The 57,671-nt window shown below is 53.3% G+C and carries 42 protein-coding genes (1 of these 42 running past the window's edge); 17 read left to right on the forward strand and 25 right to left on the reverse strand.

Annotated elements, in window-relative coordinates; all coding sequences use genetic code 11:
* Window positions 1–488: 488 nt before the first annotated feature.
* The 10 genes from HYD27_RS23405 to HYD27_RS23450 form a co-directional block, all read right to left on the reverse strand.
* On the reverse strand, window positions 489–1,835 hold the full coding sequence (locus HYD27_RS23405) for a glycoside hydrolase family 30 protein (protein ID WP_219219123.1): 1,347 nt from the start codon (window positions 1,833–1,835) through the stop codon (window positions 489–491).
* 80 nt (window positions 1,836–1,915) lie between these two features.
* Window positions 1,916–2,074, reverse strand: coding sequence for a hypothetical protein (locus HYD27_RS23410; protein ID WP_219219125.1), 159 nt, complete (start codon window positions 2,072–2,074; stop codon window positions 1,916–1,918).
* 253 nt (window positions 2,075–2,327) lie between these two features.
* Window positions 2,328–3,968 carry a type 2 periplasmic-binding domain-containing protein gene (locus HYD27_RS23415; protein ID WP_219219128.1) on the reverse strand — a complete coding sequence of 547 codons (1,641 nt, stop codon included), beginning with the start codon at window positions 3,966–3,968 and terminating at the stop codon, window positions 2,328–2,330.
* Between the two features lie 213 nt (window positions 3,969–4,181).
* Window positions 4,182–5,069 (reverse strand): carbohydrate ABC transporter permease, encoded by an 888-nt coding sequence (locus tag HYD27_RS23420; protein ID WP_219219130.1) that lies wholly within the window; start codon window positions 5,067–5,069, stop codon window positions 4,182–4,184.
* 14 nt (window positions 5,070–5,083) lie between these two features.
* The gene (locus HYD27_RS23425) at window positions 5,084–6,073 is read right to left on the reverse strand and encodes an ABC transporter permease (protein WP_219219131.1); all 990 of its coding nucleotides are present in this window, start codon (window positions 6,071–6,073) and stop codon (window positions 5,084–5,086) included.
* Window positions 6,074–6,256: 183 nt separating this feature from the next.
* Window positions 6,257–7,276 carry a LacI family DNA-binding transcriptional regulator gene (locus HYD27_RS23430; RefSeq protein ID WP_219219133.1) on the reverse strand — a complete coding sequence of 340 codons (1,020 nt, stop codon included), beginning with the start codon at window positions 7,274–7,276 and terminating at the stop codon, window positions 6,257–6,259.
* A gap of 224 nt (window positions 7,277–7,500) precedes the next feature.
* The gene (locus HYD27_RS23435; protein ID WP_219219222.1) at window positions 7,501–7,950 is read right to left on the reverse strand and encodes a MarR family winged helix-turn-helix transcriptional regulator; all 450 of its coding nucleotides are present in this window, start codon (window positions 7,948–7,950) and stop codon (window positions 7,501–7,503) included.
* 1,167 nt (window positions 7,951–9,117) lie between these two features.
* Window positions 9,118–10,731 carry a sensor domain-containing diguanylate cyclase gene (locus HYD27_RS23440; protein WP_228745274.1) on the reverse strand — a complete coding sequence of 538 codons (1,614 nt, stop codon included), beginning with the start codon at window positions 10,729–10,731 and terminating at the stop codon, window positions 9,118–9,120.
* 84 nt (window positions 10,732–10,815) lie between these two features.
* Window positions 10,816–11,421 carry a pentapeptide repeat-containing protein gene (locus HYD27_RS23445; RefSeq protein ID WP_219219137.1) on the reverse strand — a complete coding sequence of 202 codons (606 nt, stop codon included), beginning with the start codon at window positions 11,419–11,421 and terminating at the stop codon, window positions 10,816–10,818.
* Between the two features lie 75 nt (window positions 11,422–11,496).
* The gene (locus tag HYD27_RS23450) at window positions 11,497–11,829 is read right to left on the reverse strand and encodes a hypothetical protein (RefSeq protein WP_219219139.1); all 333 of its coding nucleotides are present in this window, start codon (window positions 11,827–11,829) and stop codon (window positions 11,497–11,499) included.
* 1,703 nt (window positions 11,830–13,532) lie between these two features.
* Between HYD27_RS23450 and HYD27_RS23455 the strand changes: the two genes are divergently transcribed.
* A complete protein-coding gene (locus HYD27_RS23455) occupies window positions 13,533–13,841 on the forward strand; it encodes a hypothetical protein (RefSeq protein WP_219219141.1) in 309 nt (102 codons plus the stop codon).
* Between the two features lie 117 nt (window positions 13,842–13,958).
* Here the strand turns inward: HYD27_RS23455 and HYD27_RS23460 are convergent, their stop codons facing one another.
* From HYD27_RS23460 to HYD27_RS23500, 9 genes are all read right to left on the reverse strand, one after another.
* Window positions 13,959–17,447 carry a glycoside hydrolase family 2 TIM barrel-domain containing protein gene (locus HYD27_RS23460; RefSeq protein WP_219219143.1) on the reverse strand — a complete coding sequence of 1,163 codons (3,489 nt, stop codon included), beginning with the start codon at window positions 17,445–17,447 and terminating at the stop codon, window positions 13,959–13,961.
* Between the two features lie 42 nt (window positions 17,448–17,489).
* Window positions 17,490–18,368, reverse strand: a complete 879-nt coding sequence (locus HYD27_RS23465) for a carbohydrate ABC transporter permease (protein WP_219219145.1) — start codon at window positions 18,366–18,368, stop codon at window positions 17,490–17,492.
* Window positions 18,369–18,380: 12 nt separating this feature from the next.
* On the reverse strand, window positions 18,381–19,289 hold the full coding sequence (locus tag HYD27_RS23470) for an ABC transporter permease (RefSeq protein ID WP_219219147.1): 909 nt from the start codon (window positions 19,287–19,289) through the stop codon (window positions 18,381–18,383).
* A gap of 79 nt (window positions 19,290–19,368) precedes the next feature.
* The gene (locus HYD27_RS23475; protein ID WP_219219150.1) at window positions 19,369–20,964 is read right to left on the reverse strand and encodes an extracellular solute-binding protein; all 1,596 of its coding nucleotides are present in this window, start codon (window positions 20,962–20,964) and stop codon (window positions 19,369–19,371) included.
* A 173-nt stretch (window positions 20,965–21,137) separates the two neighbouring features.
* Window positions 21,138–23,423, reverse strand: a complete 2,286-nt coding sequence (locus HYD27_RS23480; RefSeq protein WP_219219151.1) for an AraC family transcriptional regulator — start codon at window positions 23,421–23,423, stop codon at window positions 21,138–21,140.
* A gap of 192 nt (window positions 23,424–23,615) precedes the next feature.
* On the reverse strand, window positions 23,616–24,410 hold the full coding sequence (locus tag HYD27_RS23485) for a Nif3-like dinuclear metal center hexameric protein (RefSeq protein WP_219219153.1): 795 nt from the start codon (window positions 24,408–24,410) through the stop codon (window positions 23,616–23,618).
* A 67-nt stretch (window positions 24,411–24,477) separates the two neighbouring features.
* The gene (locus tag HYD27_RS23490; protein WP_219219156.1) at window positions 24,478–25,563 is read right to left on the reverse strand and encodes an NAD(P)-dependent alcohol dehydrogenase; all 1,086 of its coding nucleotides are present in this window, start codon (window positions 25,561–25,563) and stop codon (window positions 24,478–24,480) included.
* Between the two features lie 15 nt (window positions 25,564–25,578).
* A complete protein-coding gene (locus HYD27_RS23495) occupies window positions 25,579–27,660 on the reverse strand; it encodes an alpha-glucuronidase family glycosyl hydrolase (RefSeq protein ID WP_228745275.1) in 2,082 nt (693 codons plus the stop codon).
* Between the two features lie 60 nt (window positions 27,661–27,720).
* The gene (locus HYD27_RS23500; protein WP_219219158.1) at window positions 27,721–29,958 is read right to left on the reverse strand and encodes a glycoside hydrolase family 52 protein; all 2,238 of its coding nucleotides are present in this window, start codon (window positions 29,956–29,958) and stop codon (window positions 27,721–27,723) included.
* A 170-nt stretch (window positions 29,959–30,128) separates the two neighbouring features.
* Here HYD27_RS23500 and HYD27_RS23505 point away from each other — a divergent pair, with 170 nt between their 5' ends.
* A complete protein-coding gene (locus tag HYD27_RS23505; RefSeq protein WP_219219160.1) occupies window positions 30,129–31,034 on the forward strand; it encodes an AraC family transcriptional regulator in 906 nt (301 codons plus the stop codon).
* A 138-nt stretch (window positions 31,035–31,172) separates the two neighbouring features.
* Here the strand turns inward: HYD27_RS23505 and HYD27_RS23510 are convergent, their stop codons facing one another.
* Entirely contained in the window at window positions 31,173–31,931 is a 759-nt protein-coding gene (locus HYD27_RS23510) for an IclR family transcriptional regulator (protein WP_219219163.1), read from the reverse strand.
* Window positions 31,932–32,031: 100 nt separating this feature from the next.
* On the opposite strand from HYD27_RS23510, the gene HYD27_RS23515 reads away from it, so the two are divergent.
* A complete protein-coding gene (locus HYD27_RS23515; protein ID WP_219219165.1) occupies window positions 32,032–32,949 on the forward strand; it encodes a dihydrodipicolinate synthase family protein in 918 nt (305 codons plus the stop codon).
* Window positions 32,950–33,074: 125 nt separating this feature from the next.
* On the opposite strand, the gene HYD27_RS23520 is transcribed toward HYD27_RS23515, so the two are convergent.
* The 3 genes from HYD27_RS23520 to HYD27_RS23530 all read right to left on the reverse strand — a co-directional run bounded on the left by HYD27_RS23520 (window position 33,075) and on the right by HYD27_RS23530 (window position 37,350).
* The gene (locus tag HYD27_RS23520) at window positions 33,075–33,575 is read right to left on the reverse strand and encodes a hypothetical protein (RefSeq protein WP_219219167.1); all 501 of its coding nucleotides are present in this window, start codon (window positions 33,573–33,575) and stop codon (window positions 33,075–33,077) included.
* A gap of 421 nt (window positions 33,576–33,996) precedes the next feature.
* Entirely contained in the window at window positions 33,997–35,547 is a 1,551-nt protein-coding gene (locus HYD27_RS23525; protein ID WP_219219170.1) for a response regulator transcription factor, read from the reverse strand.
* A 15-nt stretch (window positions 35,548–35,562) separates the two neighbouring features.
* Window positions 35,563–37,350 (reverse strand): cache domain-containing sensor histidine kinase, encoded by a 1,788-nt coding sequence (locus tag HYD27_RS23530; RefSeq protein ID WP_309242119.1) that lies wholly within the window; start codon window positions 37,348–37,350, stop codon window positions 35,563–35,565.
* 188 nt (window positions 37,351–37,538) lie between these two features.
* Between HYD27_RS23530 and HYD27_RS23535 the strand changes: the two genes are divergently transcribed.
* From HYD27_RS23535 to HYD27_RS23545, 3 genes are read left to right on the forward strand one after another with little or no spacing between them, the layout of a single operon-like run.
* On the forward strand, window positions 37,539–38,861 hold the full coding sequence (locus tag HYD27_RS23535; RefSeq protein WP_219219172.1) for an ABC transporter substrate-binding protein: 1,323 nt from the start codon (window positions 37,539–37,541) through the stop codon (window positions 38,859–38,861).
* Between the two features lie 55 nt (window positions 38,862–38,916).
* The gene (locus tag HYD27_RS23540) at window positions 38,917–39,789 is read left to right on the forward strand and encodes a carbohydrate ABC transporter permease (RefSeq protein ID WP_219219174.1); all 873 of its coding nucleotides are present in this window, start codon (window positions 38,917–38,919) and stop codon (window positions 39,787–39,789) included.
* Complete coding sequence (locus HYD27_RS23545) at window positions 39,789–40,619, forward strand: carbohydrate ABC transporter permease (RefSeq protein ID WP_219219176.1); 831 nt, start codon at window positions 39,789–39,791, stop codon at window positions 40,617–40,619. The genes HYD27_RS23540 and HYD27_RS23545 overlap by 1 nt, the downstream gene beginning before the upstream one ends.
* A 422-nt stretch (window positions 40,620–41,041) precedes the next feature.
* Here the strand turns inward: HYD27_RS23545 and HYD27_RS23550 are convergent, their stop codons facing one another.
* Window positions 41,042–42,013: a LacI family DNA-binding transcriptional regulator gene (locus tag HYD27_RS23550; RefSeq protein ID WP_219219177.1), complete on the reverse strand. Its 972-nt coding sequence runs from the start codon at window positions 42,011–42,013 to the stop codon at window positions 41,042–41,044.
* A 145-nt stretch (window positions 42,014–42,158) separates the two neighbouring features.
* Between HYD27_RS23550 and HYD27_RS23555 the strand changes: the two genes are divergently transcribed.
* From HYD27_RS23555 to HYD27_RS23580, 6 genes are all read left to right on the forward strand, one after another.
* Complete coding sequence (locus tag HYD27_RS23555) at window positions 42,159–43,580, forward strand: glycoside hydrolase family 1 protein (RefSeq protein ID WP_219219179.1); 1,422 nt, start codon at window positions 42,159–42,161, stop codon at window positions 43,578–43,580.
* A 1,691-nt stretch (window positions 43,581–45,271) separates the two neighbouring features.
* Window positions 45,272–47,059 carry a sensor histidine kinase gene (locus HYD27_RS23560; protein ID WP_219219182.1) on the forward strand — a complete coding sequence of 596 codons (1,788 nt, stop codon included), beginning with the start codon at window positions 45,272–45,274 and terminating at the stop codon, window positions 47,057–47,059.
* Window positions 47,052–48,608 (forward strand): response regulator transcription factor, encoded by a 1,557-nt coding sequence (locus tag HYD27_RS23565; protein ID WP_219219184.1) that lies wholly within the window; start codon window positions 47,052–47,054, stop codon window positions 48,606–48,608. The genes HYD27_RS23560 and HYD27_RS23565 overlap by 8 nt, the downstream gene beginning before the upstream one ends.
* Before the next feature lie 130 nt (window positions 48,609–48,738).
* Entirely contained in the window at window positions 48,739–49,695 is a 957-nt protein-coding gene (locus tag HYD27_RS23570; protein ID WP_219219186.1) for an ABC transporter permease, read from the forward strand.
* 10 nt (window positions 49,696–49,705) lie between these two features.
* Window positions 49,706–50,608: a carbohydrate ABC transporter permease gene (locus tag HYD27_RS23575; protein WP_219219188.1), complete on the forward strand. Its 903-nt coding sequence runs from the start codon at window positions 49,706–49,708 to the stop codon at window positions 50,606–50,608.
* Between the two features lie 60 nt (window positions 50,609–50,668).
* Window positions 50,669–52,411 carry an ABC transporter substrate-binding protein gene (locus HYD27_RS23580; protein WP_219219191.1) on the forward strand — a complete coding sequence of 581 codons (1,743 nt, stop codon included), beginning with the start codon at window positions 50,669–50,671 and terminating at the stop codon, window positions 52,409–52,411.
* A gap of 64 nt (window positions 52,412–52,475) precedes the next feature.
* Here HYD27_RS23580 and HYD27_RS23585 read toward each other — a convergent pair whose 3' ends face one another.
* Window positions 52,476–53,264 carry a DeoR/GlpR family DNA-binding transcription regulator gene (locus tag HYD27_RS23585; protein ID WP_219219193.1) on the reverse strand — a complete coding sequence of 263 codons (789 nt, stop codon included), beginning with the start codon at window positions 53,262–53,264 and terminating at the stop codon, window positions 52,476–52,478.
* A gap of 252 nt (window positions 53,265–53,516) precedes the next feature.
* Here HYD27_RS23585 and HYD27_RS23590 point away from each other — a divergent pair, with 252 nt between their 5' ends.
* The 5 genes in view from HYD27_RS23590 to HYD27_RS23610 are tightly spaced (at most 59 nt apart) and all read left to right on the forward strand, a layout consistent with a single transcriptional unit that may run on beyond the window.
* Window positions 53,517–54,296 carry an MBL fold metallo-hydrolase gene (locus HYD27_RS23590; RefSeq protein ID WP_219219195.1) on the forward strand — a complete coding sequence of 260 codons (780 nt, stop codon included), beginning with the start codon at window positions 53,517–53,519 and terminating at the stop codon, window positions 54,294–54,296.
* Between the two features lie 32 nt (window positions 54,297–54,328).
* Window positions 54,329–55,654: an ABC transporter substrate-binding protein gene (locus HYD27_RS23595; protein WP_219219197.1), complete on the forward strand. Its 1,326-nt coding sequence runs from the start codon at window positions 54,329–54,331 to the stop codon at window positions 55,652–55,654.
* A gap of 59 nt (window positions 55,655–55,713) precedes the next feature.
* On the forward strand, window positions 55,714–56,649 hold the full coding sequence (locus HYD27_RS23600; RefSeq protein ID WP_219219200.1) for a carbohydrate ABC transporter permease: 936 nt from the start codon (window positions 55,714–55,716) through the stop codon (window positions 56,647–56,649).
* Window positions 56,649–57,479, forward strand: a complete 831-nt coding sequence (locus tag HYD27_RS23605; protein ID WP_228745279.1) for a carbohydrate ABC transporter permease — start codon at window positions 56,649–56,651, stop codon at window positions 57,477–57,479. Before HYD27_RS23600 ends, HYD27_RS23605 begins: the two co-directional genes overlap by 1 nt.
* A 36-nt stretch (window positions 57,480–57,515) precedes the next feature.
* On the forward strand, window positions 57,516–57,671 hold the start of the coding sequence (locus tag HYD27_RS23610) for a metallophosphoesterase family protein (protein WP_219219203.1). 1,662 nt of this gene lie beyond the right edge of the window; the window shows 156 of its 1,818 coding nt (coding positions 1–156); it begins with the start codon at window positions 57,516–57,518; its stop codon lies beyond the right edge, outside the window.

Below are 57,671 nucleotides of genomic sequence, written 5' to 3' on the forward strand. Positions count from 1 at the left end.
TGCCGCATTTCCGGCAGATTAGCCGGAATGGAGCACGCAGGGTTGTACTTTACGGTCAGGCTGCATTCCAGGCAGCTTAGCCGGATCAGGGCGCACATTGTTGTACTTTGTGCCGCATTTCCGGCAGATTAGCCGGAATGGAGCACGCAGGGTTGTACTTTACGGTCAGGCTGCATTCCAGGCAGCTTAGCCGGAATAGGGCGCACGTTGTTGTACTTTGTGCCGCATTTCCGGCAGATTAGCCGGAATGGAGCACGCAGGGTTGTACTTTACGGTCAGGCTGCATTCCAGGCAGCTTAGCCGGATCAGGGCGCACATTGTTGTACTTTGTGCCGCATTTCCGGCAGGTTGGCCGGAATACGTTATTGTTCTTTGTGCCGCATTTCAGGCGGTTCTATTTTTGAGGTTTATCTGAACGCAGGGGAAATGCCTCTTTCGTTGAAATCCACTTTTGGAATAAGCGCGTACTTGTATTTCACCGGGAACTGTTACCCAATGGATTGTATTGAAACAGCACCCTTTGACGGTATCCGCACATTGACCGCTCCAGCCTCCGGCAGCTTCACCGCCACAACCTCTTCGTCTCCCCCATCGTTGAACAGAACCACCGCAAGTGAGGCATCCGTATTCCGGAAAGCGACGGAAGATACGGCCGCATGAGTCGAGGCCGATTCCAGCCGCAGAGCCTTGGGCCGGATCACCTTGCTGAAATGCGCCAGCGCGTAATAGTCCAGCGTATACGTCAGCTCCCGGGTCTGTTGGTCAATCCGGACAATGCCGCGGCAGGTGCTTCTGCCGAACCCCGGAACCACCGGCCCGTTATTCTCATCCAGCGCCATATTCCACAGCACGAAAGACTTGCTGTGATTGCGCAGAATCTCAATCCCTGTGCGGATCACATTGGAGAATGCCTGTTCAAAGGGCGGAATCCATTCGCCGCCGGAGCCTTCGGTGAAATGCACCTCTTTACCGGCATAAGCCTGCTTCACCTGTGACTGCGCAGGAGCTTTTCCGCCATACCAATGCCAGGCCACCCCATCCACTGCATCCCCGGCAGCCGCAAGCACGGACAGCGGATAATCCGGCCGGTCCCAGTTGTGGTCATAGCAGAGAATTTTGGCAGCAAGCTTATGCTTCAGCAGCGCGGGCTTCAAATAGTCCCGCACAAAGACGGCCTGCGCCTCCGGCAGCATCAGCATTCCCGGATAGTGATGCGGCTCATAGAGCGGCTCATTCTGCGGAGTCACTGCATACATGGTCAGCCCATGGTCCGCGTATGCCTGAAGATACCGCACAAAATAATCGGCATACACTCCGTAACACTCCGGCTTCAGCTCACCTGTGACCATCGACCCGCTGGTCTTCATCCAGCCCGGCGCGCTCCAGGGCGAAGCCACCAGCCTGACCTCCGGGTTCAGCGCCACAGCCTGCTTCAGCAGCGGGATGATGTCTTCATCATCATGGGCGATCGAGAACCGGTCCAGCTGCATATCGGTTTCGCCTGCAGGCAGATCATTATAGCTGTAGATCGTCCGGGCAAAGTCCGAGGCGCCCATCGGATTGCGCAAAACGGACAGACCTATTCCGGAGGCCGGATCAAACAGCTTCGCCATCAACTCCGTTCTCTGCTCCGGGCTAAGCACCCGGTTGATCAGATAGGCGGCCGAATCGGTAAAAGAAGCCCCGAAGCCATCCATCTCCTGATAGGTTTGACTGTTGTCAATGGTAACGGTGGCGCCTGCTGTCTCCGAAGCCTCCGCCTTCAGCCGCTCCGGCGGTTGCTCTATGAATAACTCATCTTCGCCTGCCGACCTGTAAATAATCAGCTTCTGCATTGTGATTCCCCTCCCAAGTTGCTTTTTTAATAAAACCGAGATTAGTTTTTTTCAAAAGATAAGAATGTATAGGTTTCACGCTATACAGTAGCCTTATCTTTCTCGCTGAAACGGATACCGTCCTTATAAGGACGGCGAAGCCGTTTCCACTTGTTGGAGCTGCAGGCCGTACTCCGGTGAATGTTTGGAATTCCGGCCGCTTCGAACTTGAAGGAGTCAGCGCGACTTTTGTTCTTCATTTGGCGCTGATTCCTGCTGGTTTCATTTAAATTCAAGCCGTGGCGCCTTCTATTGCACCGAATACAGCAAAACGCGACTTATCGCAAAACCAAGCGTTGTCTATTGCACAAAGTGCAGTCAGTCAAGCCGAGGCGGTCTCTTAGACTCGCCCTTACAGTCCCAGGCTCCGCCTCCCCCGCACCTGTTCAGCCCAATTTTACTTTTCATAGATTGGGCAGGCCCGGCTAAGTGTGCCCGCTTTTATCGGACAGCTTACTTCAGCCCCAGCTTCTCCTTGTTCTGCTTCATTTTTTCCGTACGGATATCTACAATTTTATCCCAGTTGTTTTTGTCCAGGAAGGCTTTGTAGTCGGCCAGGATGCTGTCAAAGCCGGCATCATCCTTGGAGCGCAGCATGCTGACCAGGCTTGTATTCCACTGGGTGTTGATGGCGGTCAGCGCGCGGGCTTCCGGAGTACCCTGGTCCGGGTTGATATTTTCCAGAATGAAATGCGGCTTCAGCTTGCCTTTGCCCCATTCCTGCATCTGCTTGATGGATTCCGGGAAGGCATCCTCGCTGAGCGCTTTATCGCGGTCATGCCCGAAGAACATGAATTCGCCCATCCGGTAATCCTTTTTGAATTTATCGGCGTTATTGAGCTGCAGGTCCTTGATTGCCGGTAGCAGCTCCACCTTGCCGCCCGCATTGATCTGGTAGGTTTCGCCCTCAATGCCGTAGTTCATCAGCTTCTGGCCTTCGTCACTGAGCAGATAGGTGAAGATCTGCATCGCTTTGGCCGGGTCCTTGCACTTCTTGGTTATGAAGCTGATCATCCAGCCGGTAATCCCGGATTGGTTCAGTGTCGGCGCATTGCCGGTTGTGCTCTGCGGCCCGTCGATGGCGATGTATTCCTTGCCGGGATTTGCACTCATGAAGATCTGCAGATTGCCCCCCTGCTGGGGTGTTCCGTCGAGCAGCATGGTGGCGTATTTCCCGGATTTGACCTTTTCTTCAAAGGCCGTGCCATCATCGGCGAAGCTGTCATCGCTGACCGCACCGTCTCTGTATACTGCATTTATCGTTTTCAGCCAGGTCAGATAATCCTCGTCCAGATTGCGGTTGTAGAAGCCGCCGTCTTCCGTTTCCATCGGCACGCCGATGAAATCCTGCAGCACATCCCCCAGCGAGCCGGTGCCTTCACCGATGGAGTTGAAGCCGAACGGAATCAGCTCCGGAAACCGGGTTTTGATATTGCCCATTACGGTCTTGAACTCTTCCGGCGTGCCGGCCGCAGGGCTTCCCAATGCTTCATAGACATCCTTGCGGATGACAAAGGCTGTCTTGGCCGGAATGTTCCCGCTGTCATAATCGGCCTGTGTATTGGAATAGTTCGGATAGCCGTAGGTTTTGCCGTCCGCCAGCTGGAACCAGTTCAGCGTATCGGCAGCGGCCACTTGACTGAAGTAAGGATCATATTTATCCGCCAGATCATTTAAAGGCAACGCCCAGGTTGCAGCCTTCTGCACCACAGGCGAGTTCGAATCGAAGATCGTCAGCAAATCCGGCATATCGCCCCCGGCAAAAAATGTGTTCAGCTTCGTATCGTCCCCGGTGATAAATTTAATGTTAATGTTCAGGTCCTCTTTGATTTCCTTCGTGACCACGTCCTTGCCGAAATCGGTATTCCACCAATCCGCATTCACGTACCAGGTAAGCTCTGTGGTTTCCTCTTTTTTGTCCAGCTTCCAGGCCGGAGTGTCCGCGTCTACCGTGTAACGGTCATCCGCCGAAGGCAGATTTACAGTGCCCGGGCTTGCCGAGTTATTGCCTCCCCCGCAGCCTGAGATAACGAGCACAGCCGCCATCAGCACCGCGCACAGCTTGAGTCCTTTTTTGCCTGGCATTTTATTCATGTATTAGTCCTCCTAAAAGTTTTATGGAGCATAACTTCCTGCATTTCTTCGCAATAAAACTGGCTTCGAAAGCATACGCTTAGTTTTATGGAGCATAACTTCCTGCATTTCTTCGCAATAAAACTGGCTTCGGAAGCATACGCTTAGTTTTATGGAGCATAACTTCCTGCATTTCTCAACTGATTGCGCTTTCATAATTCCCCCCTGTCTCTTTTATTCCTTCACCGCCCCCAGCATCATTCCGGAAATGAAATACCTTTGCAGAATGGGATACATCACAACAATCGGCAGAGTGGTAATGACAATCGTTGCGAGCTGAACCCCTTTGGTGGTGGTTTCGATGACCGCCGAGCCGCCGATATTCTGCATCGACTGGGTTTGCGACTGGACGATAATTTCGTACAGCTTCATCTGCAGCGGGTACAGCGCCTGATTTGTGATATACAGCTTGGTGGTCATGAAATCATTCCATTGCCCCACCCCATTGAACAAAGCGATGGTCGCCATGGCGGGCATCGACAGTGGAATGAAAATTCTCAGAAAGATGCGCCAGTCGCCCGCACCGTCGATTTTGGCTGATTCCTCCAGGGAATCCGGCACATTGCGGAAGAAATTCATCAGGATCACAACATCGTAATAGCTGAACAGGGCCGGAATAATATACACCCAGAAGCTGTTGAGCAGACCGAGCGACTTGATCAGCAGATAGGTCGGAATCATGCCGCCGGAGAAAAACATCGTGATGACGCCCATGGCAACATAGAGCTTGCGGCCCCTTATGTATCTTTTGCTGAGCCCGTAGCCGATCATCGCACAGAAAAACACATGGGTAATGACGCCGACGAAGGTTTTGGAGATCGAGACGAGAAAGGACTGCCAGATGGTGTTGTCATTGAACACCGCCCGGTAATTCTCCAGGGAAAACTCCTTGGACCAAAAGATAAATCCGCCTTCGGCAAGCGCCTTGCCTGAGCTGAGGGAGGAGATGATCACGTTCCACAGCGGAACCACAATCACAACCGTAACGAGAAACAGCAAAATGATATTTATGGCATCAAAGATCCTGCTGTCCAGATCCTCTTTAACCACCTTTCGATTCACGGCAAATGCCTCCTTTACAGCACTGATTGATTGTCATTTAATTTGCTGGTGATCTTATTGGCGGTAACGAGCAGAATCACGGAAACGATGGAGACACCCAGCCCAACGGCGGTTGCATACGAAAAGTCTCCCTGCGTCATCCCCATCCGGTATACATAGGAGTTGATCACCTCGGCTTTCTCCCGGTTCTGGGAGTTCATAAGCACGAGCGTCTGATCCAGGTTGGAGCCGAGTAAACCGCTTACAGTAAGAATCAGATTTAAGCTGATGATTGTCTTCATATTGGGCAGTGTGATATTCCAAATCTGCCTGATCCGGCTTGCACCGTCAATTTTGGCCGCTTCATAATATGTGGGATCGATCTTGGACATAATCGCCAGGTACAGAATCGTTCCCCAGCCCGCCTCTTTCCAAATATCGGACAAGGTGGCGATCCACCAGTATTTCCCGGCATCCAGCAGAATATTGGACGGCTTCGAGATCAGCCCCAGCTCAAGCAGCAGCTGATTGAACAGCCCCGAGGTCGAGAACCAGGTGATCAGCATGCCGCCCAGAACGATCCATGATAAAAAATGCGGCAGATACGAGATGGTTTGCACGAATTTTTTGAAGCGTCCCATGTTCAATTCGTAGATCATAATCGCCAGGATAATCGGAATGACAAACCCGATAGCGAGCTTCAAAAAGCTGATGCCGAGCGTATTGATCACCGCGTCCCAGAAATATTCGTCGGACAGGATGATTCTGAAATTATCCAGCCCCACCCACGGGGCCGAGGAGAGCGTATCGATGACCGTGTAATTTTTGAAGGCAATCGTCAAGCCATAAATCGGAACATAGCAAAAAACAATCATAAAAATAATGCCCGGAATGATCATAGACTGAATTTCCCATTGCCGTCTGTAGTCCGCCACCCATTCTTTCATCCGTTGTCCCACCGGCCTTTTTGGCATATGCTGCTGTACGCCCGGTGAGGGTACCAGGTCCAATTTATCCACGCTCATCACTCTCCCTGTCGTCTTCTCCATTCAATAAAAACGTTTTTATTTTCAAGCAAAAAACCCCGACATAATTGCAGGCAGAAACGGCTTTCCTGTCTCGATAAGGAAGCCTGTGGTTCCGAAGCAGCGGGCAGTATAACGCTATCAGGTACCGTTTCAGCATCCGGTTTCAGCCTGCCGGTCTCTTTATACCCGGTCATTCCGGTCAAACTTCACATGGCTTGAGCCTCTGACCACCAGCTCCCCCTTCAGCTTCTGCGCATTGCCCTGCTCTTTCTTCTGGATCATGCGGACCAGATGGTCTATGGCCAGTATCCCCTGTCTGGCGATTTGATTCCGCACTGTGGTTAGCGGGGGCGAATAGTACTGGGCGATATCAATATCGTCAAAGCCAACCACGCTGATGTCGAGCGGAACCTCGTAGCCATGGGTTTTGAGCGCCTGGATACAGCCGATCGCACTGAGGTCATTGCCGGCCAGAAAAGCATCGGGCAGCTTCCCGGGATGCGCCCTGATGAAGGATTTCACCACATTGTAGGTGCTCTCCTCCTCAAAATAGCCCTGCAAAATGTATTCCTCGCTCACCGGCAGGCTGTACTGGCGCAATGCGGCCAGGTAGCCTTCTCTGCGCTGGACGCTGTCGAACATCGTATCCACGCCGGATATGTAGGCAATCTTCTTGTGGCCCAGCCCGATCAAATACTTCGTCGCTTCATACCCCGCTTCATAGGAGTCAAAAATGATGCTGCCCATGTGCTCATTCTGCAGCTCGCGGTCCAGAAACACCGCTTTGATCTTCTCCTTATTCATCGCGAGAATGTCTTTGTCGTCAATGCCCAGCTCTTCATAAATAATGACGCCATCCACGCGTCTGCCGAGAATATTGCTCATTACGACCCGCTTATCCTTGGTTACAAATACGTTCAGCCCATACCCCAGCCGGTCGCACTGCCGTGACATGGATTCCACAAGCTTATAGAAGTAGGGGCCGGCCACGCTGGTGGTGAAAAAACCCAGCATCATGGTTTTGCCCGACTTCAGCTGCTTGCCGTTCAGGTTGGGAACGTAATTCAGCCGCTGCGCCACCTTCAGCACATGCGATTTGGTCTCCGGATTGAGTACATCCACATCATTTAACGCATTCGATACGGTTGAGATCGAGACTCCGGCCTCCCTGGCGACGTCCCTGATTGTTATTTTTCCCATCATCATTTATCCTTCACTATAAAAACGTTTTTATAGTTTATAAAATAACATAAAACCGTTTTCAGCACAACAGTTTTTATTCGTGATGTGAATCCTGCAACGCTGACTGTCTGCCGGCATTCCGGCAAAACGCGCAGCAAAACACCCCTCCGTCAGGCAGCTTTGGGGCAGTCAAGCCGTTTGCGGTGAGGCCGATGTCCGGCGGTTCTCCCGTCAACAGAGCATTAGGGCCGGGCTTCAGCGGAAGATTTACTGCGGGCAGCCGAGCTGAGACGTTGAATTTGATTCTCCAGGACATGGCTGGCGCGGCCTAAAAACTGTGTGATTACCGCAAGCTCCTCATCCGAATAGGATGCAGCAAGCTTTACCATTTCGCTGTACAGCGGAAGATATACACGGCTCAGCTCTTCTTTCTCTTCATACATCGGAACAATAATGACTTTGCGGCGATCCCGGGGGTCATGCTCCCGGCGGACATAGCCGATCTTTTCCAGCCGGTCGATTAGTGCGGTCACGCTGCCGGTGGCAAGTCCGGTTAATTTCGACAGCTCACCGGCAGTAACCGGCCCCTTCTCCCGCAAGATATCTATGGAAATGAAATCATTGTTGTATAATCCGAGTGCGGCAGCCACACTCTGCTGGTACAGCACCGTCCGGTTCCCCAATCCGCGCATGAGCAAGGTGAAATTCTCCTGCTGTTCTGTAGGCCGTTCCTGTTCCTGGCTTGACAAAAGAAAGCCCCTCCTTCAAAAATATGAATATCTCGATTACCAAGATACTCCAAATAAAAAATGCTCTATGATTGATTAATCTTCAATTAAGCCTATTCTATCGAAAGGCTTCGGCATTTGTAAAGCCGTTTGCGGGCAAAGCCCGCGGCTCAGGGAGGAATTGTTGGGCAGGACAGCCAGACTGGCCGATTCGGGTAATACTCATAAAATAACCCCAAAAGTGGGGCCTTGGCTTCGATGATGACTCAGGTACTTTGCGGGGACCCCAAAACATATAAACCTGAATTTCGAAAGTAAGTATCCACAAATCATCTAAAAGGCTCTACACGAAGGGATTTTTTGTGAAAAACAGCTTGCACCCAATGGGTGATGGAAAAAGCGGGGCTATCCCTTGTCCTATCTGGATTTGTTCAATTCATTTTCGAAATTCAGGATAAATTTTTATCTTTCAAGCAGAAACGGCTTCACCGTCCTTGTACAAACAGGTCTTTTTTGCTTGTACGAAGTACAGTTAGAGCTTATGCGCAGCACTGGTTAGCGGAAAACAAAAAAACACATCCGATGAAATGTGTTCAGCATTCAGGCCCGACAGCCTAATCAGCTTTTATGACCCTTCAGTTCAATTACACCGGCGCTGCCCCGGCAGTTCCCTTGATCTCTTCCTCCTGAGCCTTAATCTTCAGCTTCCGGCTCAGGTATACGGTTGCCTGCTGAGACCCGGCGGGTAGCCCAAGCGGAAAAAGTGAACTTCATTCTCCCCACCTTCCCTTTTTCGCAAGCGGTAGTGGAAAAAAGGATAACTAATCCATCCGATTCTTCCCTTTTCAGAGGAAAAGCCTAAATTAAGCTCACTTTTTACCCACTACTTCCTCTGCCGCAAGCTTTTCCGTCCATTTGAGTTCCCTAATTCCACTTCACTCCGTTCCAGTTCACTTCCCTGCCCGGCAGCAATCTCGGTAGCCCCCGAATTCCGTGCTTCCTCCTGCAAAACAAACATAAAATCCACAGGTTCAGCACAATTACCACGCCTGTTAACTGATCTCCAACTGTGTACACCCTATGTCCACAATAGACAAAAAACATATAGAGACTTGTGCCGGAATAAGCAGGTTAAGCCTTTGCGGCGTCCGCTTTTTCCCCAGCTACCATTGTCCTGTTCCTTCCGCTATGCTTGGCCAGGTACAATGCCTGATCCGCCATCTTCAGCAGTCCCTCCCGCCCTGACGCATGCAGAGGATAGTGGGCGATGCCCTGGGAAACCGTCACTTTGGCCGGAATGGGCCCCTTGCTGTGCTCCAGCGCCCGGCGTATTCTTTCGGCCGCCAGGAAGGCTTCCGCAGGTTTGGTGCGGGCCAGCAGAATGACAAACTCTTCACCCCCGTAGCGGTGGCAGACATCGTCCGGACGCAGCGAAGCAACGATAACTTCGGCCACATGCCTCAGCACCTCGTCACCGGTAAGATGCCCGTAGGTGTCGTTTACGAATTTGAAGCGGTCCACATCCAGCATGATCAGCGAAAATGGCAGCCCGGAGGCAATCCACCGGCCCATGGTATACTCCAGCGATCTCCGGTTCTCCAGGCCGGTCAGAGTATCCGTCGCCGCGTCCCGGGTCAATTGATCCGTCTGTTTCTGAATGTCGGCGACGGCAAGAAAGACGGCCTTAGTCAGCAGATCGGCTTCCCGGCTCCAGTGTGTCCGGGCTTCCGGCAGGACGATTTTCTCCTTGCCCACCTTGCTGACCATATTGGCCAAGTAGGCAAAGGGCCGGGCCAGAGCGCGCGCCAGGAGGATCACGCCAACAAGCAGTGCGGAAAAAGGAATCAACGAATAACCAAGAATAGTCCGAATGTGGCCCATCAGCTGCTTTTGGATCAGGCTGTTCGGCGAGACGACTGCAATTCCCCAGCCGTTGGCGGGAACACTGGAGTATCCGGCAAGCAGTTCGGTTCCATGGGTGTTGCGAACCTGCTGCTCTCCGCTCTCCCCCTTCATCAGGTTCTGCACCACCTTGTTGCCGCTGACATCTGCCCCGATGAACTGCTTGTCCGGATGATACAGCACATGCCCGCCGGAATCCACAATATAGTAATAAGAACCGAGATCGTCCACGCTGTTATTGCCAAAAATCTCGGACAGAATATTAGGCTCCTGCAGATAAATCGAACCGCCCAGAATGCCAAGATAAGTACCGGTGCTGCTGAACATCGGCTGACTCATGAACACAATCAGCCGTTTCGTATTTGGAGTTGTATAAGGCGCAGAAATATAAGGTTCCCGGAGCGCCAATGCTTCCCGGCTGGTCGCCGATGTAATTGGCTTGCCTGCTGAGCCTATGCTGGCCGGTTCTACGTTGCGGATGACGCCGGCAGCATTAATGACCACGATGGAATTGAAGAAATTGCTGCTGCTGCGCATAAGCTCCAACTCATTGTTCACTTGCTCCGGTGTCATGGCATCAATATTGGAGAGTATGCCCGCATTGTATTCCAGACTGCCGCGGATGGATTGAAATAAGGAATCCATAGTCTTGGACATGCGGTCAGCATTGACGAAGTTCAGGTGGAGTGTGGTCTCGATCAAGGATTGCTTTTTGGAGTCATAGGAGCCAACCAGAAGAATCGTTGAGGTTAGCAGGACCACGAGCGTCACCAATCCCGAAAGCAGGAAGGTAAGACTGAGTTTTTTATTTTGACATGGCCCTGCCTTTCTCCGTGTAAGCAAACTATAAACCTCCCCGATCCCCGAAAAACCCGTTACACCCATAATACAACAAAATCAGGTTGGATTCGATGAAGAATCCGCTGCTCAATCCACCTTGGCGCCATGCGAGCGCAGGAACAGGACCGCCTGCTCCCGGTCCATTCGAACGCCTGTAACCTCCAGCGCCTTCAAATTCATGCCCTCCAGCTTGGCTCCGCGCAGATCGGCACCGGCCAGCCTGGCTTTGCCCAGCGCTACTCTGGTCAGATCACAGTCTCTCAGATCCGCCTTCGTCAAATCACTGTCCGAAAGATCCGCTTCGTGAAACCGAATCCCCCGCAAATCCTGCTTGGCGAGCTTGGCATACCGCAAATTCGTATAGGACCAGTCTCCCCGGCTTAGCGTAATGCCGTCAATTTGAGCGCCTGAGAAATCTGATCCGGTCATTTTGCAGGTGAGGAATTTGGCGACAAAGAGATTGGCCCCGCTGAATTTACAGTTTTCAAACGCTGATTCAGTGTGGATTGACGCGTTCAGGGCAGCCCCTTTAAAATCGCATTCGATGAAACGGCAATGGCTGGTGTCTATTTCCTCCATGGAGGTATTCATAAAAGTGCAGTTCTTAAAGATGCAGCGGACGAGCTCCCCATAGCGTAAATCATGCCCGTCAAAATGGATATCTGTGAATTCCCGGTCCTTATACTGATACATTGCTGCCTCCGATCATAAGCTTGGCGCCTTCTCCGCTGCGCATTCGGAAAAAACCGCCGTTTATAGCTTTAATTTTTACTTTTTGGTGGATCTCGGTGTTTTCCGGCGCGAGGTTTTCTTGGAGGCAAGCTTCTCTTCGGCAAGCCTGTCCATTTCTTCCACGTATTGCTGCTCCTGACGAAGCTTCTCTGCGGCTGTCTGCTCGAATTTGAGCTTCAGCTCTTTCATGATCTTCTTCTGGATTCCCGGATCGGAAATACTCAGATGGTGTTCAAAGGCTTCCGGATACAGAAAGCTCTTCTCGCCGGCCCCTTCAGGAAATACGACCGTTATCCGTCCGCCGTCATGGCTTGCCACTGTCCCTTTTCCATAACGGACATGAGATACCTGCTCATTCATCAGATTCATATTTTTGATGCTCCTTTGCAAGTTTACAAGTTTAGAACGCCGGATGCTTCTGCTTATCCAGCTCTTTCTTTATATAATAATGCAATCCGCATTTTTGACCAGCTCCAAAATTATGCTCAATAACCACAACGGTATTGCCGGAATCGGTCAGTGACTGCAGAACCTCGATTAATTGGTGCACCTCTGCAAAATGCAGGCCGGTCGTTGCTCATCCATGACATAAATTGTGGAATCACCGGACAAATCATGCACTCACCGTCCGCCCGGACACGGACATATCCGCTTGTCTCCGCCTGTTCAGCCTTAGTGGTAAAAAGGAACACTAAGGTAGCGCATTCGGATTCCGGATCATCCTTAGTGGGAAAAAGTACAACTAATCCGGCTGAAATCAGCCGTATGGGGGGAGTGGGCCTCCATGAAGTGTACAAAATCCCGCTAAAGCCCGTTAAAGCCAGAATTCCAGCCCATTAGTGTTACTTTTTACACTTCGCTTCCGTTCCCTATGAACCTCCTTGCATTCCATCAGCGTGTTCAGGTTCGCCGGTTCAACTCCTGCAGATTAATTGTATCATATGTATGTCAAGTCGTTTTACCATTTTGTGTAATTTTGTTAATGAATATTTTCAGCATAAACAAGATGATTATTGAAGTTCCGCGAATTGAAAAGCTCTTCTGCTTCACGATCTGACGTTCGTTATTGCCTCAATCGGATAGCCAAAAGACCCCGGGGCTGCGTGCCTCCGGAGTTTGGACGGTTTCAAAGGTACTTCTAGCTCTCCTTTCCCCACACAGTGTACTTCCGGCGAATTTAAAGGCACTTCTGCCTTTCACCCTTTAGCGCGTATGCGCTGAAATCAAAGACATTTCCAGCTTATTCCACCCACACATGCCTAAGGTGGCGGTTTCACCCGTCACGCAGCGGGATATGAACAAAATCCTCCTTACTGCACAAACAGGCAGCCCCCTCTCAGAACAAAACGGCTATGCCGTCCTTGACCGGGCAGCGAAGCTGTTTGCATTTCAAGTGTAAGGCCGGCTGCTGAAGCCAGGCGGGAAGCCGAGCGGAAAAGGTCACTTCATATTCCCCCGGCCGCTTTTTCGCAAGTGTTAGCGGGAAAAAGGAACCCTAATCGATCTGTTTCTCTCCCTTACAGAGGAATACGCCTACATTAAGATGTACTTGAACCATTCATCCAAAGGGCAGCCATTTTAGTGGGAAAAAGGATAACTAATCCACCGCATTCGGCTCCTGGATCATCCCTAGTGGGAAAAAGTACAACTAATCCGGCTGAAATCAGCCGTATGGGGGTAGCGGGCCTCCATTAAGTATACAAAATACCACTAAAACCCGTTAAATCCAGAATTCCAGCCCATTAGTGTTACTTTTTACACTTCGCTTCAGTTCCCCATGAATCTCCTTGCGTTTCATCAGCGTTTTCAGGTTCTCCGGTTCCATTCCTATACATTAAATTACCTTTTTGGCTCAAACCCAAAATCAGCGGTTGACGATGTGAATTCCTCCTGCAAAACATAGAACCCACAGACTCCGCACCATTCAGCACGGCTCAGCAAACTCACCACCATTCAGCACGATTAAGACGCATTATAATTTCCCCTAACTTCATACCTGCCTTATCCACAACTGACGAGAAGCATAATTTCCTAAACAACAAGAAAGACGCCTATCGGCGTCCTATATAAGAATGCTGGCATTTCAGTGGGGAGGAGAAGAATCATTTCGCGCTGATTCCACCGTCCTGCCGGCTTCGGGCGAAATCAAAGGCACTTCTGCCTCTGATTCCCTCGTCCAGCCGGCTTCGGGCGAATTCAAAGGCACTTCTGCCTCTGATTCCCTCGTCCAGCCGGCTTCGGGCGAATTCAAAGGCACTTTTGCCTCTGATTCCCCCGTCCAGCCGGCTTCGGGCGAAATCAAAGGCACTTCTGCCTCTGATTCCCTCTGCCTGCCCGCTGCGGCTAACGCAATCGCGCAGTTTGCCTGGCCGAAGTCCTGATCCATTCTTTTATTTACAGCGCAGCCGTGAAATAACGGATAAGCTTCGCTTCCCCCTTTCGAGGATAACTGCCTGCAGGCAAACGCACCTGATCAATGAATAACCGCGTCAGCTCTCTTAATCCGCAGACGGCAGGAACTGAAACCACTGGAGGTCGAACTGGCTGCCCGGGAGGAACAGGAAGGTGACCGTCTGCTTCCCGCTTACCGGCTCCAGCACGAACTCCCGCTCCGTGTAGCTGTCAGAGCCCGCAAACTCCACAAGCTGCTTGGATTCACCTCCCGGGCCGGTGAACAGCAGGTTGACGGTGTTGTTCTCCAGCCGGGAACGGCCGCAGATAACAAGCCGCGAACACACCTGTCCGCCAAAGTCCATCCCTTCAAAGATAAGGGAGACATTGTTCCCGATGCCTTCGATGGCGGTTTCGGCAACGGAGAAGGTGTCTCCATAAATCCGGCTGTTCTCAAGCGCGCCCAGCCGTTCGTAGGCCTTGCGCTTCCGGTCAAACCGGAAGCCCTTCAGGTGAATCTTCTGCCGGAGGACGAAGGACAGCGAAGCGATGCCCGTGAGGCGTTTCGGCAGCTTGTAGGTCTCCTCCTGGTAGACATTCCAGCGGGAGGGCTTTTGGTAGAGCACTGTTGTCAGCAGTCCGGCATCCGGCTCGCCGGGAAGGCCTTCCCAGATTTCAATCGGGTATTCGCCTCCATCCAGAGAGAAAATCGGGAGCGTGATTTCATCCGCTCCATAATCGCCGAAATCGATCCGCTCGAAGCAGATCCGGCTCTCTCCTTCACGCGCTGTCGCAACCCCCCGTTCATTCCCGTTGGTCAGATTCGTGCTGGCGCTGCTGTGATAGCCGGCGGAGACAAACTCATAAGGGTCCAGATAGGCCTGACCCAGCCCGGCAAGCTTGAATTCCATTAGGGTGTACATCCGTATCCCGTCGGCACCGTTCGCAGTTCCGCAGCGGATGTACACCTCGCCATCCCCCAGGCCGGTTATGACGGCTTCATCCCCCTTCACCTCAATGGAAGCGATATTCGCATCGATCCCGGCGGCATTGGTAATCCGCCACTGCACCTCCCTGAAGGTGGCGTTCTCCGGATGAAGCTTCACACGCACAGGCAACGAAGGCTGCTCCGGGGTCAGGATATTGCCCCCAGGGCAGATAATTTCCAGCTTGCGCACAGGGATTTCACCAGCGGCCTGTTGCGGCAGCGCCCCGGATTCCCCCTTGCCCTCCAAAGGATAATCCGCATAGAGGCACTGCTCATCGCCAGCAAATCCGCCCGGCTCCGGAACCGTGGACCGCAGTACAAGCTCAGCGGAAGCAATCTCCGGCGAAGACGCCCGGAGGGTAATTGTCCCCGGCTCCAGAGTTCCGGCAATGACCGCGAGCAGCTTGCCGCTGAACAGACGGCGGCTCACGCCTTTGTAGGGATCATAGTCGGTGCTGTCCCCATTATCCAGCCCGATCAACCGTCCCGGCCCCTCCACGCTCAGGTGAACCCGGTTATTGGCATTCTCCACCGGAAGCCCCTGCTCATCGGCTGCCGTAATTGTTACGAAAATCAGATCCTGGCCGTCCGCCGTCAACCGGCGCTTGTCGGGTGTAAGAATCAAAGCGGCGGCATCGCCGAAGGAGGCTCTCTCCTCCGAAGCAATCACATTCCCCTGTTCGTCGTAGGCAACGGCACGGAGCACTCCCTTGGAATAGGGCAGCTGCCATTCTCCCAGCAGCTTGTGGCCGTGGGCATGGTCAATGTCATAGATGCCCCGGGATACGCCGTTGAAGAACAGCTCGATCCGCGGGGCATTGGAGCATACCCGCACATCGATAAGCTGCCCCTCGGAGAAATCCCAGTACGGGAAGATATGAATCATCGGACGTGTTCTGTAATCGGTCCATTCCGCCTGGCAGATGTAATAAGAATCCTTCGGGAAGCCTGCCGTATCCAATTGCCCGAAGTAGGAGTTTTTGGTGTGATACGGTGTCGGCTCGCCGATATAATCAAACCCGGTCCACAGAAACTGCCCCAGGGAGAACGCTGCATCCCGGTCAGACATAATGCAGGCCTCAGTGCTTGTGGCTCCCCAACTGGTGGAGCTGTTGCCGAGGGACGAGCACTGAAGATCATCGTCGGCCAATACCGGCTGGGCCAGCGGAAAATGATAGATCCCCCGGCTCTGCACGGTAGAACAGGTCTCACTGCCGTAGATGAACCAATCCGGGTGCTCCTTATGCTGCCGGTCATAGTATTTCTCGCCGTAATTGTAACCCGCCACCTTGACAATATCGGCGCATTTCTGCGCATTTTCCCAAGGCATGAAGTTCGAGCCGATTGTAACGAAGGCATTGACCCGGGGATCATGGGCCAGCACTTCATCCTGCAGCATCCGGGTCAGCTCCTGGCCGCGGGCATCGGCGTGCGTGTCGTAAATCTCATTGCCGATGCTCCACATGATCAGGCTGGGATGGTTGCGGTCCCGCCGCACCCAGCTGGCTACATCCTTTTTCCACCACTCCGGAAAAAACCGGGCGTAGTCATAGGGGGTCTTGCTGCGCTCCCACATGTCGAAGGCTTCCGAAACGATCAGCACCCCCAGCTCGTCCGCCAGCTCCATCAATTCGGCCGCCGGCATATTATGCGCGGTCCGGATGGCGTTCACCCCCATCTCCTGCAGCAGAACGAATTGCCGCCGCAGCGCAGCCTTATTGACAGCTGCGCCCAGGCAGCCCAGATCGTGATGCTGGCAGACGCCATTAAGCTTGATCTGACGGCCGTTCAGGAAGAAGCCCTGCCGGCTGTCCAATTCCACCGTGCGGAACCCGAAGGTCCGGTATTCCTCCTGGGTGACCCCGTCCCCGGCCAATAATTCGGTTCTCAGCCTGTAGAGATGCGGACTGCCGACGTCCCAGAGCAAGGGCCGTTCCACACCCAGCCGGTTGCGGGCATGTACGGCGGTGCCGCCGCTCCCTCCTGCCGGAAGAACCGCCTCCCCCTGGACGATTTCATTGCCGTCCGCATCCAGAATCGTCTGGCGCAGCCTCAGCCCGGCGGCATCGCGGCCCTCTTCCACGTTCAGCTCACAATCGACATCCACGGTCCAGGCCCCGCTGTCCCCCTGCCGGGCCGCAATATAGATGCCATCTTGGGCAATATGCGTCTTGGGAGCAGTCTTCAGCCACACGGAGCGGTAGATTCCGGCACCCGAGTACCAGCGTGAATTGGGCGCTTCATGGATGACCCGCACATAAATCGTATTTTCTCCCTGAATCAGATACGGGGTAATATCGAATTCAAAGGTGGAGTAGCCGTATTTCCATTCGCCCGCCGCATGCCCGTTCACATACAGGGTGGAATTCATGTATACGCCCTCGAAGCGCAGGGATATAAGACTGTCCTCCGGCACTTCGTCCAGGACGAGGATTTTACGGTACCAGCCTTCCCCGGGTTCGTAGAGTGCGCGAGTGTTGTAAATCAGCCAGTCATGCGGCAGACTGACCGGCAGCCAATCCTTGCCTGCGGCTGCCTGCGCAAGCTCTGAATGAAGCGGCTGCTTGCTGAAATGCCAGCCTCCGTTCAGTTTTCTGTAACTGTTCATGGATCAGGTTCCTCCTGTCAGCGGAATGAAGCATCCCGGCAATTATCCTTTCAATGCCCCCACCATAACACCCTTTACAAAATATTTCTGCAAAAAAGGATACAGGAGCAATATAGGCGCCGTAGTTACGATGATGGCCGCATATTTCAGCGTTTCGGCAACATCGCGGCTCTGGATAAGCGTGGTCGTTCCAAGCATGCTGGCATTGTCGTTCTCCAGAATAATGTTCCGGACCACGAGCTGTATCGGGAAGAGATTCTGGTCCCGCAGAAAGATCATGGCATTGAACCAGCTGTTCCAGTGCCCGACACCATAATAGAGAATCAGTACGGCAACAACCGGCATGGAAAGCGGAATGAAGATGCGGAACAGGATCGTGAAGTGGCCCGCGCCATCCAGAAAAGCGGACTCTTCCAATTCCTTGGGAATTGCCATGAAATAGGTCCGCATAATGATAAGGTTGAACGTGCTGACCGCCGTAGGCAGAATCAGCGCCCACAAAGAGTCCAGCAGCCCGTAGGATTTCACGATCAGATAGAACGGCACCAGCCCGCCCTGAAAGAACATTGTGAATACGATAAAGAACATGATCGGCTTCTGGAGCATCACCCCTTCCCGGGACAGAAAGTAAGCCCCCAGCGAGGTCAGCGTCATATTAATCACAAGTCCAACCGCCAGAATAAAAAAGGTGTTCTTGAAGCCCGAGAGAATTACCGGATTGTTAAGCACCGCTTTGTAGCCCTCCAGGGAGAAGCCCTGCGGCCAGAGCAGGATGCCGTTGAATGAGATCAGCCGGTTCCCTTCACTCAGGGAAGAGAACAGGATATACAGCATCGGATACAGTGTCAGAATGATCATGAGCACCATAATAACAGCATTGCAAATATCAAATATACGTTCACCAAGTGATGGCTTAATCATGATTATCCCCCTTTACCACAGACTGTTTTTGCTGGCGCGCTTGCTGAAGGAGTTGGCGAGCAGCAGTATAGTGAAGTTGATGACAGAGTTGAACAGACCTACCGCCGCACTGTAGCTGTAGCTGAATTCCAAAATCCCTTTGCGGTACACGAAGGTTGATATCACATCCGCTGTCTCATAGATGCTGGCACTGTACAGGAGAATGATTTTCTCAAAGCCAACGTTCATAATATTGCCCAGCGACAGTATCAGCATGATCATAACGGTCGGGAGAATGCCCGGCAGCGTCACATGGCGAATCTGCTGCAGCTTCGTGGCACCGTCAATTTTGGCGGCCTCATACTGCTGCTGGTCAATTCCGGTGATGGCAGCCAGATAGATGATCGTGCCCCAGCCGATCTGCTGCCAGATTTCACTGATTATATAAATGGGGCGGAAGGACTCCGGCTGCTGCAAAAAGGAGATCCTGTCGCCGCCAAAGAAGGCAATGACATCATTGATTAATCCATCGGATAGCGTAAAGTAGCGGATGAGTCCGGCTACAACCACGAGTGTAATGAAATGCGGCATGTAGGTAATCGTCTGTGTGATCCGCCGGAAGAGCGGGCTCTTTAATTCATTCAGCAATAATGCCAGAATAATCGGTGCGGGGAACCCGAACAGCAGATTGAAAAAGCTTAACAGAACCGTGTTCTTGATGACGCGGAAAAAGTAAATGCTGGAGAAAAATTGTTCGAAATGCTTAAGGCCAACCCAATCGCTGCCCAGAATGCCCTTGGAGGGAACAAACTGCTTGAAGGCAATGACGGTGCCGTACAAGGGCACATAATGAAACAGAACATAGTATATCAATACAGGCAGTATCATCAGATACAGCCATTTATTGCGGAGCAGATCTTTTCCCAATCTGGTTTTCAGCATGTCCTTCTCTCCTTTGCTGCGCTGCTTGTATCAGGGACCGCTTGTTCTATGCTCTGTCCGGCGGCCCCTGCTGAATTCTCTAGCGGTTCAGGTAACGCCCATAAGCGGCCTGCTGAATTTCCAGAACCCGTTCAATGCCCATGTCCTTCATCTGCTGAACATATTTATCGTAACTGTCAACGGATTCCGTACCCAGAATAATTTTGAGCTCGGCTTCCTTCACAAGGGCATTGATGTCGTTCATGATACTGCTCATTTCGTCGGCTTCCTCTGCGGTTGGCGTGATGGGGGGAAGCAGATGGCTTTCATGATTGGTTTTCTTCCAGATATCGATCGACTCTGTGGTTTGCGCATATTTGGCCGGCAGATTGTTGTCCTGCTGGATCATCGGAAAGTTGGTTCCGTGCGAGTACTTCATCATGACCTGGTCGCTGCCGAGGCCTTCCGGATTTTCAACCACCAGATCGGTATATACAGGCTTGCCGTTTTCCAAAGTATACGTAGTGCCTTCCACGCCAAATGTGTTCAGCATGCTGCCTTCCTCGGTGTAGGCGTAGTCCAGCCAGCGCATCGCGGCTTCGACATTCTTGGTGGTGGCCGAAATCGCCGCCGAGCTGGTGCCCGCGTATGCATTATCCAGCTGTCCGAACTCCGGGAGCTGGCCCTTGGCGGCAGCCGGATATGGAGCCGCAACAAAGTTGGCATTCGGGTCGCTTTCCTGTGCGGCCGAGTTGTATTTTTCAATGTAGAACTGCCAGCCGATCGTAGCCCCGCTCACATTGGAGGTCATCTTCTTGTCTACCGTCGCCGAATCAATGGAAGCAAAATCCTTGTCAATCAGCCCTTCCTTATACCACTGGGCCATCGTCTTCAGATAATCCTTATATCCCGGCTCCAGGTAGCCGTAGACCACATTTCCGTCATTCACATAGAAATTCCCCATCACGCCAAAGGCTCCGGCAAAGCCGCCTGTCCGCTCACCCAGGAACATCGTCCGGAACGTAACAGGTGCAGCGGCATTTTTCTTTTCTTTAAAAGCGGTCAATACCGTGTGCCACTCATCAATGGTTTCCGGAACGCCCAGGTTCAGCTCATCCAGCCAATCCTTGCGGATAACCGGCCCGCCATAGACCCGCCCGGCTTCCGAACGGATGAACGGGAAGGCGTAGTAGGTGCCGTCATCCGTCTTGATCATTTTGTCGATTTCCGGATGCTCCTCCAGTGTTTTTTTCAAGTTGGGGGCATACTGGCCAATCAGATCGTTCAGCTTCAGAATGTAGCCCTGCTCTACCGCTTTATCCGGACCGCCCGGATACTGCAGCCATGTATTCAGGAAAATATCGGGCAGATCGCCCGAAGCCAGCAGCAGGCTGAATTTCTGGTCCGTCATCGGCGTTCCGCCGAGCTGCTTGATTTTAATCCCGGTGCGCTTTTCATATTCGTCATCAATCGGCAGCCGCTCGGGTGTGCCTCCAAGCTGTTCATTCATGAATGTAAGCTCGGTGCCTCCGGACATCGGGTAAGAGAAATCAGCAGCCGGCGTTTCTCCCGCCGGAGGGCTAGAAGCGCTTTCATTAGTGGCATTGCTTGAATTGCTGCAGCCGGCTGAAAGAAGTGTAAGGCCCAATAGAAGAAACAGCGATGTGTGAAGCTTTTTCTTGTGTAATGATTTCATCAACATGATGACCTCCGTTAAAAAGTTATTTGACGACTCGGTGCCCTTACAATGTAAGCTGATTCCCCTGCCCAAACAATGTTCAATATGCAAAATCCGTTGATTAAAAAGCAAAAAGGGATAGGCAATTTCATGCACCATCCTCCTTTTGGGAAATTGTATATCCAGTTTAATTATTGCAGATTCTTAAAGCGCCCCGGAGTGATGCCTTCGTATTTTTTGAACACGCGGATAAAGGCACTGCTGCTGGAAAAGCCCACCCGGGAGGAAATCTCTTCAATGGTGACGCCTTCCTGCAGCAGGGCTTTGGCCTCCGCCGTGCGGATCCGGCTGATATAGTCATGCAGTCCCTGTCCGGTCTGTTCCTTGAACAATCTGGACACATACTGTGGAGTAATGCCGAAATGGGCGCCGATCATCGAGACGCTGAGATTAATATCCGCATAATTATCCTTCACATACGCCGACACCTCTTCGCCAATTCCGGTATTGGCCATCAGCGCCAGCTTCTCATTGGCCATGCCGCAGGCTATTCCCGTCAGCTCCAGCAGCTCCTGCCGGAATTCTCCGCGTGTAGTGCAGACCAGCACACGCTTCATGGGACGCCACTCCTCCCACAGCTTCGACCGCTGGTTCTCTTGCGGAACGGCCTTCATGATCGAGCTGGTCAAATCAATCACCGCATACCTTACCAGCTCAACGGAGACCTGGGAGCAGAACAGCTGGGCCAGGATGTCATCCACCATAGCTGATGCCTGCTCAAGCTCCCCGCTTTTAATCAGATTGATGAATACGACTTCATCGTTGATGGACAGATAATAGCCGGTCTGCTGAGGCTCAATGTCCCCATACCAGACCGACACATTTTCTTCCAGCAGCAGCCGGTATTCCTGAGCCTCCAGCGCCTGCAGATAACCCTGATGCAGGCTGCTAAGTCCGGTGTGGCGCTCGCTTCCGGCCATGGCAATCTGCAGGCGGTATTTGCGGTCAATGAACTCCAGCGTCTTGGCGAGCGCTTCCTCAACATCCTCTTTCCAGCCGGCGGATCGTGCCGCATTAATATTGATTACCGCTGCCAGCATCCCGTCCATTTCGGTGAAGCTTAAGCCGTGATGCTCGCCCGTGAAATCCTTGATGATATTGGAGACAATAAAGTTGGACAGGCTTGGTGAAGGCCCGTTTTCGCCGCCCCCCTGAATATAGAACAGCAGCACGGCGAAATCTTCCGTTTCCCATTCGAAATGATGAAGCCTCGCCGCCTCCCGGGCCGTTAATCCATCTTCCGCCTCCCCTTTGAGCAGGCGGGATAAATAATAGGTTTGCAGCACACGCAGCTGCCGGAATTGCCGGCTGTTGATGTCATCTCTTTCCCGTATGGCAGCCAGAGCGTTCTCTCTGATGAAGGCAAACTCGTCGAGCACCCGCCGGGACTGCTCATCCTTGGCGCCGGAGAACATATTCACCAGCTCCCGGACCGGATTATAGTTCTTGCGGGCGAAATAAGAAATTACGCCGCCCCCGACCAGGAAGCAGAGCAGCAGCCCGGACAGGTTCAGATTGCGTATTTCCCGCGCCTTCTCCCAGAAAACACTTGAAGGGAACACGCTGATATATTTCCAGTCCGTGGTGTCTGAATCGATGAAGGAGACCATGTTCTCCGTGCCGGCGATATCCATAAAAGAAGTTCCCGCATTGTCCCCTCCTCCGGCAAAAGTTACGGTCTCAAAGCTGGCCAGACTGTTGTTCTGGAACAAAATTTGATTGTTTTTATCGGTAATATACACATCGCCGTTGTTGACCCAATCCACATTTCTCAGTATATTCTGAATTTTGCTTCCATTTAGCGGAAGGACGAGTGTTCCCCGCAGGATTTCGTTTCCCCCGGCATTTGAAAAAGGCTTCATCAGGACAACCGTAGAATCCCAGCGTTTAAATTCAATTAAAGGGAGGAGGCCCTGTTCCGTTTCCGTATTTCCCTTGAGCATAGACAGCCACTCCGCGTAAGGCATCCCGATCATCTGGCGGTTGAGTTCATAGAAGGTCTGACTGTCCGTATAGGTCTCATCCGTCAGCAGCTTGTCCAGCGTGCTCGAATACAAATAAATACCGCTTACAAAATCATTGGTCGATTTATATTTGCTCAGCTCCTGGCGGGTCCTGTAAATCTGAAAAGACTGCTCCTTCTCCCCGGCCGGAGTCAGATTCAGGTATTTATTCACATCATTATGAATGGACAATTGCATGGCCATTTTCTCAGCCTGGTTAATTTCACTGTCAACCGTGTTCTGCATCTGCTTCAGCATCGCATGGCCCGCCCGCTCTATTTCATATTCGACGATTTGCTTCGTTTGCAGATAGATGACAGCGCTCACAATAAGCGGAATCAGCATAATTACAGCATAGGAGACAATCCATTTATAAGCCACGCTTTTGCTGAACATCAACTTTTTTTGCTTCATATTCTGCACTCCCTCACGCTGACTTCGCCTCCGGCCTTGCTAGAATACCACTATATGATATAAGTAACCGGAGGGCAATCTGCAATATGAAACGGATTGACCATTTGTAAAAAACCCCTTTGTCCGCAAGAGGAACAGAGGGGAATTATAATCTTCCCCGTCCCTTTGCTTCAAAAGAGGTTTCATAAATAATTATACAACCCGGAATACCGGCCGGTCTTGTACGAAGTGTACGGGCAGTCCCGGAAACTGCGACGACAGCAGCTCTGCCAGGAGCTTCATCCCCGGCGCCTCGCTCTCTGCATGACCCAGCATAATCAGAGCCTTGTTGCGCCCCTGACGGGCAGCGTCCTTTAAATATTCCGGGGTCTCCCACTCCGGCCCTTCTCCGGCGATGATTAAATCCAGCGCTGCTTCCTCATATAAGGGAATTGCAGCGGGGCCGCCCCCTCTGTAACCAACCAGTATCCCCACTCTTGCGCAGGATGCAGACAGATTTCCCGCAGCCCGCACATAGGGAATGCGCAGCTGCTTCTTCAAATATCCGGCAACGTCTCCGGCCTCCATGGCAGGAATGGTCAAAACAGAAACAGACGGCCGGTGCTCAGTCACATAGGCTTGCCAGCCCAGCTCCCGGAGAAGACCCTCCATAATTCCATCCGGTGTATACCGGTGCAGGTAATCATGGAAACGGTAAATCCCGATACCCGAACTGGCAATCAGATCCGCTTTTTGCCTGTATACAGGGTCACGCTCCAGCCCTTCAATCTGATCCCGGTGGCTGAAGAACACGCCTTCGTGCGTGAGGATCAGGTTCGCTCCAAGCGCAATTGCCTGCTCTATGACATACTGCGAGGCAGAGAAAGCCGTCACAATTCCTTGTACCTCCATCTCCGGGCTGCCGGACTCCAGCTTGTCCACGGTCCGGTCCGGCACAGGAATTCCTGCCGTTAAATGTTCGATAAGGCGTCCGAAGGTGAGTGGCATGCTGCCCTCCTTAGTACATTGAACTTTATAAGTGGTGAATGGCCAATTCTTCTATATGTTATCCTGCCTAATCATTAGGATAGACAATGACCTTCAAGCTGCCGCTTTTGTTATGGATGGCGCGTTCAAGCGCTTCACGTGTTTCGGAGAGCGGATAACGGTCCGTAATCAGCACGCCTGCAGCCACATTTCCCGAAGCCAGAAATTCAATGCCCTTGGGGTACGTATTGGCATAGCGGAAGATGCCATAGATGTCGATTTCGCCATCGGCAATAAAGGGCACGTTAAGCGGAATTTCATCCTGCGGCGGCAGACCTACGATAGCCAGTCTTCCTCCGCGCCGTACGGCATAGAGTGCCGACTGCAGCGCCTTCGGATTGCCGGCAGTTTCCCAGGCCACATCCACGCCCGTCCCATCCGTCAATTGCTTGATGGTTTCCAGCGCATCCGCCCGCTTGATATTGATCGCATCCGTCGCTCCAAGGCGCAGTGCGGCTTCCAGTCTGACCTCCTCCAGATCGGTCACAATAATGCGGGAAGCGCCATAGCATTTCGCTGCCGCAACCGCCATCAGTCCAACCGGCCCCATTCCCATGATAGCCACTGTCTCGCCTGCCTGGAGCCGGCTTCGCCTGGCCGCATGGATGCCTACCGAGAAGGGCTCGTTCAGCGCCGCTTCCTCGTATGACAAATGGTCGGGAATGCGGAACACCATATCCTCCCGGATGGCCAGGTACTGCACGAAGGCTCCGTCTACAGGAGGGGTAGCCAGGAACTGAACATCCGGGCACAGATTATATCTTCCCGCTTTGCAGGCATCGCAATGTCCGCAGGTGACTCCCGGTTCAACCGCAACCCGGTCTCCTATGGCCGCCTTGGTAACCTTTTCTCCTGCAGCCACAATAATGCCCGCACATTCATGCCCGAGGATAATGGGCTTCTCCACCACAAACCGTCCGATCCGGCCATGCTCATAGTAGTGCAGATCCGAGCCGCATACACCAACGGCCATCACCTTAACCAGCACTTCATGCGGACCGGCCTGGGGTACCGGCAATTCCCTGATTTCAATGCAGCCGGGTTCAGGCATGACCGCTGCCCTCATCGTTAATGGAAGCTCTGCGCCCGCCGGTGCTTGAGTATAATTATTCATATTTCTGATCCCCTCTCAGTAAATCGTGCGCCCGCCTGCATCTTCAATCCCGCTCTTCCGGTAAAAATACGTGTTGATCTGGTCACGCCATTCCTTGGCATGGCCGGACTGTTCTGTAAGCCGGTTTTCCACCTGCACATACAGATCTTCCCTGATGCTTCCCTTCAGACCGGCCCAGGCATTCAGCAGCTCCGCCGCACGGTCCGCACCTTCGAAATGGGTGTCATAGATGTGCTGGATAACGGTTTTACCGGAATGAAGAATGTGGGTGTACGGGACATGATGGAAGAACAGCAGCAGTTCATCCGGGCATTCCTCCAGAGAATCGTAGCGCTCGGCATTGCTGCCCAGATATTGGGCACTGTAGCCGGTGCCGGTCTTAACCGTACGGTCTACACCGATTCCCTGATGGTCGGCATAATGATAGGTGCCCCACTGCGAATATTCATAGCCGTCGACATTCGGCCCGTAATGATGCTCCGGGTTGATCATCCAGCCTACCCCGAGCGGTGCCGTATAGGATTCATAAATATTCCATGAATCCAGCAATATCCGGCTAATGACGCCCGATATCCCCGGAGCTGTGCCGAAGGTCAGGGCAATCCACTCCCCGGCAATCTCTTCTGCGCCCAGCTCCGGGTTCCAGGCGAGACGCCCGAAGCCGTACAGATTGGCCTGTGCCAGCAAATGGCCGGTCCAGTTCCTGTCATTGCCCGTATTGGAGACCGCCGCAATCCCGCTGTACCGGTTGCCCCACAGTGAGCCGTCCACGATATGCTTCACCGGAGATTTCTCTCCTTTTGCCAGGGTATTGAATTCCATGACCTCTTTCCACTGGGGGACCAGATAACAGACATGCCGCTGCTGTCCGGTATATTCCTGCGCAATCTGGAATTCAATGACCTGGTTGGTCCGCTCAAGCGCCCCGAACAGCGGGGATACCGGCTCCCTGACCTGGAAATCCATCGGACCGTTCTTGATCTGCAGGATCACGTTGCCGCCAAATTTGCCGTCCAGCGGCTTGAAATGGTCATACGCCGCTCTGGCCCGGTCTGTCTTGCGGTCACGCCAGTCCTGCTTGCAGTCGTATACGAAGCAGCGCCAGATCACAATTCCGCCGAACGGCTCAAGCGCTTCGGCCAGCATATTGGCCCCGTCGGCATGGTCCCGGCCATACGTGAACGGACCCGGGCGGTTCTCCGAATCGGCCTTGACCACAAAGCCGCCAAAATCGGGAATCGCCGCATAGACTTCGGCTGCCTTGCCCTGCCACCACCTGCGTACCCCAGGGTCCAGCGGATCGGCCGTTCCCACTTCGCCTTCATGCATCGGAGCGGCAAAATTCACGCTCAGGAACAGCTTGATGCCATACCGTCTGAACTGATCGGCGATGCCTGCAACCTCAGGCAGATACTTGGAGATAAACAGCGTTTCAAGCGCATGGACATTTACGTTATTGATGGCAATGGCGTTGATTCCGGCAGAGGACATCAGCCGCGCATAATCGCGGATCCGCTCCGGATCATCCCGAAAACGGTTGTTCTCGTAAAAGAACGACCTGCCCGCATATCCCCGCTCCACACTTCCGTCAAAATTATCCCAATGATTGATCATCCGCAGCCCGTTGACGGGATTGACTACCTCGTCCAGCCCTTCGATCTCCTCCAGGCTGCCGATCAGGCGCAGCAGGTGGAACACACCATAGAGAACTCCAGCCGGTGACGAAGCCCCCACGGCAATACAGTTCTTATCTTCACAGGTGCGGACCGCAAAGCCCTCGGGGCCGACAGCCCGGACCGTCTCTTCCCCGAACACGCTGCGGATCAGCGGATTGCCGCCCGCAAAGGTCCCGAAGGCCACAGACAGGCCCTTTGGACCCGGTTGAGGCACCGCCGGAATGCCCAGCATGGATTGAATGCCCTTTTGCCATTCCTGAAGCGCAGCCTGTACCGTCTCGTTCTCCTCCGCAGCCTGCACTGCCCCGCACCACTTCACATATTGCTCATGCTGCCTCCCGGCCGGCAGTGCCGGATAGCTTAACCAGGCATTATAGCCGCCGTCACCCGTCATGCTGTTCAACTCCCTGGAATCCTTCATGCGAAATGCTCCTCCTGTTCTTGTCTGAAGCAGCGTTGCTTCCACCCATTTTGCCAGCCTTCAATTTAATTTTATATAGCGTGCTGCATCGTGTGCCAGCGGCCGTTTCCCTGATCCCTCATACAGCCACAGGATTGCGGTTACGCCGCGGGGGTAATATTTGCTGCCGCCGATGAGGCCGGACAGAATCTGATCGCTCCAGCACCAGTACGACAGCTCGGGATGAAGCAGCCAGCCGGCATGCGCAGAATCTGCGGCATGGCCCCGGTCGTCCCAAGGCCGCTGCAGGACCTCGCGGGCGATGAACTGGGACAGGTAGATTTTGCTGAGCCATGAATTGTTGCTGGTGGAAGACAGCTTCCAGCCCCCGTCCTCAAAGAGGCACACTCCCGGAACCAGCACATTCTCCAAGTGGGTGCCCAGCGTACCCAGATACGCGGCAAATCTGCCGCCCGGATCAAGCGCTTCTTCACAGCCTGTGAAGAGCGGGAACACCAGCCCTTCAATTGCGGGAATAATGCAGGAGCGGTTATCTTCATTAATAACCGCCGGAATGTATCCCTCACTGTTCATCTGTGCCGCGATGGAAGCCGCGCATTTGTCCGCCTGATGTCCGGCATCCGCCGACAATTCAGCCAATCCTTCCTGCTTGAACAGCTTCTCCAGTGCGACATAGGCAGCCCAGCATTTGCCCGCCATATAAATATTATTGCGCGACTGTCCGAGCGAGGCATCCAGACTGTCATAGGTGGTGATTTCTGCGCCGCCTTCAGTCCGGCTGCTGTCCAGACCCATCAGCCCGTTGCGAAGCCCGCGGTCCGGATGATCGCGGTTCAGCATGCTTTCGAAGCAGGCGCGAAGAGTGGGCAGCATATTTCCCAAGAATTCGCGGTCCTTGGTCTGTTCAATATAGACAAGCGCACAGAGCAGCCAGTTGACCAGCTCTTCATGGCTCATATAGGAGAAGCAATCATCCAGCCCGGCCATCTCATATGCGGAATAATGCGGCCGAGAGAACACATTGGCTACGCCCACATCATGGGTAAACGTGATCCCTCCGGGATACTCCACGGTCCCCCCCGGAAACACAACCTTATCTTCGTAGCTGTAGCGGCTGACGAACAATTCCAGCTCATTCCGCACCGTCCAAGGGTTCATGACCAGTTCAAAAAACAGCTGGTCCGCCGTTAAATCGAGTGTATTCATCATCCGGTATTCACCCTCGTTCACGATCCACAGGGGCTTCCCGTCAGCCTCCAGCAATTGGGTGCTGCCGTAATAGCTGTGAATCGCATGCGCGAGCATAAAGGACTGGTCCTCTGTAAGAGGGGCTGAGTCGATCCAGGCATCGGCGGATCGGCAGGAATGAACCAGCTCGCCGAAATGCTCCAGTGCATAATCCGCTACAGCTTCAATATTGGAAAAGTGGCGGGTATACGCATAGCCGGCATCAATTCCTGCCGTCACCAGCCCGCCCCGGTAAAAGCAGACGGCGAAGCGAAACGTCCGCTTCTCTCCGGCCGGAACCTCCATCGTAATGGCCCCTGTTCCGCCCAGCCCGAAGGCAAGGTTATGCTCCAGCTTGGCTTCAAGGATTTTCTCCATAGTGAACCCGAGGGCGGTTTGCACTCCCGGGTCTTTACAGGCAATGGCTGTCAGCCGTCCTTGTCCGACGCCTTCAAAGGCGCCCCCGCTGGTGTCAATGAGCCTGCGCATGGAGCTGTAGGCATCGCCGCCTTCATAGCCGAAGAAGCCTTTTCTTGCAAAGGTACCTTTGGTGTTATCCAGCGTCAGTTCCGCGAATACGGCGGGCAGCAGGGAGGCTTTGAGCGCTTCCTCTTCAGCGGAGGCCGGATCGGGTACGGAGCGGACGGGCGAGTATATGGTAAAAGTCAGATCGCCCGCCTTCCAGGTGTCCGTTGCCGTCCGCAGTGTACGGCTGATCTGCCGATCCTCAAACGCTTTCAAAACAATCCGGGAGGGCTGATACCAGCCGCTCGGCTTGTCCCTGTCATTCCCCCCCGGCGGGGCGGGGAACACCTCCTGCAATTCCTTGGCGGTTTTATCCGCCTTTTCTATATCGAATCTGTCGCCTGCATCCTCCACATGCTCAAAAAAGGGCAGCGCTTCATAGGTTTCACCGTCTCCGGACTGGAAGCCAATATATACATTCTGGTCAGCCGGCTTGCCCAGCTCCAGTCCGAGTCCTCCATTCTTCCCCTTGAACCCCAGAGTGAAGCTTGCGAAGGCACCGATAGGAGAATGTTGAACATTATAGAATAGATTGTTTTTTGTCATAAAGAACTCCTTTCTGGATTTGAGCTTAATTTCCTTGCTTCCAATGTTCTTGTTCATCCTACCATGGGCCCCAGGGGCGCGAACATTGTCAAATCAAGCAAATATTTACCCAAATCAAGCCGGAGTCCTGATATACTGTTGGTTACAAGGAAGGATGAGGGGGAGTCTTTGTGGTATCGGCCTTTTTACCGCCTGTGCTCGGACAAAGCATCAGCGAAACGATCATACCCGATGTGAAAACAACACTGAATTTATTCGGCATGCACCTGCGGAAGGTGCGCGGGGATTGGGATTATCCCGTTCATGCCCATCCGCAGTACGAATTCAACTACGTGCTTGAGGGGGAGCAGCTGCTTATCGTCAATAATCACAGCTATACGCAGAAGGCTGGAGATCTGGTCTTGTTAAGACCGGGCGATTCCCACTCCAGCAAAAGCGGAAATGGCAAGCCCTTTACCTATTTCTGCATTCATTTTGATATCGATGACAAGATTCTGATCTCACTGCTGAGCCGCCTGAATCATGTTCTCTTTGAAGCCGGAAGCAGCATTGCCCATAAATTGGGCCCTGTTTTCACCAAGCTGGTGGAGATTTCAGGCACCATCACCGGAGACATCACCATGGCGCAGCGGATGAGACTGCAGTCTGCGGTGTTTGATCTGTTCGGGCAGCTTTGGGAGGCCTTTTCAATCGAGGCGAATTTACCCGCTTCGGGCACCTATGAGAAGGTGGAGCTCGCGCACCAGATCCGCAGCCGTCTGCAGGGGCTGGTCTATCAGCAGTTTCAGCTGGAGCTGACGGATGCCGGCCACTACGGCATTGATGATATTGCCGCGGAGCTGGGAATCAGCGCCTCGCACTGCTACCGCGTGTTCCGTCAGGTGTTCAGGGTGTCGCCCAGAGAATTCCTGTCCGAACAAATGCTGCACGAGGCCAAGGTTCTGCTGGATGATCCCAACCTGTCCGTAAGCCGGATTTCAGGTATTCTGGGCTACCGCGATATCGCCCACTTCAGCCGCCAGTTCAAACGCTGGTACGGCCAATCGCCGCGCGAGTACCGGGAATCGGACAAGTAGCAACGGCTGCGCCGACCCGTTATGCCTGCAGTCTGTATGATGCAGAGCGGCCGGCTGCACACGTTTGTCAATTCCACCGCAATGGCAGCCTGCCTGATGGACCCTTCGCAGCATAGTCGCTTTACCCTTTTATTATTCTTAAATCCGGGACAGCGTCCTGCCCAGATGGACAACCTCTTCCATCGCCGTTTCCCGCTTATCCTCAAAGGCATGCCGCAGCATGGAGGTGCTCACCGCAGCTACTGCATTTCCGGAAGCATCATATACAGGCGCGGCCGCACAGCAGATTCCCTGGATGACCTCTTCCTGATCCACAGCGTATCCGCTGCTGCGGATGCCGGCCAGCTTCTCAGTGAACGCCCCCCAGTCCGTAACTGTCTGCGGCGTTACCGGAGACAGAATTCCGCCGGGGTACCGCTTCTCCAGTTCCTCCTGCGGCAGCAGCGCAAGCAGCATCTTCCCCATCGCTGTCGCATGAGCCGGGAAGCGCATCCCCGGATTGGACTCCAGCTTCACCAGCGAGGGTCCCTCCTGCTTGGCCAGATAGATAATCTCGCTCCGGTCAAGCACAGATAGTTGAAAGGTCTCGCCGGTTACCTTGACGCTTTGAGCGGAAGCCTTCAGAAAATGCTCCACCAGATTGTAATTCTGTCTGTGCGACTCATTGAACGCCAAATTGAGATAGGCCACCCCGGCTCCAAGCGTGTACGACTCCTTCTCATCCTTCTTCAACCAGTTCAAAGCCTCCATGGTACGCAGCAGAGAAAACATCGAGCTTTTGTTAATCCCCGTCTCCTCGCACAGCTCTGTCATTTTGCACTCCCCGGGCTTGCGGGAAACCGCTCCCAGAATCAAATCGGCGCGTTCCAAGGCGGGAACCCAATATTTACGGTCCAATTCATCTATTCCCCTTCCTAAAAAAGAACCATTGATAAAGCCCCTTAGGTTCAATATAATAATCTTATGTTTATAATAACAAACCGGGAGGCAAAAACAAATGAATATTGTTCAGGCAGATGCAGGCATAATCCCCCCTGTCCCTACGATTCTGAATGAAAACCGTAAATTGGACCGTGCCGGAATGCAGCTCTTGATTGACAGCCTGATCACCCAAGGCGTCCATGCCCTGTTCTTCCTGGGAACCGCCGGAGAGTTCAATCAGTTTGACGCGGCGGAGCGTGAGGAGATTGCAGAGTTTTGCATTGCCTATACGGACGGGCGCCTTCCGGTCTGGGTGGGAACGGGCAGCAACACGACGTCCGAAGCTATCCGGCTCACACAGCATGCGGCCCGCAGCGGAGCTGCCGGGGCTGTCGCCATTAATCCCTATTACTGCAAGCTGAGCGAGGACAGCCTCTTCACGCATTATGCCTCAATCGCAGAAGCCTCCGAGCTTCCGCTCATGCTGTACAATTTCCCGGCGCTTACCGGCCAGGACCTGAGTCCGGCCTTTGTCAGCCGGCTTGCCGCACGGTATCCCAGGGTAGTCGGCATCAAAGAAACGGTGGACCAGCTAAGCCATATCCGCCAGATGATTCTGCAGGTCAAGGAAGTAAATCCGGCATTCGCTGTCTACTGCGGCTTCGATGAATATCTGCTCCCCACTCTCGCGTCAGGCGGGGCCGGGGCCATTGCAGCCAGCGCCAATTTCGCCCCGCAGCTGATGCTGGGCTTATACCGGGGCTTTCAGAACAATCAATTGGCCGAGGTGCTTGAATACCACCGGAAGCTGATTCAGATTCCGCCGCTGTATGCACTGGACGACCCTTTCATTCCTGCCATCAAGGAAGCCGTTCGTTTGGCCGGCGTCCCGGTTCCAACCTTCAGCCATACTCCGGCGAATCCCTGGAATGACTTGAAGGAACGGCAGCTGAAGCACATTTTCAGCCGGGCGGGCATTCCCCACATGAACTGATGCCGGCTTAGTCAGATTTTCTTGCTGATACCGCAGCTCTCCAGCTCTGTCTCCAGAGCCGGTCCTGCGCAATGATTTATAAAAAGGCGCCCGTTCCAGTGAACGGAAGCGCCTTTATATTTTTTTTAGAGCCTATCCCAGAATAAATAAGGGTAAGAAAAAGTAAGAGGTGCCAGCTCCGCCCCAACAACGGCATTTCTGCCGTTATTTCGGGGCGCACGGGACAGCTCCGCCCCAACAACGGCATTTCTGCCGTTATTTCGGGGCGCACGGGACAGCTTCGCCTCAACAACGGCATTTCTGCCGTTATTTCGGGGCGCACGGGACAGCCCTGCCTCAACAACGGCATTTCTGCCGTTATTTCGGGACACGCGGGACAGCTTCGCCTCAACAACGGCATTTCTGCCGTTATTTCGGGGCGCACGGGACAGCTTCGCCCCAACAACGGCATTTCTGCCGTTATTTCGGGGCACGCGGGACAGCTTCGCCTCAACAACGGCATTTCTGCCGTTATTTCGGGGCGCACGGGACAGCCCTGCCTCAACAACGGCATTTCTGCCGTTATTTCGGGGCGCACGGGACAGCCCTGCCTCAACAACGGCATTTCTGCCGTTATTTCGGGACACGCGGGCCTTCCCCGCCTCAACAACGGCATTTCTGCCGTTATTTCGGGGCGCACGGGACAGCTCCGCCTCAACAACGGCATTTCTGCCGTTATTCCGGGGCGCACGGCAGTAATTTTGCGAATAATCTCACACAGCGAGTGAGAAAGAGTAAGCGAAGGAGTGTGGAAGTCAGCGCGGGGAAGGGAGCTGCCGGACGCTCAGCTTGCCCACGCCGCACCTGCACAAGGGGATAAGCCCAAAAAGCCCAGAAAGCCCGCTACAAGCGTACCTATAGACTGGACACTCAGAAAAAAGGGATGCGGGCTGTTATTCGCTTGAAAGAAAGCATGGAACTATGAAGCCTTACTTCATTTCGCCCGCACAGATCATTTGGAGAAGCGTACGATCCGTTCATTCCGGTAACTTATTTTGGTACAGGTGCTTAATCCTGTTGCCCGCCGCCGTACGGGGGCAGAGCCGGCCCGCTGCCAGTCCAGCCTTCCTTGTATTCTGTGGGACTGCAGCCCGTGTATTCCTTGAACACCTTGGAGAAATAGTGCTGATCCCCGAAAGACAGCACCTCCGACAGCTCCTTCACCTTCAGCTCCGGCTTCGCGGCAATAAGGCGGCGGGCTTCGGCAATCTTAAGCTGCATAAAATAGTGCACAAAGGTCTTCTGCGAATATCTCTTGATGATTCTGCTGATATACGACGGGCTCACATGAAATTTGAGCGCCACATCGGCGATGGAGATCTGGGCATAGATATGCTGCTGCAAATATTGCTCCAGCTGCCGGAACAGCTCCTCGCCGCTCTTCTTGTTCTGAAGCTGCAGCCATTCAAAGCTCTGCTCGGCCCATGCAAGCAGCGACTCTCCGAAGCCCTCATAGCTCCCGCTCTCCAGAAGCTGCTGCACCTCTTCCTCCAGCTGCTGCCATTCCTCCGGCTGCTGGTGCCGGCCTGTGCTTCTGAAGGCCTCTGCGAGGGACCAGATGAACCTTTCCAGCTCTGCCATTCTTAGCCCGGAGTTCTTAAACGTCATCAGCTGCTGCCTGAGCAGCACCATGAAGCGCTCCTTCTGCCGCTGCCCGATCATTTCCGCGAAATGTCTGGTCAGCTTCTCCAGCTCAACATCAGTCAATATGCCCTTTGGCGCCGGATACGCCTGGCATATTAGCCGGGCGGACACTGACAGCTGTTCTTTCATCCTCCGGTCCAGCTGCTCATAACAGGCTATCAGCTCCCGGTTCTCCGCAGGCTGCGGCTCTGCTGCAATGGAGACCTGGATGCCCCGGGCCTGCAGCGTAACGTGCAGCCTCTTCAACCAATCATGTATGGAAGGATGCGCCTCCAGCGCGGAAGCCTTGACCAGGGCAAGAAGCTGTCCGGACTGCCGGACCGGGAACACCCAGCAGCTATGCGGTGCGCAGGCTTCGGCAAGACAGGACTGGACCGTATCCGCCTTCCAGCAGCCCGCCTCCGGCTCCGGGGTAAACGGCTGCCTGCACAGGAGCAGCATCAGCTTCTCCCCGTCAAGAAACTCCGCACCAAGCTCCACGGTTGACAGCGCATGCGGCTCGACAATCCCCTCCAGCAGAGCCTTGCCGCTTCCCTGCCGCTCATCCAGCTGGCCTACCAGCCGCTCCAGCACTTCAACAAGCTGGTGCCGCTCCACCGGCTTCAGCAGATAGTCGAACACCTGCAGGTTCAGCGCTTTGCGCGTATATTCGAAATCGCTGTATCCGCTGATCAGCACAGCCTTCAGCCCCGGATTCACCCGCTTGCCCTGCTCGATCAGCGCTAGCCCGTCCAGCTTGGGCATGCGGATGTCGGTCAGCAGGATATCGACGGGATGCGCTTTTATATATTCCAATGCCTCCACCCCGTTCGACACAGCGGCTGCAATGCGCACGGGCAGCTCCGCGGACTGCATAAGCGCACGGATATTGCGCAGAATCGGCTTGCTGTCTTCAGCAATGATTGCAGTGTACATAGCTCTCCCTCCGGTCTAATAAAAGTCCTTGCTCATCGATGCAATAATCTGGACCGTGGCTCCCTTGTCCGCCTCCGGATGATTGTAGATATTAAAGAACAGCCGGTTTTTGTACATCAGCTTCAGCCGGTTGACCGTATTCACAATGCCCATATTGCCGATTCCCGAGGTATTATTCTGAAGCTCGTACACCCCTTCGCCGGAGCCATGGATATTGCCGAGAATTTCCCTGATCCTCTCCGGCCTGAAGCCATCCCCGTTATCCCGGATTTCAATGGCCCACAGCCCGTTGTACACCTTCACCTTCACCCGGATCTTCCAGGGCGGGTCCGTGTTCCTGAAGGCATGCTCAATACAATTCTCCACGAAGGGCTGGATCACCAGCCGGGGCAGCTCGATCCGGTCAAACACCGCATCCTCATCAATCTCCCACTCCAGATCATCCTCGAAATTGTGCTCAATCAGCGACAAATAATGCTGGGTGTGCTTCAGTTCCTCCGTCAGCGTGACATGCTGGTAGGGGGAAGACACAATGTAACGCAGGCTGTCGGACAAATGCTTGCACATCTCCGAGACCACGGCGTTCTTGCCTTCCTGGGCGGCAATGCTGATCAGATACAGGACATTGTGGATAAAATGGGGGGCAATCTGCGCCTGAAGCGCCGAATTCCGGGCCTTCACCTCTTCATGCAGCGCAAGCTTCTCCCGGTCAATGGATTCCTGCAGCCGTTCCAGCAGCTCCTTAAAGGCTTCATTCAATTGGATCAGCTCATTGTTGTTGGACCGCGTGTCCGCCTTCACATTCATATTGCTGTAATTGATCCGCAGAATCTGGCTGCGCAGCTTGCGGATCGGAAGCAGCAGGTTTTTAGTGGAGAAGTGGATAAAGACGAACGAGAACAGAATCAGCGCTGTAATCAGCAGAATGGAAATATATTTCACCGAATTGACAGGTCCGAGCACCACATTCTTTGAGATCACAAGGTAAGCGGTCCAGCCGGTAACCGCCGATCTGTCATAGGCCACATAGCTCCGGCTCTTGTCGAGGTAGATTCCGCGGTCCAGCGTCGTTGCCGCAAATGCGGGAACCTCCTGCCCTTCCCCGAGCGCCGGCGAGCTTGAGACCAGCTGATTCTCCGGTTCCAGAATATACACCTTGCTGTCGGCAATGCCGGCGGCGGAACGCTGCAGATATCTCGAATCCAGCTGGATGGCCAGATAGCCGTACACCTGCCCGTTCTGGTTCATAATTACACGAACAAACGATATGCCGCCCGAAGGCTGGCGGTACAATGCGTAACCGCTTGCATTCCAGGTCGCCAGCTTGCCGCTTTCCTGGAGAAACGGTGCAAGCGAATCCGGGTTGCCGGCGTTGCCGAGATAAGAAGCCACCTCCGCCCCCTTCAGATCATAGATGATCATGTCTTCGATGTTCAGACTGGGACCGAGGGCCTGAAACATGATCTCCTTCAGCCTGCGGCTGCGCGTCAATCCCTCAAGGGTGATCTGCGGATAATCGCCGCCGGACAGCAGCAGAAATACTTCTTTATTGGACAAAATCCGCTGCGACAGCTGGTTTTGGTTATTGATATAGAGATTCAGCTGATCGCTGACCTTGGCAGCCGCCAGCTTCATTTCATTCTCTGTTTTTTCCTTCAGCGGCTGGACGACCAGAAGGTTGACATAGACCAGAAAACAGCCGACTACGATCAGCAGCAGGAACATGAAGGTCAGAAAGAACTTGGTTTGCAGGCTCGGCTGGAGCCGGCCTCCGTTTGATTTTTTGCTGAATCTCACCAACACAGCGAATCCTCCCTGAACCGTTTGATGATCCTACTGTACATCCAAAAGGGTGAATGAACAAGCAGGACACAGTTCAGAATATTACACAGAAAGAGTCAAGGACAGCCATGTACCTTACACAGGCAGCGCTCTATAATCAAAAATGTAAACGGATTCAAAAAGAACAAATCAACTACGGGGGCGATAGCATGAATGACAAAATGAAAAAATTGGCAACAGGCATACTGGCCGGAGCAATGGCCTTATCGCTGGCTGCATGCGGCTCTGGCAGCTCCGGCGCCGGCAATGCCTCGGAGACGGGCAAGGGCGGCAGCGGCGGCGGGCAAAAGGTCACCATTGAGCTGGCCATCTCCAAAAGCTCGCAGGATTCGGCGTTTGTCGCACAGGATCTGCTGGATGAATTCGAGCAGAAAACCAACATCAAAGTGAACCTGCAGCTGCTCCCGGCGGAACAGACAGCTACCGTGCTCCAGACTAAGCTGGCCGTTGATGAAGTGCCGGATATTATCCAATACAACCTTGCCAGCGCCACAACGGACCTTAACCTGGAGCGCAACTTCGAGATTCTTGACAATGAGCCATGGGTTGAAAGACTGCTGAACAAGGATGTGCTCTCCGCTTATGACCATGTCTACAGCTTCCATGTAAGCCAGGATACAGGCATGCAGGGAGTGGTGTACAACAAGGACATCTTCAAAGAGCTTGGACTTGAAATTCCGGACAATTTCGAGGAATTCCTGGCGGTCTGCGAGAAAATCAAGTCCAGCGGAATTACACCGGTTTTCATGCCGTTCAAGGATAACTGGGCCGCGAACATTTGGCCGGCTGCCGCTTTTGCCGACTGGGCCGCGAAGAACGAGCCGGCGCTGTTCGACGACATCAACGCCGGCCGCAAAAAATGGTCCGAGGTTCCCGAGTTCGCAGAGTTCCTGCAGCAGCAATATGAAGTCTACCAGAAGGGCTATACCAACGCCGACATTCTCAGCGACAGCTACGATATGGCTGTAGGCAAATTCCTGAATAAGGAAACTGCAATGATGTTCATGGGCGATTGGCTGATTGTAAATGTGGCCGAAAAAGATCCCAATATGAAGCTCGGACTCTTCGCCATTCCTTCTTCCGAAGGGGCAAGCCTCGGCGCAAGTCCGCTGGGCGGCCAGCTGTTCATTCCGAAGAAATCCAAGCATATGGCAGAAGCCAAGCAATTCCTCGACTTCATTGCCACCAAGGAGGTAGCACAGAAGATCGTGGACAATCAGGGCTATGTCTCCAATCTCAGCGATGTGACTACGCCTGAGCTTCCGGAATACAAGCAGGAGATTGTGGATCAATACATCACACCGAAGAAAACCGTACTGACCACCCATGCTTACATGCTGGTAGACCGCAGCGAGCTGTACCGTCTGCTCCAGGACGAATTTGCCGGCGGTCTGGACCCTGAGGGCGTTCTCAAGGCCTGGGATGAAAAATTCAGCCAGCTGATGAAGGACAAGGGTGCTGAAGGCTTCTGAAATTGACAGGACAACAGGCAGAATAAAGCCCGGGCTATACAAGGAGTGTGAAGAGATGAAGATATCCAAGAAACTATACTCGTATTACCTTATCTGGCCTGCGCTGCTGATCTATTCCATATTTTTTGTGCTGCCCGCACTCGCCGGGCTGTTCTATTCCTTCACGGACTGGCGGCTGGACCGGGAGGCCGTTTCCTTTGTCGGCTGGGACAACTTTGAACGGATTTTCACGGATAGAATCCTGCTCCTGGCGATCAAGAATACCGTCATTTTTGCGGTAGTTACCGTACTCGGCAAGAACCTGCTCGGAATCGCGCTTGCTGTGGGCCTGAATATAAGGCTGAAATCCAGAAATCTGCTGCGGGCGATTTTTTACTCGCCGTCGATCCTCAGCGTCCTGGTAATCAGCATTGTATTCACACCCATGCTGCGCTCCGACGGCACGGTTAACCGCATCTTGGACACTGTCGGCCTGCATTCCTTAAGCCAGGCCTGGCTGACCAATCCGTCGGTCGTCATCTGGACTGTCGCCGCCGTCTCCATCTGGCAGCATACCGGCTTCCAGATGGCCATCTACCTGGCCGGACTCCAGTCCATTTCAAAAGAATATTATGAAGCAGCCACGATTGACGGGGCCGGCTCCTGGAGAAGCTTCCGCAGCATCACCATTCCGCTCCTGCTTCCGGCCATCAACATCAATCTGATGCTCACCCTGATCGGCGGCCTCAAGGTATTCTCCGAGGTATTCGTGCTTACCGGCGGGGGGCCGGGCAATGCCTCCCAGGTGGTGGGCACCATCATCCTGCGCTCGTTCGGGGAAGGCAGCTGGGGCCTCGGCACAGCGGTCAACACGCTGCTGTTCGCTGCAGTCACCATCATTGCCATTCCGCTGCTGATCTTCATGCGGCGCAAGGAGGTATCGGAGTAATGGGCTACACACGCAAAATGGCCTGGCGCAACTATCTGGTCGAAGGCTTCCTGATCCTTGCCTCGCTGCTGATTATCCTGCCGCTGCTGGTCATGATTTTCGGCAGCTTCATGAACAGCGCAGAGGTGCTGAAGTTCTCCTTGCGGCTCCCGGAAGAGTGGAGGTTCTCCAACTATACAACCGTATTCAAGGAAGGCGGCCTGGGCCGCGCTTTTCTGAACGGGCTGCTGATCACCGGCGTTTCTTCCATCCTGAATATCTTCACCTCTTCGGCGGCCTCCTTCATTCTGGTCCGCAGAGAGACCAAGTGGTCCAATTTTCTGTATATGTTCTTTTTCATGGGCCTGATTGCCCCGATGTCCACCATCACCACGATCCGCGTTGTGCAGTGGATGGGCTTCTACGGCAGCATCACCAGCGTAATCTTCATCTACGCTTCGCTTAATACCGCGTTCAGCGTGTTTCTGTACAGCGGATTCATCCGTTCCATCCCCAAAGCGCTGGATGAGGTCGCCTTCCTGGAAGGCGCCAATACCTTTGATGTCTTCTTCAAAATCGTCACCCCGCTGATCGTTCCGGTCAACGCAACCGTGGCGATCATGGTCTTCATGTCCGTCTGGAACGACATTACCATTCCGCTCTATTTCCTGACCGACAGCTCGGACTGGACCATGCCGCTCTCTGTATACAATTTCTACGGCAAGTACAGCCGGGACTGGAATCTGATTTTCGCCGATCTGGTGCTGACCTCGCTGCCGGTGCTGATTCTGTACCTGTTCTGCCAGAAATATATTGTGAGCGGGCTTACCGCCGGTGCGGTCAAGGGCTAAGGTTGAAGCAGGCTTTGAGCTGTTGAATTCAAACGGAGCTTAAGCAGGATTCAAGCGGGACTCAAGCGGGACTCAAGCGGAACTCGCAGGATTTGAGCCTTTGCTTTGGGGAGGGAGGCCGCAGGCCTGCAACGGACCGGGAAGCTCTTAATATCGGTGAGGGCTGTGGTTTCGCTGTGCGAACGGACTCCAGTGCAGTTGTGTCCGAAAGCCCATAGCGGAGTCAGCCTAATACACACAAAATAACCCCACAAAGTGGGGCCTTGGCTTCGATGATGACTCAGGTACTTTGCGGGGACCCCAAAACATATACATTCTTATCTTTCAAAAAAGACGGGGCAGGCCGCTCAATTGGCCTGCCTCATCTTATGTAATTGCTCCCGCATGGGCATATGCCCGACGCAGTGCACCTGTCTTCAGGCTTACGTCGTCGCCCGCTTGACCAGTCTGAATTGCAGCTTCTTCTGTACCGTTTCCTCATGGTTCAGCTTGCCCAGCAGCAGATAGAACGCATTCTGCGCCTGGGCGGCAATGGGATTATCGATCGAGGTGATTCCCAGCGTATGGGCAAGCTCCGTGTTGTCAAAGCCGACGATAGCCAGCTCCTCCGGAACCTTCACCTGCTGCCTGCGGGCTTCGTTCAGCAGGCCCGCCGCCACCAGATCATTGGCACAGAGGACCGCATCCGGGCGTTCCTTCGCACCCTGCAGAAGCTCCCCGACCAGCCGCTCTCCGTCCCGGATGGAGTAGATGCCAGTGCGCGACCACCCGGGAGGCACAGCCAGGCTGTGCTTGTTCATAATATCCTCATAGGCTTCCAGCCGGCTGAGCGTATTCATGCTGCTCGGCCTGCCGAGCGCATTGGCGATCCGGGTATACCCTTGCCCGATCACATGCTCAACCCCCAGCTTGTACCCGTCATATTGATTCATGGCTACCGAAAGGATCTCGGGAAGCCGCATCCGCTGCCAGGAGACAATCGGCCCGTATTTGCAATAGGAGCCGATCAGGCCATGATCATTGACACAGGTGATGATGACCAGCGCATCCACTCTTTTTCTCCGCAGATCCTCAAAGGCCTTCAGCTCCTTCTTCGCATCCCCGCCCGAGGTGTACACGATGGTCTGGTACCCATTCTGGCTGGCCGTCTCCACAAAGCTGTTCAGAAAAGGCAGCATCACTTCGTTGATGCCCTCCGCGCACATGCCGATCTGCAAAGTCCGCCCTTTCGACAGGGAGACGGCATTGCCGTTCGGAGCATAGTCCAGCTCCTTCATAATCGCCAAAATTCTGTCCCTCGTCTCCGGGTTGACATGAGGGGAATGATTCAGGACTCTGGATACCGTAGCCTTGGAAAATCCCGCCAGCTTCGCAATTTGATCAAGATTCGACATGCCGCCTCTCCTTTATAGCAAAAAAGTTCAAAGATATTACTTGACATGTAACGCGTTACAACGTTTAGCATTCAATTTGAAGGAAACAATATCAGCTTACCATAAATCATCCAATAATCTATAAAAGTAAAAGGCGGGATAACAAATGAGCGTACACTTTCCGGACGGTTTCCTGTGGGGCGGCGCAGTCGCCGCAAACCAGTGTGAAGGCGCATATGACGAAGACGGCAAAGGCTGGTCCACGCAGGATGTGGCTCCGCAAGGAATCAAAGGCCCGGTTACCGAGGTGCCTACCGAAGATAATCTGAAGCTCGCCGGCATTGATTTCTACCACCGTTATAAGGACGATATCCGGCTGTTTGCCGAAATGGGCTTCAAGGTGTTCCGCACCTCCATTGCCTGGTCACGGATTTTTCCGAAGGGGGATGAGCCGGAGCCTAACGAGCAGGGCCTGCAATTCTATGACAAGCTGTTCGACGAATGCCGCAAATACGGCATTGAACCGCTGGTGACCCTCTCGCATTACGAAACGCCGCTGCATTTGTCCAAGCAATATAACGGCTGGGTCAACCGTGAGCTGGTGGGCTTCTATGAGCGTTATGCCAGAACCGTGTTCACCCGCTACAAGGATAAAGTGAAATATTGGCTGACGTTCAACGAGATCAACTCGATTCTGGAAGAGCCGTTCATGAGCGGCGGCATCTATACGCCGAAGAAGGAGCTCAGCAAACAGGATCTGTACCAGGCCATTCACCACGAATTCATTGCCAGCGCGCTGGCGGTAAAGATTGGCCACGAGATTAATCCCCAGGCCAAAATCGGCTGCATGGTGCTCAGTATGCCAACCTATCCGCTAACGCCGAATCCGGATGATGTGATTGCGGCGATGGAAGCGGAGCACAAGAACTACTTCTTCGGCGACGTGCATGTGAGAGGCGAATATCCGGGCTATATGAAACGCTTCTTCAGAGAACATGGCATTGGCATTCATATGGAGCCGGGAGATGCGGATATTCTCAAGCATACGGTGGATTTTGTCTCCTTCAGCTACTATGTAAGCATCTGCGAAACGGCGGATGACAGCCAAAAGAATCAAACGGAGGGCAATCTGTTCAGCGGTGTGTTCAACCCTTATCTGCAAGCCAGCGAATGGGGCTGGCAGATTGATCCCCAGGGCCTGCGCTATGTGCTGAATATGTTCCATGACCGGTATCAGAAACCGCTGTTTATCGTTGAGAACGGCCTCGGGGCTGTGGACAAGCTGATTGCGGGTCAAGACGGCGTGCCGACGGTCGAGGATGATTACCGGATTCAATATTTGAACGATCACCTCGTTCAGGTAGGCGAAGCCCTTGAGGATGGCATTGAGATTATGGGTTATACTTCCTGGGGCTGCATTGACCTGGTCAGCGCCTCTACCGCACAGATGAGCAAGCGTTACGGGTTCATTTATGTAGACCGCCATGATGACGGCTCAGGAACCCTGGAGAGATACCGCAAGAAATCGTTCCACTGGTATAAGGATGTCATTGCGTCGAACGGCCAAAGCCTGAAGCGCAGCAAGTAGAAACGGCTTCGCCGTCCTTATAAAGACGGTATCCGTTTCAGCGAGAAAGATAAGCCTAATTCTTAGCGTGAAACATATACATTCATATCTTTCAAGCAGAAGCGGCTGCGCCGTCCTTGACCGGGCAGCGCAGCCGTTTGCATTTCAGGTGTAGGGCTGGCTGCTGAAGCCAGGCAGAAGGCCAAGTGGAAAAAGTGAACCCCATTCTCCCCACGTCCCCTTTTTCGCAAGCGTTAGCGGGAAAAAGGATACCTAATTGTTCCGTTTCTCTCCCTCTATGGGGAATACGCCCTAATTAAAATGAACTTGAACCATTCATTCAAAGGGCAGCCATTTTAGTGGTAAAAAGGATAACTAAAGTAGCTCATTTCGGATACTGGATCATCCCTAGTGGGAAAAAGTACACCTAATTCGGCTAAAATCAGCCATATGGAGGGAGCGGGTCTCTATTAAGTGTACAAAATCCCACTAAAGTCCGTTCAAGCCAGAATTCCAGCCCATTAGTGTTACTTTTTACACTTCGCTTCCGTTCCCTATGAATTTCCTTGCGTTGCATCAGCGTTTTCAGGTTCTCCGGTTCCATTCCTATACATTAAATTACCTTTTTGGCTCAACACCAAAATCAGCGGTTGACGATGTGAATGAAAGTCCGGCGGGTTCAGAGGGTTCTTCCGATCGCTGTTAAAGCCTGGTTTCCTGATTGGAATAAGATTGATGGACGCGGACGCAGCGATATTTGATTCCTCAGTGGTGCCGCGCAACGGCATGGGTGTCTTATCTTTCAAAATAACCCCACAAAGTGGGGCCTTGGCTTCGATGATAACTCAGGTACTTTGCGGGGACCCCAAAACATATAAAATCTGATCTTTCAAGCAGAAACGGCTTCGCCGTCCTTATAAGGGACGGGGTGTTTCAGTGAGAAATAGAAGGATCATTTAATGTGCAGAGCATATAAAGTCTTATCTTTTGAGAAAGACGCCTATCGGCGTCCTATATAAGAATGCTGCCATTTCAGTGGGGAGGAGAAGAATCATTTAGCCTGATTTCACCGTCCAGCCGGCTTCGGGCGAATTCAAAGGTACTTCTGCCTCTGATTCCCTCGTCCAGCCGGCTTCGGGCGAATTCAAAGGCACTTCTGCCTTTGATTCCCTCCTCCAGCCAGCTTCGGGTTAATTCAAAGGTATTTCTGCCTTTGATTCCCTCCTCCAGCCGGCTTCGGGCGAATTCAAAGGTACTTCTGCCTCTGATTCCCTCCTCCAGCCGGCTTCGGGCGAATTCAAAGGTACTTCTGCCTTTGATTCCCTCCTCCAGCCAGCTTCGGGTTAATTCAAAGGTATTTCTGCCTTTGATTCCCTCCTCCAGCCGGCTTCGGGCGAATTCAAAGGTACTTCTGCCTCTGATTCCCTCGTCCAGCCGGCTTCGGGCGAATTCAAAGGCACTTCACATATAAATTCTTATCTTTCAAGTAAGACATCCGGAGGAATAAGCGCCTCAGCGTAGGGCGCAACAGAAGCAGGACAACGGAGAAGGATATCCGTTGTCCTTTTCCGTTGTCCTGCAAGCAGATAAAGCTTGGAAAACATCATAACAGAGGACAATAAATGCCTAAATAATTACATTTAATGGTTCCCTGTTAACAGGTATACTTTCATGTAAGCGTTATCAATTTTAAAAAGGGAGGTGCTCTATTCGTGTATGCCCGTATCATCACCTCGGTGAATAATCTGCGTCTCAGGACCAAGCTCTTCCTGTCCTTCGGCTGTGTGACCCTGATTCCGGTGCTTATTGTGGGGGTGTTCCTGACAAGCGAGCTGCGCAATATGGCGATGGGCAATGCGCTGGAGCAGATTACAGCCAATGTGGACCGGGTGAAAAAGCGGACCGGCGAAATGCTGAGTGTCCCGCTCGACATCGCTTACCGGCTGTCCAATGACAGCCGGCTGGAGGAGGCCGCCAACCACCGCTACGTCTCAGTGTACGATGTGGTGCAGGCTTACTGGAATTACCCCGATTTCCGTGAATTTGTCCGCCTGTACAGTGAAATCTCCAGCATCCGCCTGTACATCGACAATCCGACGGTTCTGGACAACTGGGAGTTCCTGCAGGCGGATGGGAAGATTACGCAGGAGCCATGGTATCAAACCGCAATGGTCCAGAAGGGTCTGGTGTGCTGGAATTATATCCGGGACAACCGCGATGGCCGGTATTATCTCAGCCTGATCCGCAAAGTTGATTTTTTTAAGCAGCGGACTTCAGGTGTGCTGGTTGTGAATGTGAATACGGACAAGCTGAGCGCCATCCTGAACCAGGAGTCCTTCGAAACCTTGATTGTGGATGAGAACGACAATATTGTAGCCTCCAACCGCACGGATACACGCGGCAAAACGCTGGACGACATTGACTTTAAGGCCGTATCCGCCGACGGGCAAGGCCCCTATGATGTAAAGATAGAAGGCAAACCCTTCAAAATGCTGATTGACCACTGGCAGCCCGGCGGAAGTCTGAACAACCTGCGCATTATCTCCATTTTCTCCGTGGAAAGCATCGTGAAGGAGCCTAACCGGATTATCTTGCTGGCGGCTATGGTAATCATCTCCGCGCTGATTATGGCGATCCTGCTGATCTACTATTTCTCCCGGCTGCTTACCGGACGGATGCTGCATCTAAGCAAGCATATCTCCAAGGTCGGTTCGGGAAATTTGGAGGCCACACTCGTAATTGACGGCAAGGATGAAATCGGCCAGCTGGCGCGGCAGTTCAACCATATGGTACGGAGCATTGGCGACCTGATGAGCGAGGTGGAGGAATCCAACCGGCAGAAAAATGCCATCCTGCTGAAGCAGAATGAGATCAAATTCAAAATGATGGCCAGCCAGATCAACCCCCATTTCCTCTTCAATGCCCTGGAATCCATCCGCATGAAAGCCCATGTCAGAGGCCAGGCGGATATTTCCCGGGTCGTGCGGCTGCTTGGGAAAATGATGCGCAAAAACCTCGGGGCCGGCGGCGGCAGGATTAGCCTGCAAAGCGAGCTGGAAACGGTAAACTGCTATCTGGTCATCCAGAAATTCCGCTATGATGACAGGCTTGCCTATGAGCTTCATGTAGACCCCAAGGCTAACCTTGTTCAGATTCCGCCCCTGATTATCCAGCCGCTGGTGGAGAACTGCGTCATCCACGGGCTGGAGAACCGGATTGACGGCGGCATGGTCCGGGTGGATATCCGCATAGAGGACGGGCTGCTCAAAGTCCAGGTATCCGACAACGGAACAGGCATTCCGGCAGGGAAGCTGCAAGAAATCCGGCAGAGGCTGGAGAGCAAGGAAGATTATGAGACCAATAATATCGGGATGCGCAATATTCATGTGCGGCTTCAGCTGACCTACGGCCCGGAATGCGGCTTGACCCTGGCAAGCCAGCCCGGATACGGAACGCAGATCAGCCTGGCGATCCCCCTGAGGAGCGATTCTTATGTATAGTGTGCTGATTGTGGATGACGAGCTGGCCATCCGTGAGGGACTTGCAGCTCTGCTGGACTGGGAGAGCCTTGGATTCCAGGTCATTGACACCGCGGCCAATGCCATTGAAGCCAGACATAAATACGGGCTGTATTCGCCCGATCTCATGATTATAGATATCCGCATGCCCGGCCGGGACGGCCTGGAGCTGATCCAAGAGCTGCGGCAGGGGGACCCGGAGCTGCACATCATTATTCTCAGCGGCTATGCGGATTTCAGCTATGCCAAGCGTGCGATGGCCTTTGGCATCGACAACTATCTGCTCAAGCCGGTGGACGAAGAGGAATTGCAGCGGTATCTGTCCGTTCTGTACGCAGAGCTGGAGTCACGGGCCGCTTACCGCAAGCAGCATGCCGCCGTCAAGGTATGGAGCAGGGAAATGCTGGTCCAATCCCTGCTGCTGGAGAGCGGCCAGCAGTCTCCGGCCGCACCGGAGACTGCTGTACATGAAGCAGGACTGCACTGGGATTCCTATCAGGTAGTGCTGATCCGGCTGCTGCTTCAGGACAATGCGGACAATGGCCCGTCAACGGCCGTGAAGGCAAGGCTTGCCGCAAGCTTTGAAGAACAGGATTGGGGCATTGTGTTCTCCCTGGACTCTTATTTGGGCGTTTTGCTGCAGCCTTCTTTTCAGAAGGAGCTTGTCCATAAATTAATGGTCCGGAATATCCGGGAAGCCGCTGCCGCCCAAGGGCTGGAATGCATTATTGCTGCGGGCGATATGGTAGACACCCTTGAGGAGCTTCCCGCCTCCCGCTATTCGGCGCTGGCCCGCATAAAGGAGCACTTCTTCTACGATGAGCCCGGTATGATTGGACCGGATTCACTGAAGGTGAAGAAAGGGCTGCCGGTCAAACCGGAGGAAGCGGAGCCAAGGCTGGAAGCGGTGCTGGAGCGGCTGTATTTTGCCATGGATACCGGAAGCGCCGGGGTGCTGTCCTCCCTGGTCCGGGAAGCCGGAGAATGGATGAGCGCCGCCTGCTATTCCGAGATGGCCGTGAAATCGCGCTATGTGCGGATGGTGACATTCTTAAGCAACAAGCTCTCGCTCCAGTACAAGGAGCCAGGCCTGCAGCACAGCCGGATGGATGAGCAAATCCAGCAAATCTACAAGTATACCTCCCTGCCCCGGCTGCAGCGCTATGTCGCCTCTCTGCTGGAGCAATATGCCGCAGGCATTGCCCATGACGATATGGAGGTCTTAATGAAGCGGATTCTGGACCTCATCCACCGCCATTACAGCGAGAACCTGAAGCTTGATACCCTGGCGGATGTGTTCACTTACAGCAGCGCCTACCTGGGCAAGCTGTTCAGGAACAGCACCGGCCTCCCGTTCAACAGCTATCTGGACAGAGTCCGCATGGAGAAGGCCAAGGAGCTGCTCGGTCAGGGCTGCAAAGTCCATCAGGCCGCAAGCGGGGCCGGCTTCAGCGATGTGGATTATTTCCGGGAAAAGTTCAAAAGGCTTGAAGGCATCTCGCCCTCCGACTACCGCAGAAAAAACTCATGATGAGGCGGCATTCTTTTTCAGAAAGCGCTTGCGAAAAGAGCGGATTTCCCCCTGTTTTTTATCGCAAATATTTGGGTGTTTCCCGGATTCCCGGCAGCTTATGATAGTGCATATCGAAGGAGGGACATAAATGAAAGCGATTACCAGTGAAGTGAAGCCGGTGCCGAAGAAGCCTGCCTCACGCTTTTGGCTAACCTTCCTGCAGCAGAAATATCTCTATATGATGGCGATCCCGTTCGTGCTCTGGGCATTCGTATTCAATTATCTGCCGCTTTGGGGATGGACCATGGCCTTTCAGAAATACAAGCCGGGCAAATCCTTTTTCGAGCAGAGCTGGGTTGGCCTGCAGTACTTCAGAGAGCTGTTCCGGGATGAGCAATTCTTCAATGCGCTGCGCAACACGCTCGCTATGAGCATCATGGGCCTGCTGGCCGGATTCACCATTCCCATTATCTTCGCCGTTCTGCTGAACGAGCTGCGGCTGCAATTCCTGAAGCGTTTTGTCCAGACGGTCTCCTATCTGCCCCATTTCGTGTCCTGGGTGGTCGCTGCGGGAATTATCACGAAGATGCTCTCTACCGACAACGGTGCGGTGAACGATCTGCTGCTCGGCCTCCATCTGATCCGCGAGCCGGTACAATTCATGGCGAAAGGCCATTTATTCTGGGGCATAGTTACGGCTTCGGATGTCTGGAAGGAAACGGGCTGGAACACAATTATCTATCTCGCGGCGATCTCGGGCATCGGCCCCGAGCTGTATGAGGCGGCCAGGGTGGACGGTGCAAGCAGGCTGCAGCAGGTGCGGAACATTACACTGCCGGGCATCCGCACAACAATTATTATCCTGCTCATCATTTCCATCGGGCATTTAATCAGCATCGGGTTCGAGAAGCAGTTCCTGCTGGGCAACAACCTGGTGCGCGACTACTCGCAGACACTCGATCTCTATGCACTGAACTACGGGCTGGGCATGGGACGATTCTCCTTCGGTACGGCCATTAACATTTTCAACTCTGTGGTGAGTGTGATTCTGCTGTTTGTCGCCAATGGCATTTTCAAAAAAATAACGAAGGAAAGCATTATATAGGAGGCCCTTTATGCTGATAAAAAAACTGGCAGCCGCGTCCTGGCCGGACCGCCTCTTCGATTTGGCAGTCTATGCTGCGGTTACAGTGGTGACCGTTGCCACGCTGTATCCTTTTCTGAATGTGCTGGCGATTTCCTTCAATGACTCCACGGACAGCATCAAAGGCGGGATTACGGTCTACCCCCGGGTGTTCACCTTCAAGAACTATGAGACCATCTTTGCCTTCTCCGGGCTGATGACCGGACTCAAGATTTCCATCCTCCGTACAGTCATCGGCACGATACTCGGACTCGTCAGCGCCTCCATGCTGGCCTTTACCCTGAGCCGGATGGACTTTCAGGCACGGAAGCTCGTGTCCACGTTCCTGGCGCTGACCATGTATGTCTCCGGCGGGCTGATCCCCGTCTATATTCTGATCAAAAATCTGCACATGATGGGGACCTTCAGTGTATATGTCCTTCCCGGTCTTGTCAGCGCATTCAATGTATTCGTTATCCGTTCCTTCATCGACGGCCTCCCTTACGCACTGCAGGAATCCGCCAAGCTGGACGGGGCCAATGACTTCACGATTTACCGGCGGGTCATTCTCCCGCTGACGAAGCCGGCGCTGGCGACCATCGCCCTGTTCCTGGCCGTCGGCCAGTGGAACTCCTGGTTCGACACCTATCTCTACAACGGCTCCAAGGATAATCTGACCACCCTGCAGTTCGAGCTGATGAAGGTCATCCAGAGCACGACAACCAATGCGGATAACTTCCGCGGCCGCAATATGACCGAGGTAATGGCGCAAATCTCTCCGGAATCGGTCAAAATGGCGATCACGATCGTCGTTACCGTGCCCATTCTGGTCGTCTACCCGTTCCTGCAGCGCTACTTCGTCAAGGGCATGACCCTGGGCTCGGTAAAAAGCTAATCCGCTTCCGGTAATGGCAGGCTCCGCCTGTGTATACAATAAAAGGGAGGGTTTCTATTCATGACAAGAAAGACAGTGAAACCGTATGTGCTGCTGATGGTCCTTGCCTTGCTGCTCAGTGTGCCGGCGGGGTGCAGCGGCGGGAACAATAACAAGAACACGGCAACGAATGCCGGGGCTACCAAGGCTGCCGGTGGAGGCAATGCCCCCGCAGAGGCGGCGGAAGCCGAAGACTTAAGTCCGCTGACACTCTCCTTCTTCGCGGAAGACCCCAATCCGAACTGGAACAATATGAAGGATGATGTCAGCAGGGTTCTTACGGAGAAAACAGGGATTACGCTGGATGCCGAGTTTGCCGTAGGCGACCCTCAGCAAAAAATCGCCCTGATTGCAGCCGGGGGTGAATATCCGGACATGATCTCCGCCAAAGCGGATATCGGCAAGCTGGTGGATGCCGGAGCTGTCATTGATCTGACCGAGCTCATTGATCAATATGCCCCCAACATCAAGCGTGTGCTGGGCAACAACCTCGCCCGGGCGAAATATACCAATGAAGACCAAGCCATCTATGCCATTCCCACCTGGGCAGCAGTGGATGAGAAGAAGTTTGTGGCCGGCGGCGGCTTTGAGCTGCAGCACCGAGTGGTGAAGGAAGCCGGGTATCCCGAGATCAGAACGGTTACCGATTATGAGAATGTAATCAAAGCCTATCTGGAGAAGCATCCCACCGATGAGAACGGGAACAAAAACATCGGGCTCTCCCTGAACGCAGACGACTGGCATATGTACATTTCCGTGACCAATCCAGCCGTAGCCACGACCGGCGGCTCGGATGACGGCGAATATTACATCGATCAGGAGACGCATGAGGCCATCTACCACTTCCGCCGTCCGGAAGAGAAGGAATATTTCCGCTGGCTGAACCATATGAATGATATCGGCCTGCTGGACAAGGAGAGCTTCGTGCAGAAGTATGACCAGTACAAAGCCAAGGTAGCCACCGGCCGGGTGCTTGGCCTGATTGACCAGGACTGGGACTACAATGACGCCCAGCAGGCACTGAAGACCGCAGGCAAATACGATCAGACCTACGGCCACTATCCGGTGACGCTGACGGAAGAGTATAAGGAAACCAGCTTCTGGCCTACCGGCTTCATGGGCGGCTACGGGATTTCCATCTCCAGCACGAACCCGGACCCGGTCCGCACAATCAGGTTCCTCGATTACCTCGCCTCCGACGAAGGTCAAATCCTGAACAACTGGGGCATCGAAGGCAAGCATTATGTGGTGGATAACGGCAAGCGTGTCGTTCCGGCAGAAATCCAGGACCGTATCAACAATGACAATACGGCCTTCACCAAGGAGTCGGGTCTCGGCTTCTACTGGAATATGATGGTCCATTACGGCGACGGCGCCAAGGATTCGACCGGCAACTATTACACCAAAAACTTCCCGGAACAGCTTGTGCTGGGCTACAGCGACACCGAAAAAGAGACGCTCGCCGCCTACAACGCCACGACCTGGAAGGATCTCTTCCCGAAGGAAGAAGAATTCGCGGAAAAGGCTTACGGGGCAGCCTGGAACATTGCCATTCCGGGCGAAGATGAAGTCTTCATTCTGGGCAACAAAATGAGAGATATTACGTGGAAACGGATTCCGCAGGCCATCCTCGCGACACCGGCGGATTTCGATAAGATCTGGGATGCCTACATGGCCGACCTGGAAAAAGCCGGAGTAGAGAAGATGGAAAAGGGCTACACCAAATATGTGCAGGACCGCGTGGCTTTATGGAGCGGTAAATAAGAGCAGCCCTGCAACGATAAGAGCCGTGCGGAATATCCGCATGGCTCTGTTTCAATTTGTCCAATTATGAAGGCGGTTGTCCCTGCCCGGGAGCAGCTTGAATTACATTTGTCCCTTGCGAGCGAATATGCGCAATATCCCCAATATCCGCTTCCCAATCCGTAATGATGCAGTCAAAGGACTCTATCGGAGCGACAAAGGCTTTATGAATCTTGCCGAATTTGCTGTGATCGGTCACCAAAATACGCTTGGAAGAGTAGGTGAGCATCTTATCCTTGATGCTTGCCGCTGATAAAAAGGGATCGGTAATGCCTTGCTTCAGGTCAAGCCCGGAGGTTCCCAGTATACACAGGCTTGCCCTAAACTGCATGATCAGCTGCTCCGCAAGGGGACCCACTATCCCCGCCTCCGCTCTAACCTCTTCATTTGTGCCTCCGCACACAAATACCGACAGCCCCGGCCTGCGCATACATTTATAGGCGATATCAATGCTGTTGGTCACAATCGTAATGCCTTTCAATTCCGTAAGAAAATCCGCAAGGCAGCTATTGGTCGAACCGGAATCAATGAACAGGGTGTCCCCGGGCTGAATCCATTTGACGGCTTCGGCGGCGATAGCCTTCTTGTGTGCTTCGAACGGATCACTCCGCTGTGCTTGCTCCGGCGGATTGTCCCTTTTGTTGATGAGAAAGGCTCCCCCGTTCACCCGCTGAACATAGCCGTCCGTTTCCATCTCCTGAAGGTCTCTGCGGACGGTAGGAAGAGAAATTTCCAGCAGCTCAGCCAGTTTGTTCACGCTTAAAAAGGTATGCTGCTCTAAATAGGAAATCATCATTCGTTGTCTGGCTTTCATCTCTATTATTCTTCCCTTCCCTGCCATTTGTTCGGAATTGAACTGTAATTCTACTCTACTATAAATACTGGAAAATTAAAACCCAAATATGAGAGAGTAAGAAAAATATGATCGATATAGATCATATTTTATTTGATTTTTGATCGATATTTACATATTTAACGGTGTTTTTTTATTTCAAGTTGATGAACCAGCTCTACAATAAGAAAGAAAATGATCGTTATCAATCATTCAATCGAAAGGGTGCTAACAATGGAAACCAGAACAAAGGTAACGTTCTTCGGAACGGAAGCGGCTATTCCGGAAGTGGGAGGTGAGACAGCCAGTTTTCTTATCAATGATCAGGTTATGGTAGACACAGGATGGAATATTGTGGATAATATCCGCCGCCAGGGTATTGACCCCGGCAATATCCGCTATCTCTTATTTACACATATGCACCATGACCATTATATCTCGCTGCCATCCCTGCTCTATTATTTTCTGATTGCCAATAAGGATTTGGCGGACCTCAAAATATTGGGTCCGGAGGAAGACCTGCAGCCTATCCTGCATCACACGCTTGAGTTTCTGTTCCTGAACCGCAAGTTTTATCCTGCCCGCAGCTATCCCACGATCATCCCGCTCAAGCCCGGCGATTCATACGATGACGAGCTGTTCCATCTGAAAACCGCCTCTTCGCTGCATCCGGTACAGGCGCTCTGCTACAAATATACCGACAGGGGAACCGGAAAATCGGTCACTTTTACCGGAGATACCGCTTATCATGAGCCTATTACCGAGCTTGCCCGCGGTTCCTCGCTGCTCATCCATGAAGCCACTTACGGAGCCGCCCCGGCTAATCCGCTGAAGAACGGCGGCTTGCATTCCAGTGCGATGGACGCCGCGGAAATTGCCAAAGCAGCGGAAGTGGAGCAGCTCGCCCTGATCCATGGCCTGCGCCGCAATAATGAAGCCAGTGTACAGGCAGCGGCAGCCATTTATTCCGGTCCGGTGATGTGGCCGGAGAAAGATCAGACGGTTTATCTTTAGGTTCAAATTCTATGAAAAGTGGTGAGCAAACAATGAAACAAACGGTTCGTACTGCCTTATTTCCGGTTTTACTTGTCCTTGTCCTCCTGCTGTCCGGCTGCGCACAGCCAAACAACTCCGTCTCCCCGGAAAGCCCGGCTTCAGCCGATGGCGCGAAACCGGCTGAAGCGGCGGGAACGGAGAAAGTTAAGCTCAGAATGACAACCTGGTCGACCGCAGACAGCTATGAGATGCAGAAATCCGTACTGGACAGCTATATGAAGGAGCATCCCAATGTGGACATCACCTTCGAATCCGTGCCGGATAATTACAATGAGAAGCTGATTGCCCAGTTTGCCATCGGCGATGCTCCTGACATTATCATGGTAGGAGACACGCATATCCCCATCTTCAGCGAGAACGGCGGACTTGCGGATTTATCCGCTTTTGTTGCCGGGGCTAACGGCGTCGATCCCGGCGATTTTTATGAGGATATTGTGAATTACGGAAAATACAAAGACAAGCTGTACGCCATGCCCAAGGATTGGACCAATATGGCGATCCTGTACAACAAAAAGCTGTTTGACGAAGCGCAGCTTCCTTATCCCCAAGCCGGATGGACATGGGATGAGCTGTACCAAACCGCCAAATCGCTGACTAAAACTGAAAACGGCAAAACCACCCAGTGGGGCTTTAAGCTGCCGGGTACCGACCAGCGCCGGGTGCAGCCGCTGGTGCTGGCTTACAGCGACGGCATTGTGAGTCCGGACGGCAGCACTTATGAAGGGTATATGAACAGCCCCGGAACGGTTACAGCGCTGCAATGGTTAAGCGACGCTTTCCACAAGGATAAAATCATGCCAAGCAGCACCGATACCGACTCCTTCAAGGGCATCGATATGTTTGGCGCCGGGAAAGTGGCTATGGATTTCAACGGCCGCTGGCCGATTGAAGATTATATGAAGGATTCGCAGCTGGAATTCGGTACGGTACCGCTTCCGGTCGGGCCCAACGGGGCCAACAACTTCGTATTCTATGGCGGCTGGTCCATTTATGAAAAATCGAAGCACAAAGAAGCAGCCTGGGATGTCATCAAATATATGACCACCCGGGGCGGGGCGGAAGTATTCGGCGATTTCGGATTTGTGGCATACAAACCGGTAGCCGGGGAAAAAGGACAGGCGACAGATGTTAATTACAAATCGTTTACGGATGACATTCCCAATACCAAAATAATGCCGGATACCATTGATGTCGATTATCCAAAAAGCGGAAAGCCGGCATTCACGGAAGCGCTGGAAAAAATACTGCTCTCCGAGACCGATGTGCAGCAAGTGCTGGATGAAGCTGCAGCCGCAGCGGATAAAGCGAAGAAATAGAGAAATCTTGACCGGCGGGCCGGACGGCCCGCCTGCCAAGCTATGGAGGGGCACTGGCAATGGGAATTCCGACTGCCCGCAAGGCGGCAAAACCTGCGGTGCGCAAATCGCTATTGAAACGAAAGGAAGCGCTCGTCTTTTATGTGCTGATCTCTCCCTGGCTGCTTCATTTGATCCTTCTGGACGCGGGACCGATGCTCGCCTCGCTGTACTTCAGCCTTACGGAATGGAATATGCTGAAGCCCCCGCAGTGGACGGGTCTCAGCAATTATGCTTTTGCCCTCACAGAAGACCCCTTGTTCTGGAAGTCGCTGATGATTACGTTCGGGTTTGCCGTCCTTTCGGTGCCCTTGAACCTGGCCGCCGGACTGGCGCTGGCGCTGCTGCTCAATATCTCGCTGCCGGGCAACAAGCTGTTCCGCACCATCTATTATTTGCCCTCGCAAATCAACGGGGTCGCGGTGATGGTAATGTGGATATTCGTCTTCAACCCGGAGCTTGGGCTGCTTAATACGTTCCTCGGATTATTCGGCATTCAGGGTCCAGGCTGGATTTTCGAGCCGGACTGGGCGCTTCCTTCCCTGGTCTTTATGAGCCTGTGGTCCGTTGGCGGCGGAACGATCATCTGGCTGGCCGGATTGAAGGGGATTCCGGAGTCGCTATATGAATCGGCCACTCTGGACGGCGCAGGCGCCTTAAAACGGTTTATCTATATTACCCTGCCTCTGCTCACGCCGACAATCTTTTTCAATCTGGTTACCGGCATAATTGGAGCGCTGCAGAAGTTTGGCGAGGCTTATGTGATGACAAAAGGGGGGCCGCTGAATTCCACCCGTTTTTTCAACTATCATTTATACGATTATGCTTTCGGCAAATTCGAAATGGGTCTCGCCTCCGCTCTTGCCTGGCTTCTGTTCCTCATTATTCTGGCCCTGACCCTGCTCGTATTCTCCAGCTCCGGGAGATGGGTGTATTACGGAGGTGAGAAAAAGTGATGCTGAAAAAACATCCGGTGCTCAGCACCCTGCTCTATGCGCTGCTCCTTAGCGGTGCTGCCGTCATGCTGTTCCCGTTCGTATGGATGATTTCCACTTCATTAAAAAGCGATATCCAGTTATACGCCTGGCCGGCTGTCTGGCTTCCCTTTCCCTTGCAATGGGAAAATTACACCAAAGCGTTCACCCAGCTTCCGTTCGGTCTATGGTTCGGCAATACGGCGCTGGTTACCCTCATCAGCGTGGGCGGCGCGGTGCTGTCCTGCCCGGTTGTCGCTTACGGATTCGCCCGCTACCGCGCACGCGGACGCAATCTGTTGTTTATGGTCCTGATCTCCACGATGATGATTCCGTGGACCGTGGTGATGATCCCCAAATTTTTTCTGTTCACCAGCGTACACTGGATCAATACCTTTTTGCCGTTGACGGTGCCCGGTTTTTTCGGGAATGCTTTTTATATTTTTTTGCTCCGGCAATTTTTTCAGACGATCCCTCCCGACACGGAAGAAGCGGCCCAAATCGACGGCGCCGGTGTACTCGGCATTCTGTGGCATGTGCTGCTGCCGGTGACGGTGCCGGTACTGATAACTGTAGCTATTTTCCAATTTGACGCCTCATGGAACGACTTTCTCCAGCCCCTGCTTTATTTGAACAGACAGAGCTTGTTTACGGTTTCGCTGGGGATGAACTTTTTCAACGGACAATATGATGTGCAGTGGAATTATTTAATGGCCGTCGCTTGCGTGGCTATGCTGCCTACCCTCATTCTCTTCTTCATCGGACAAAAATATTTCGTACAAGGAATTGCCTTGACCGGCATGAAAGGCTGATTCGTTTGTAACGTTGCTGCAGGGAGGTTTCCTTCATTGAGAATTCTTGTATTGGGTGATTTTCATATAGACCGGCAACAGCCGGAATTGACAGAGCGGGCCATGGAGGATGCCGCCCGGACCTCCCCGGATCTGGTCATACCGCTTGGCGATTTTGGCAGAAACGGGCTTATTGGCACACCGGAGGGCATT

Origin of the sequence: Paenibacillus sp. S150, assembly GCF_019352175.1 — a bacterium.
Lineage (GTDB): Bacteria > Bacillota > Bacilli > Paenibacillales > Paenibacillaceae > Paenibacillus_AQ.

Excerpts from the sequence above, each read along its gene's own strand:
- HYD27_RS23590 (WP_219219195.1), top strand. The coding sequence starts at position 53,517 with ATGGAAACCAGAACAAAGGTAACGTTCTTCGGAACGGAAGCGGCTATT.
- HYD27_RS23410 (WP_219219125.1), bottom strand. The coding sequence starts at position 2,074 with ATGAAGAACAAAAGTCGCGCTGACTCCTTCAAGTTCGAAGCGGCCGGA.
- HYD27_RS23465 (WP_219219145.1), bottom strand. The coding sequence starts at position 18,368 with ATGATTAAGCCATCACTTGGTGAACGTATATTTGATATTTGCAATGCT.
- HYD27_RS23470 (WP_219219147.1), bottom strand. The coding sequence starts at position 19,289 with ATGCTGAAAACCAGATTGGGAAAAGATCTGCTCCGCAATAAATGGCTG.
- HYD27_RS23565 (WP_219219184.1), top strand. The coding sequence starts at position 47,052 with ATGTATAGTGTGCTGATTGTGGATGACGAGCTGGCCATCCGTGAGGGA.
- HYD27_RS23495 (WP_228745275.1), bottom strand. The coding sequence starts at position 27,660 with ATGAAGGATTCCAGGGAGTTGAACAGCATGACGGGTGACGGCGGCTAT.
- HYD27_RS23595 (WP_219219197.1), top strand. The coding sequence starts at position 54,329 with ATGAAACAAACGGTTCGTACTGCCTTATTTCCGGTTTTACTTGTCCTT.
- HYD27_RS23480 (WP_219219151.1), bottom strand. The coding sequence starts at position 23,423 with ATGAAGCAAAAAAAGTTGATGTTCAGCAAAAGCGTGGCTTATAAATGG.
- HYD27_RS23525 (WP_219219170.1), bottom strand. The coding sequence starts at position 35,547 with ATGTACACTGCAATCATTGCTGAAGACAGCAAGCCGATTCTGCGCAAT.
- HYD27_RS23425 (WP_219219131.1), bottom strand. The coding sequence starts at position 6,073 with ATGAGCGTGGATAAATTGGACCTGGTACCCTCACCGGGCGTACAGCAG.
- HYD27_RS23500 (WP_219219158.1), bottom strand. The coding sequence starts at position 29,958 with ATGACAAAAAACAATCTATTCTATAATGTTCAACATTCTCCTATCGGT.
- HYD27_RS23545 (WP_219219176.1), top strand. The coding sequence starts at position 39,789 with ATGGGCTACACACGCAAAATGGCCTGGCGCAACTATCTGGTCGAAGGC.
- HYD27_RS23450 (WP_219219139.1), bottom strand. The coding sequence starts at position 11,829 with ATGAATCTGATGAATGAGCAGGTATCTCATGTCCGTTATGGAAAAGGG.
- HYD27_RS23445 (WP_219219137.1), bottom strand. The coding sequence starts at position 11,421 with ATGTATCAGTATAAGGACCGGGAATTCACAGATATCCATTTTGACGGG.
- HYD27_RS23430 (WP_219219133.1), bottom strand. The coding sequence starts at position 7,276 with ATGGGAAAAATAACAATCAGGGACGTCGCCAGGGAGGCCGGAGTCTCG.
- HYD27_RS23455 (WP_219219141.1), top strand. The coding sequence starts at position 13,533 with ATGCTGGCATTTCAGTGGGGAGGAGAAGAATCATTTCGCGCTGATTCC.
- HYD27_RS23415 (WP_219219128.1), bottom strand. The coding sequence starts at position 3,968 with ATGAATAAAATGCCAGGCAAAAAAGGACTCAAGCTGTGCGCGGTGCTG.
- HYD27_RS23550 (WP_219219177.1), bottom strand. The coding sequence starts at position 42,013 with ATGTCGAATCTTGATCAAATTGCGAAGCTGGCGGGATTTTCCAAGGCT.
- HYD27_RS23485 (WP_219219153.1), bottom strand. The coding sequence starts at position 24,410 with ATGCCACTCACCTTCGGACGCCTTATCGAACATTTAACGGCAGGAATT.
- HYD27_RS23585 (WP_219219193.1), bottom strand. The coding sequence starts at position 53,264 with ATGAAAGCCAGACAACGAATGATGATTTCCTATTTAGAGCAGCATACC.
- HYD27_RS23535 (WP_219219172.1), top strand. The coding sequence starts at position 37,539 with ATGAATGACAAAATGAAAAAATTGGCAACAGGCATACTGGCCGGAGCA.
- HYD27_RS23460 (WP_219219143.1), bottom strand. The coding sequence starts at position 17,447 with ATGAACAGTTACAGAAAACTGAACGGAGGCTGGCATTTCAGCAAGCAG.
- HYD27_RS23600 (WP_219219200.1), top strand. The coding sequence starts at position 55,714 with ATGGGAATTCCGACTGCCCGCAAGGCGGCAAAACCTGCGGTGCGCAAA.
- HYD27_RS23540 (WP_219219174.1), top strand. The coding sequence starts at position 38,917 with ATGAAGATATCCAAGAAACTATACTCGTATTACCTTATCTGGCCTGCG.
- HYD27_RS23490 (WP_219219156.1), bottom strand. The coding sequence starts at position 25,563 with ATGAATAATTATACTCAAGCACCGGCGGGCGCAGAGCTTCCATTAACG.
- HYD27_RS23580 (WP_219219191.1), top strand. The coding sequence starts at position 50,669 with ATGACAAGAAAGACAGTGAAACCGTATGTGCTGCTGATGGTCCTTGCC.
- HYD27_RS23555 (WP_219219179.1), top strand. The coding sequence starts at position 42,159 with ATGAGCGTACACTTTCCGGACGGTTTCCTGTGGGGCGGCGCAGTCGCC.
- HYD27_RS23605 (WP_228745279.1), top strand. The coding sequence starts at position 56,649 with ATGCTGAAAAAACATCCGGTGCTCAGCACCCTGCTCTATGCGCTGCTC.
- HYD27_RS23435 (WP_219219222.1), bottom strand. The coding sequence starts at position 7,950 with ATGCGCGGATTGGGGAACCGGACGGTGCTGTACCAGCAGAGTGTGGCT.
- HYD27_RS23570 (WP_219219186.1), top strand. The coding sequence starts at position 48,739 with ATGAAAGCGATTACCAGTGAAGTGAAGCCGGTGCCGAAGAAGCCTGCC.
- HYD27_RS23575 (WP_219219188.1), top strand. The coding sequence starts at position 49,706 with ATGCTGATAAAAAAACTGGCAGCCGCGTCCTGGCCGGACCGCCTCTTC.
- HYD27_RS23475 (WP_219219150.1), bottom strand. The coding sequence starts at position 20,964 with ATGAAATCATTACACAAGAAAAAGCTTCACACATCGCTGTTTCTTCTA.
- HYD27_RS23515 (WP_219219165.1), top strand. The coding sequence starts at position 32,032 with ATGAATATTGTTCAGGCAGATGCAGGCATAATCCCCCCTGTCCCTACG.
- HYD27_RS23405 (WP_219219123.1), bottom strand. The coding sequence starts at position 1,835 with ATGCAGAAGCTGATTATTTACAGGTCGGCAGGCGAAGATGAGTTATTC.